This is a genomic window from Maribacter algae, from assembly GCF_047345745.1.
In the GTDB taxonomy this organism is placed as follows: Bacteria; Bacteroidota; Bacteroidia; order Flavobacteriales; family Flavobacteriaceae; genus Maribacter.
The window spans coordinates 57,672-115,342 of sequence record NZ_JBLFES010000003.1; the positions used below are offsets into that span (position 1 = coordinate 57,672).

General features: G+C 39.1%; 51 protein-coding genes and 1 tRNA gene (2 of these 52 cut by a window edge). 24 read left to right on the plus strand and 28 right to left on the minus strand.

From position 1 onward, the window contains the following. Nucleotides 1-952: the final stretch of a glycoside hydrolase family 2 protein gene (locus ACKWBX_RS11915; RefSeq protein ID WP_413968926.1), read on the plus strand. Its footprint begins 1,970 nt before the window's first position; 952 of the gene's 2,922 nt are visible here — the last part of the coding sequence; its start codon lies off the left edge, out of view; its stop codon occupies nucleotides 950-952. An 8-nt stretch (nucleotides 953-960) separates the two neighbouring features. Here ACKWBX_RS11915 and ACKWBX_RS11920 read toward each other — a convergent pair whose 3' ends face one another. The 5 genes from ACKWBX_RS11920 to ACKWBX_RS11940 all read right to left on the minus strand — a co-directional run bounded on the left by ACKWBX_RS11920 (nucleotide 961) and on the right by ACKWBX_RS11940 (nucleotide 6,780). Continuing rightward, nucleotides 961-1,854, minus strand: coding sequence for a flavin reductase family protein (locus ACKWBX_RS11920; RefSeq protein WP_413968927.1), 894 nt, complete (start codon nucleotides 1,852-1,854; stop codon nucleotides 961-963). A 38-nt stretch (nucleotides 1,855-1,892) separates the two neighbouring features. After that, nucleotides 1,893-3,113 (minus strand): fumarylacetoacetase, encoded by a 1,221-nt coding sequence (fahA, locus tag ACKWBX_RS11925; RefSeq protein WP_413968928.1) that lies wholly within the window; start codon nucleotides 3,111-3,113, stop codon nucleotides 1,893-1,895. Nucleotides 3,114-3,221: 108 nt separating this feature from the next. Continuing rightward, the gene (locus tag ACKWBX_RS11930) at nucleotides 3,222-4,379 is read right to left on the minus strand and encodes a homogentisate 1,2-dioxygenase (RefSeq protein ID WP_413968929.1); all 1,158 of its coding nucleotides are present in this window, start codon (nucleotides 4,377-4,379) and stop codon (nucleotides 3,222-3,224) included. Between the two features lie 84 nt (nucleotides 4,380-4,463). Next, a complete protein-coding gene (gene hppD, locus ACKWBX_RS11935; RefSeq protein ID WP_413968930.1) occupies nucleotides 4,464-5,597 on the minus strand; it encodes a 4-hydroxyphenylpyruvate dioxygenase in 1,134 nt (377 codons plus the stop codon). A 58-nt stretch (nucleotides 5,598-5,655) separates the two neighbouring features. Then, complete coding sequence (locus ACKWBX_RS11940; protein ID WP_413968931.1) at nucleotides 5,656-6,780, minus strand: pyridoxal phosphate-dependent aminotransferase; 1,125 nt, start codon at nucleotides 6,778-6,780, stop codon at nucleotides 5,656-5,658. A 108-nt stretch (nucleotides 6,781-6,888) separates the two neighbouring features. Here ACKWBX_RS11940 and ACKWBX_RS11945 point away from each other — a divergent pair, with 108 nt between their 5' ends. The 5 genes from ACKWBX_RS11945 (at nucleotide 6,889) to ACKWBX_RS11965 (ending at nucleotide 10,014) form a co-directional block, all read left to right on the plus strand. Further along, the gene (locus ACKWBX_RS11945) at nucleotides 6,889-7,350 is read left to right on the plus strand and encodes a MarR family winged helix-turn-helix transcriptional regulator (protein ID WP_413968932.1); all 462 of its coding nucleotides are present in this window, start codon (nucleotides 6,889-6,891) and stop codon (nucleotides 7,348-7,350) included. Between the two features lie 227 nt (nucleotides 7,351-7,577). Further along, nucleotides 7,578-7,651 (plus strand) — tRNA-Arg (locus ACKWBX_RS11950). Nucleotides 7,652-7,976: 325 nt separating this feature from the next. Next, nucleotides 7,977-8,564 carry a Crp/Fnr family transcriptional regulator gene (locus ACKWBX_RS11955; RefSeq protein WP_413968933.1) on the plus strand — a complete coding sequence of 196 codons (588 nt, stop codon included), beginning with the start codon at nucleotides 7,977-7,979 and terminating at the stop codon, nucleotides 8,562-8,564. Nucleotides 8,565-8,728: 164 nt separating this feature from the next. Then, nucleotides 8,729-9,118, plus strand: coding sequence for a DUF6326 family protein (locus tag ACKWBX_RS11960; protein WP_413968934.1), 390 nt, complete (start codon nucleotides 8,729-8,731; stop codon nucleotides 9,116-9,118). A gap of 215 nt (nucleotides 9,119-9,333) precedes the next feature. Further along, nucleotides 9,334-10,014 (plus strand): head GIN domain-containing protein, encoded by a 681-nt coding sequence (locus ACKWBX_RS11965; RefSeq protein ID WP_413968935.1) that lies wholly within the window; start codon nucleotides 9,334-9,336, stop codon nucleotides 10,012-10,014. Here ACKWBX_RS11965 and ACKWBX_RS11970 read toward each other — a convergent pair whose 3' ends face one another. The 8 genes from ACKWBX_RS11970 to ACKWBX_RS12005 all read right to left on the minus strand — a co-directional run bounded on the left by ACKWBX_RS11970 (nucleotide 10,015) and on the right by ACKWBX_RS12005 (nucleotide 20,297). After that, nucleotides 10,015-10,197 carry a CPXCG motif-containing cysteine-rich protein gene (locus ACKWBX_RS11970; RefSeq protein ID WP_413968936.1) on the minus strand — a complete coding sequence of 61 codons (183 nt, stop codon included), beginning with the start codon at nucleotides 10,195-10,197 and terminating at the stop codon, nucleotides 10,015-10,017. 8 nt (nucleotides 10,198-10,205) lie between these two features. Continuing rightward, nucleotides 10,206-10,880, minus strand: a complete 675-nt coding sequence (locus ACKWBX_RS11975) for a hypothetical protein (RefSeq protein WP_413968937.1) — start codon at nucleotides 10,878-10,880, stop codon at nucleotides 10,206-10,208. A 23-nt stretch (nucleotides 10,881-10,903) separates the two neighbouring features. Next, nucleotides 10,904-12,271 (minus strand): TolC family protein, encoded by a 1,368-nt coding sequence (locus ACKWBX_RS11980; RefSeq protein ID WP_413968938.1) that lies wholly within the window; start codon nucleotides 12,269-12,271, stop codon nucleotides 10,904-10,906. After that, nucleotides 12,268-15,567, minus strand: a complete 3,300-nt coding sequence (locus ACKWBX_RS11985) for an efflux RND transporter permease subunit (protein WP_413968939.1) — start codon at nucleotides 15,565-15,567, stop codon at nucleotides 12,268-12,270. Before ACKWBX_RS11985 ends, ACKWBX_RS11980 begins: the two co-directional genes overlap by 4 nt. After that, nucleotides 15,567-16,700 carry an efflux RND transporter periplasmic adaptor subunit gene (locus ACKWBX_RS11990; protein ID WP_413968940.1) on the minus strand — a complete coding sequence of 378 codons (1,134 nt, stop codon included), beginning with the start codon at nucleotides 16,698-16,700 and terminating at the stop codon, nucleotides 15,567-15,569. The genes ACKWBX_RS11985 and ACKWBX_RS11990 overlap by 1 nt, the downstream gene beginning before the upstream one ends. Before the next feature lie 10 nt (nucleotides 16,701-16,710). Further along, nucleotides 16,711-17,175 (minus strand): MarR family winged helix-turn-helix transcriptional regulator, encoded by a 465-nt coding sequence (locus ACKWBX_RS11995; protein ID WP_413968941.1) that lies wholly within the window; start codon nucleotides 17,173-17,175, stop codon nucleotides 16,711-16,713. A 153-nt stretch (nucleotides 17,176-17,328) separates the two neighbouring features. Beyond that, complete coding sequence (locus tag ACKWBX_RS12000) at nucleotides 17,329-18,219, minus strand: leucine-rich repeat domain-containing protein (RefSeq protein ID WP_413968942.1); 891 nt, start codon at nucleotides 18,217-18,219, stop codon at nucleotides 17,329-17,331. Nucleotides 18,220-18,386: 167 nt separating this feature from the next. Then, complete coding sequence (locus tag ACKWBX_RS12005; protein ID WP_413968943.1) at nucleotides 18,387-20,297, minus strand: ABC-F family ATP-binding cassette domain-containing protein; 1,911 nt, start codon at nucleotides 20,295-20,297, stop codon at nucleotides 18,387-18,389. A 98-nt stretch (nucleotides 20,298-20,395) separates the two neighbouring features. On the opposite strand from ACKWBX_RS12005, the gene ACKWBX_RS12010 reads away from it, so the two are divergent. Beyond that, nucleotides 20,396-20,785 (plus strand): DUF983 domain-containing protein, encoded by a 390-nt coding sequence (locus tag ACKWBX_RS12010; RefSeq protein WP_413968944.1) that lies wholly within the window; start codon nucleotides 20,396-20,398, stop codon nucleotides 20,783-20,785. Here the strand turns inward: ACKWBX_RS12010 and ACKWBX_RS12015 are convergent. The 7 genes from ACKWBX_RS12015 to topA all read right to left on the minus strand — a co-directional run bounded on the left by ACKWBX_RS12015 (nucleotide 20,782) and on the right by topA (nucleotide 30,554). Next, nucleotides 20,782-21,894, minus strand: a complete 1,113-nt coding sequence (locus ACKWBX_RS12015) for an NAD(P)/FAD-dependent oxidoreductase (protein ID WP_413968945.1) — start codon at nucleotides 21,892-21,894, stop codon at nucleotides 20,782-20,784. The two genes, ACKWBX_RS12010 and ACKWBX_RS12015, sit on opposite strands and share 4 nt — an antisense overlap. Nucleotides 21,895-22,013: 119 nt before the next feature. Then, complete coding sequence (gene porN, locus ACKWBX_RS12020) at nucleotides 22,014-22,901, minus strand: type IX secretion system ring subunit PorN/GldN (RefSeq protein ID WP_413968946.1); 888 nt, start codon at nucleotides 22,899-22,901, stop codon at nucleotides 22,014-22,016. A 61-nt stretch (nucleotides 22,902-22,962) separates the two neighbouring features. Further along, on the minus strand, nucleotides 22,963-24,522 hold the full coding sequence (gene porM / locus ACKWBX_RS12025; protein WP_413968947.1) for a type IX secretion system motor protein PorM/GldM: 1,560 nt from the start codon (nucleotides 24,520-24,522) through the stop codon (nucleotides 22,963-22,965). Nucleotides 24,523-24,575: 53 nt separating this feature from the next. Beyond that, nucleotides 24,576-25,229 (minus strand): type IX secretion system motor protein PorL/GldL, encoded by a 654-nt coding sequence (gene porL, locus ACKWBX_RS12030; protein ID WP_413968948.1) that lies wholly within the window; start codon nucleotides 25,227-25,229, stop codon nucleotides 24,576-24,578. Nucleotides 25,230-25,309: 80 nt separating this feature from the next. Next, nucleotides 25,310-26,674 carry a T9SS ring complex lipoprotein PorK/GldK gene (porK, locus tag ACKWBX_RS12035; RefSeq protein ID WP_413968949.1) on the minus strand — a complete coding sequence of 455 codons (1,365 nt, stop codon included), beginning with the start codon at nucleotides 26,672-26,674 and terminating at the stop codon, nucleotides 25,310-25,312. A gap of 124 nt (nucleotides 26,675-26,798) precedes the next feature. Continuing rightward, the gene (locus tag ACKWBX_RS12040; RefSeq protein WP_413968950.1) at nucleotides 26,799-27,956 is read right to left on the minus strand and encodes a formimidoylglutamase; all 1,158 of its coding nucleotides are present in this window, start codon (nucleotides 27,954-27,956) and stop codon (nucleotides 26,799-26,801) included. Between the two features lie 102 nt (nucleotides 27,957-28,058). Further along, nucleotides 28,059-30,554, minus strand: a complete 2,496-nt coding sequence (gene topA / locus ACKWBX_RS12045; RefSeq protein WP_413968951.1) for a type I DNA topoisomerase — start codon at nucleotides 30,552-30,554, stop codon at nucleotides 28,059-28,061. A gap of 189 nt (nucleotides 30,555-30,743) precedes the next feature. Between topA and ACKWBX_RS12050 the strand changes: the two genes are divergently transcribed. Further along, on the plus strand, nucleotides 30,744-33,890 hold the full coding sequence (locus tag ACKWBX_RS12050; protein WP_413968952.1) for a WD40/YVTN/BNR-like repeat-containing protein: 3,147 nt from the start codon (nucleotides 30,744-30,746) through the stop codon (nucleotides 33,888-33,890). 74 nt (nucleotides 33,891-33,964) lie between these two features. Here the strand turns inward: ACKWBX_RS12050 and ACKWBX_RS12055 are convergent, their stop codons facing one another. Beyond that, nucleotides 33,965-35,200, minus strand: coding sequence for an LVIVD repeat-containing protein (locus tag ACKWBX_RS12055; protein ID WP_413968953.1), 1,236 nt, complete (start codon nucleotides 35,198-35,200; stop codon nucleotides 33,965-33,967). Between the two features lie 75 nt (nucleotides 35,201-35,275). Further along, the gene (locus ACKWBX_RS12060) at nucleotides 35,276-36,016 is read right to left on the minus strand and encodes a hypothetical protein (RefSeq protein ID WP_413968954.1); all 741 of its coding nucleotides are present in this window, start codon (nucleotides 36,014-36,016) and stop codon (nucleotides 35,276-35,278) included. A gap of 133 nt (nucleotides 36,017-36,149) precedes the next feature. On the opposite strand from ACKWBX_RS12060, the gene miaB reads away from it, so the two are divergent. From miaB to groL, 7 genes are all read left to right on the plus strand, one after another. Continuing rightward, nucleotides 36,150-37,589: a tRNA (N6-isopentenyl adenosine(37)-C2)-methylthiotransferase MiaB gene (gene miaB, locus ACKWBX_RS12065; RefSeq protein WP_413968955.1), complete on the plus strand. Its 1,440-nt coding sequence runs from the start codon at nucleotides 36,150-36,152 to the stop codon at nucleotides 37,587-37,589. Nucleotides 37,590-37,710: 121 nt separating this feature from the next. Continuing rightward, nucleotides 37,711-38,982, plus strand: a complete 1,272-nt coding sequence (locus ACKWBX_RS12070; RefSeq protein ID WP_413968956.1) for a sigma-54 interaction domain-containing protein — start codon at nucleotides 37,711-37,713, stop codon at nucleotides 38,980-38,982. 75 nt (nucleotides 38,983-39,057) lie between these two features. Continuing rightward, nucleotides 39,058-39,534 carry an LptE family protein gene (locus ACKWBX_RS12075; RefSeq protein WP_413969439.1) on the plus strand — a complete coding sequence of 159 codons (477 nt, stop codon included), beginning with the start codon at nucleotides 39,058-39,060 and terminating at the stop codon, nucleotides 39,532-39,534. 114 nt (nucleotides 39,535-39,648) lie between these two features. After that, the gene (locus tag ACKWBX_RS12080) at nucleotides 39,649-40,515 is read left to right on the plus strand and encodes a hypothetical protein (protein WP_413968957.1); all 867 of its coding nucleotides are present in this window, start codon (nucleotides 39,649-39,651) and stop codon (nucleotides 40,513-40,515) included. A 5-nt stretch (nucleotides 40,516-40,520) separates the two neighbouring features. Next, on the plus strand, nucleotides 40,521-40,883 hold the full coding sequence (gene secG / locus ACKWBX_RS12085; protein ID WP_413968958.1) for a preprotein translocase subunit SecG: 363 nt from the start codon (nucleotides 40,521-40,523) through the stop codon (nucleotides 40,881-40,883). A gap of 142 nt (nucleotides 40,884-41,025) precedes the next feature. Next, entirely contained in the window at nucleotides 41,026-41,304 is a 279-nt protein-coding gene (locus ACKWBX_RS12090; protein WP_413968959.1) for a co-chaperone GroES, read from the plus strand. Nucleotides 41,305-41,386: 82 nt separating this feature from the next. After that, the gene (groL, locus tag ACKWBX_RS12095) at nucleotides 41,387-43,021 is read left to right on the plus strand and encodes a chaperonin GroEL (RefSeq protein ID WP_413968960.1); all 1,635 of its coding nucleotides are present in this window, start codon (nucleotides 41,387-41,389) and stop codon (nucleotides 43,019-43,021) included. 108 nt (nucleotides 43,022-43,129) lie between these two features. Here groL and ACKWBX_RS12100 read toward each other — a convergent pair whose 3' ends face one another. The 4 genes from ACKWBX_RS12100 to ACKWBX_RS12115 all read right to left on the minus strand — a co-directional run bounded on the left by ACKWBX_RS12100 (nucleotide 43,130) and on the right by ACKWBX_RS12115 (nucleotide 47,074). After that, the gene (locus ACKWBX_RS12100) at nucleotides 43,130-43,492 is read right to left on the minus strand and encodes a heavy-metal-associated domain-containing protein (RefSeq protein WP_413968961.1); all 363 of its coding nucleotides are present in this window, start codon (nucleotides 43,490-43,492) and stop codon (nucleotides 43,130-43,132) included. A gap of 96 nt (nucleotides 43,493-43,588) precedes the next feature. Then, nucleotides 43,589-45,856, minus strand: coding sequence for a TonB-dependent receptor plug domain-containing protein (locus tag ACKWBX_RS12105; protein WP_413968962.1), 2,268 nt, complete (start codon nucleotides 45,854-45,856; stop codon nucleotides 43,589-43,591). Between the two features lie 10 nt (nucleotides 45,857-45,866). Next, the gene (locus tag ACKWBX_RS12110) at nucleotides 45,867-46,589 is read right to left on the minus strand and encodes a heavy-metal-associated domain-containing protein (RefSeq protein ID WP_413968963.1); all 723 of its coding nucleotides are present in this window, start codon (nucleotides 46,587-46,589) and stop codon (nucleotides 45,867-45,869) included. Between the two features lie 80 nt (nucleotides 46,590-46,669). Next, nucleotides 46,670-47,074, minus strand: a complete 405-nt coding sequence (locus tag ACKWBX_RS12115) for an HYC_CC_PP family protein (protein WP_413968964.1) — start codon at nucleotides 47,072-47,074, stop codon at nucleotides 46,670-46,672. A gap of 118 nt (nucleotides 47,075-47,192) precedes the next feature. Here ACKWBX_RS12115 and ACKWBX_RS12120 point away from each other — a divergent pair, with 118 nt between their 5' ends. From ACKWBX_RS12120 to rodA, 7 genes are all read left to right on the plus strand, one after another. Further along, nucleotides 47,193-47,648, plus strand: a complete 456-nt coding sequence (locus tag ACKWBX_RS12120; protein WP_413968965.1) for a GAF domain-containing protein — start codon at nucleotides 47,193-47,195, stop codon at nucleotides 47,646-47,648. Between the two features lie 127 nt (nucleotides 47,649-47,775). Continuing rightward, a complete protein-coding gene (gene purH / locus ACKWBX_RS12125; protein ID WP_413968966.1) occupies nucleotides 47,776-49,308 on the plus strand; it encodes a bifunctional phosphoribosylaminoimidazolecarboxamide formyltransferase/IMP cyclohydrolase in 1,533 nt (510 codons plus the stop codon). Nucleotides 49,309-49,364: 56 nt separating this feature from the next. Next, entirely contained in the window at nucleotides 49,365-50,393 is a 1,029-nt protein-coding gene (locus ACKWBX_RS12130; protein ID WP_413968967.1) for a rod shape-determining protein, read from the plus strand. A gap of 87 nt (nucleotides 50,394-50,480) precedes the next feature. Further along, complete coding sequence (mreC, locus tag ACKWBX_RS12135; protein ID WP_413968968.1) at nucleotides 50,481-51,302, plus strand: rod shape-determining protein MreC; 822 nt, start codon at nucleotides 50,481-50,483, stop codon at nucleotides 51,300-51,302. Next, complete coding sequence (locus ACKWBX_RS12140; RefSeq protein WP_413968969.1) at nucleotides 51,292-51,801, plus strand: rod shape-determining protein MreD; 510 nt, start codon at nucleotides 51,292-51,294, stop codon at nucleotides 51,799-51,801. Before mreC ends, ACKWBX_RS12140 begins: the two co-directional genes overlap by 11 nt. Next, on the plus strand, nucleotides 51,798-53,672 hold the full coding sequence (mrdA, locus tag ACKWBX_RS12145; RefSeq protein ID WP_413968970.1) for a penicillin-binding protein 2: 1,875 nt from the start codon (nucleotides 51,798-51,800) through the stop codon (nucleotides 53,670-53,672). The genes ACKWBX_RS12140 and mrdA overlap by 4 nt, the downstream gene beginning before the upstream one ends. Further along, nucleotides 53,662-54,945 carry a rod shape-determining protein RodA gene (gene rodA / locus ACKWBX_RS12150; RefSeq protein ID WP_413968971.1) on the plus strand — a complete coding sequence of 428 codons (1,284 nt, stop codon included), beginning with the start codon at nucleotides 53,662-53,664 and terminating at the stop codon, nucleotides 54,943-54,945. The genes mrdA and rodA overlap by 11 nt, the downstream gene beginning before the upstream one ends. Here rodA and ACKWBX_RS12155 read toward each other — a convergent pair. Further along, nucleotides 54,942-55,754 carry a DNA/RNA non-specific endonuclease gene (locus ACKWBX_RS12155; protein WP_413968972.1) on the minus strand — a complete coding sequence of 271 codons (813 nt, stop codon included), beginning with the start codon at nucleotides 55,752-55,754 and terminating at the stop codon, nucleotides 54,942-54,944. The two genes, rodA and ACKWBX_RS12155, sit on opposite strands and share 4 nt — an antisense overlap. 91 nt (nucleotides 55,755-55,845) lie before the next feature. Between ACKWBX_RS12155 and msrB the strand changes: the two genes are divergently transcribed. Together msrB and msrA are read left to right on the plus strand one after the other, a co-directional pair. Further along, the gene (msrB, locus tag ACKWBX_RS12160; RefSeq protein WP_413968973.1) at nucleotides 55,846-56,304 is read left to right on the plus strand and encodes a peptide-methionine (R)-S-oxide reductase MsrB; all 459 of its coding nucleotides are present in this window, start codon (nucleotides 55,846-55,848) and stop codon (nucleotides 56,302-56,304) included. Beyond that, complete coding sequence (gene msrA, locus ACKWBX_RS12165) at nucleotides 56,297-56,836, plus strand: peptide-methionine (S)-S-oxide reductase MsrA (RefSeq protein WP_413968974.1); 540 nt, start codon at nucleotides 56,297-56,299, stop codon at nucleotides 56,834-56,836. Before msrB ends, msrA begins: the two co-directional genes overlap by 8 nt. Before the next feature lie 49 nt (nucleotides 56,837-56,885). Here the strand turns inward: msrA and ACKWBX_RS12170 are convergent, their stop codons facing one another. Next, nucleotides 56,886-57,671, minus strand: partial view of a carboxy terminal-processing peptidase gene (locus ACKWBX_RS12170; protein WP_413968975.1) — the final stretch only. The gene runs 1,356 nt beyond the window's last position; the window shows 786 of its 2,142 coding nt (coding positions 1,357-2,142); its start codon lies off the right edge, out of view; it ends in the stop codon at nucleotides 56,886-56,888.

The following is a 57,671-nucleotide window of genomic DNA, read 5'->3' on the forward strand; positions in this document are numbered from 1 at the left end:
TGCGATACAGCTTAGTTTAGATACAGAGGGAAGAACATTTGTCGCAGATGGTTCCGATATCTTGGTTGCGTATGCAAAAGTAATCGATAAAAATGGTGAAACCGTAAGCGATACCGATAAACTGATTTCATTTTCCGTAAAAGGCGATGCAAGTATTATTGGGGATGATGCAGCTATTAATGCCAATCCTATGTTTACCGAGTATGGTGTTGCCCCGGCCTTGGTAAAGGCAGGAAGTACACCGGGAACCATTACGGTTTATGCAAAAGCAAAAGGACTGAAAACCGGAAGTGCCACGGTACAACTTATACCTAACGATACAAACATCATTCGGAGCAAAGCTCAACCGGTCTATGATTTTAACAGGGAGCGTGTTGACATTGGTGCGGCAGACCAACTACTGCAATTTGGTTGGAACGCCTGGAACGGCGAAGATGAAAAAGCGAATACCTACACGCTAAAAGAATTCCCGAACTCAAAAGTACACATCCGACCAAAATCGGAGGATGGTATCATCCGCTGGCTAGGCGAAATGAACGTAATCGGAAAATATGGGTTTGCCTATGGAGATGGCATATTGGGTATTGATGATGAAGGAATTGACCTTATCTTTGAAAATCTTCCCAAAGGCACTTATAAATTAAATACATGGCACCATGCGCCTAGCAGTAATTCAGATTCCATGGACCCCAATCGCGAGAAATTAAAATCGGTTACTGTACATCAGTTGCCCTATGAAACCGCTTTGACAGTCAGTTCAGAAGCTTTGAAAAATAATGAAGATGTCAAAGTAATCGTTACCGATGGAAAAGAAATGCAGTGGGAAGAACCTGGTACAGCTGAACTATTATTTGTTTCCGATGGAAAAAATCCCGTTCACATCAATTTCAAAGGAGATGAAAAGAAGGGAATTTGGTTAAATGCTTTTGAACTGAGCGAAGCCAAGGATTAAGGAAATATTTAATTCACGGTCATCAACAACGCGAGGGAATCTGAAACGTTTCCGTTTTCCAACCAGTGTTTGGCAAGTTCGTGTACTTTTAAACGTAAATCGGTTTTGTTCCCGCTAAAGTTTTTGAACAGCGTTTTTACCTCCGTTACTTCCTTTATTCTCAATATTTCCTTAGTATCGGGCAATTCTTCTACATTACCCAATCGTCCTAGATTATTTCCGGATAATACTTCACTATTTCTAACAGCCTCGGGCAGAGCATCTACCCCAACACCCTTATTTCGGATAGGTTTCGGTATCTCAAATAGCGAATCTCCACTGGAACGTGTGTACCAACTACCTCCCATTCGTCCAACTAAATCCAACTTTTTAGTATCCAATTTCCCTTCGGTCAAATAGCTCTCGTTGATATGGATCAATTCTACTTTGGCAAACACCAAATTTCCGGCACCAGGGGTTTCTGCCAATTCGATGACTTCTGTAACGGAACATTCAAAAGCTACCGGTGCTTCCCCAACTCTCGGGGGTTTTACCTTTTCACTCTCAACTTGCTTAAAACCCGCCTTTACAAATTCATTTACGCCTTTATCGTAAGCAGTACTGGCCAAGGACATTTGTTCCACCATCGGGTAGTTTACAATATTGATGACCACTTCCGGCACTTCTTTTACATTTTGATGCGAATGCTTTAAAGAATTGTCCCTACCGCTACGGGCAGGCGAAAATATCATGATAGGCGGATTGGAACTGAATACATTGAAAAAACTGAACGGACTCAAATTTACATTCCCATCCTTATCAATAGTACTTGCAAAGCATATAGGTCTTGGTGCCACTGCTGTTAGTAAATAATTATGCAGCTCTGGTTGAGGAATTTGGGTTGGGTCAATCGTTGTAATCATTGAATCGGTATTTTCAATTTTTATTTTAAAGCGAAGTATTATCTTGCCGGCAAGATTTTGGCGGATACTTCCCCAAAACCGACACGCTTTCCATTTTTCTCGGCATAACCTTTCATGGTGACCGTATCACCATCATTGATAAATTTACGTTCTGTACCGTCCTTCATTTTTAAAGGTTTGGTACCCATCCAGGCCAATTCCAACATGGAGCCATAGGATTTTTCATCTTTTCCCGATATGGTTCCGGAGCCGTACATATCCCCAATATTAATATTACAACCATTTACGGTATGGTGTGCCAACTGCTGCGCCATATTCCAATACATATATTTAAAGTTGGAATTACAAATAATCACTTCTTCACTATTTTCTGGAGTAATTCCTACCTTTAAATTGATATCGTAATTTTTCTCTCCCTTATATTCCAAATAGGGAAGCACTTTTGGGTCTTGATCGGGACCGGAAACCTTAAAGGGTTCTAACGCTTCCAATGTTACGATCCATGGCGAAATATGGGACGCAAAATTCTTCGCCAAAAAAGGACCTAACGGCACATATTCCCATTTTTGAATATCCCTTGCGGACCAATCGTTCAATAAGACCATACCAAAAATATAGTCTTCAGCTTTTTCCGTGGAAACCGATTCTCCCAATTTTGTATTTTTCCCAGTGATAAAACCCATTTCCAACTCAAAGTCCAAACGTGCGGTAGGCCGGAAAACCGGCGCCGGCGCATCCGGAGGCATCACTTGCCCTTTGGGCCTATGGATAGCTTCCCCGCTTACGATGATTGAACTTGCTCGCCCATGATACCCTACCGGGATATGTTTCCAGTTGGGCAAGAGAGCGTTTTCAGGGTCACGGAACATTTTACCAACATTGGTAGCATGTTCTATGCTCGAATAAAAATCCGTATAATCCCCAATGAATACTGGCATATGCATCTGGGCAGCTGCCTGCGCCACAAAAAGTTCCGGCTTATCGGCCAATATAGAACTGTCATCCTGCAACCAATGTTGTATATCCGATCTTACTTTGGAAGTTATTTCTTTTCCAAGCGAAATAAAATCGTTCAAAGTATCCTTTTCCAAAACGGCGGTATTGAAATTAAAAACATCCAACTCCGCAACCGCGGCCAAATCTAAAATATGTTCTCCAACTGCTACACCAGCTCTAGGGCTTCTGTCTTTTGTTGAAAAAATTCCAAAAGGAATATTATAAATGGAAAAATCCGAGTTTTTAGGTATATCAATAATCATTAACTTATTTCTTTTTGTCCGCTCGAACACAATCGAGCACTATTTAAAGTAGTCTTCCTTTTCTCGACTGCGTTCGAAACGACTGAAGACCTCAACTATTTTTATAATCTACTCCAACCATGATTTATAGTATTTACCATCGTCGATTTTCATAGCGTTTTCAGTGAGTTGCAACGGTTTAAAAGTATCTATCATCACTGCCAATTCTTCGGTCTTGGTTTTACCAATACTTGCCTCGTAGGTGCCTGGGTGCGGTCCGTGGGGAATCCCCGCGGGATGCAAGGAAATATAACCCGGACCAATTCCCGTTCTGCTCATAAAATCCCCGTCTACATAATACAGCATCTCGTCCGAATCTATATTGGAATGATTGTAAGGAGCCGGAATGGATTTTGGGTGATAATCATACAATCTGGGACAGAACGAACAAATGACAAACGCACTGGTCTCAAAAGTTTGGTGAACCGGTGGCGGTTGGTGTACCCTTCCCGTAATGGGTTCAAAGTTGTGAATGGAAAATCCGTACGGAAAATTGTAGCCGTCCCAACCCACTACATCAAAAGGATGTGTAGCATAGACCAAGCTATGCAGCATACCCTGTTTTTTGATTTTCATAACGAACTCGCCCTTTTCATCATGTGTTTGTAGATTTTCGGGCAGTTTGTAATCACGTTCGCAATAGGGGGAATGCTCGAGCATTTGCCCGAACCAATTACGATATCTTTTGGGTGTATAAATAGGATGAAAAGACTCCGCATACAGAATGCGATTGTCATCCGAATCAAATTCTATTTGATAAATCATCCCTCTGGGGATAATTAAATAATCGCCATATTCAAAGGGGATATCCCCAAGAAAAGTCTTTAAGGTTCCGGTACCTTTATGGATAAATAACATTTCATCGGCATCCGAATTTTTATAGAAATATTCCGTTAAGGATTTTTTGGGTGCCGCCAAACCAATATGCACGTCATTATTGACCAACATGGGTTCCCGTGCTTCTAAAAAATCATCTTTGGGAGCCACATCAAAGCCAATGAGCTTTCTTGATTTAATGTGTTTGGCCTCCGCAATCTTGGGACTAACATCAATAGATTTCGCTATTTCTTTGACCTGTGTAGGTCTATGTACATGGTACAAAAGCGATGACATCCCATCGAAACCAATAGTCCCAAACAATTGCTCGTAATACAGACTACCATCCGGTTTATGAAACTGTGTATGTCTTTTTTGCGGAAACTTTCCTAGTTTATGATATATGGGCATATTTTTCTTTTAAGTTCAAACTCAACTATCCAATACAAGTTCAAAAAATATGACCTTTAATACTTTGAACTTATAAATTTCTCTTTAGTGTAAAGTACCTCTTAATTCTTGTTCTCTTTCAATAGCTTCAAAAAGTGCCTTAAAGTTACCTTTTCCAAAAGACTGCGCGCCTTTTCTCTGAATAATTTCAAAGAACATGGTAGGTCTAGGTTCTACCGGGCGTGTAAATATCTGTAATAAATAGCCTTCGTCGTCCCTATCCACTAAAATACCCAACTCTTTTAAAGGTGTTATATCTTCATCGATCTTTCCTACCCTATCCAGTACTACATCATAATATGTATCCGGAACTTTGAGAAATTCTACCCCGCGACTTTTAAGGTCACGTACGGTCTGGATGATATCATCCGTAGCTACAGCAATATGTTGAATGCCTTCGCCTTCATAAAAATCAAGATATTCTTCCACTTGGGACTTTTTCTTTCCCTCTGCCGGTTCGTTGATAGGAAATTTTATACGACCGTTTCCGTTGCTCATCACCTTACTCATCAGAGCGGTAAAATCCGTTGAAATGTCCTTGTCGTCAAATGATAATATCTGGGTGAAGCCCATAACGTTTTCATAGAAATCTACCCATTTGTTCATTTGGTCCCAACCCACGTTGCCCACCATATGGTCCACATATTTTAATCCCGTTGGACTGGGATTGTAATCTGGCGTCTCCCATTTTCTAAAACCGGGCATAAACGTTCCGTTATAATCTTTTCGTTCTACAAAAATATGTACTGTTTCACCGTAGGTATAAATACCCGAACGAACTATTTTTCCTGTTTCATCCTCTTCCGTTCGGGGCTTCATATACTGTTTTGCCCCCCGTTCAATCGCAGCATTATAAGCATAGGTGGCATCATCTACCCAAAGAGCCACTACCTTTATGCCGTCCCCATGTTGGTCTATATGACGGCCAATATCCGTACCGCTTTTTAAGGGCGAAGTGAGTACCAATCTAATTTTATCCTGTACAACGACATAGCTTTCCCTGTCTTTCAGTCCGGTTTCCAATCCTGCATACGCCAAAGATTGAAAACCAAAGGCTGTTTTATAAAAGTGGGCCGCTTGTTTGGAATTACTTACATAAAGTTCCAAGTAATCCGTTCCGTTTATCGGCATGAAATCTTGAGCTTTGTCATGCAATTTTGGTAAAATGGTTGTGCTCATAATATCTTGATTTTATTTTTGTTGCATTTACAATTAAATTATTGAAAAAATATTCATTCTAAACGTATAACTCACTATTTAACAAGTCTTTAATAGCTTTCAGCATGGCTTCATTAGCTTTTCTAATCCCAAAGGATATCCTCACTTTTCCGGGTGCTCCGAAATTACTTACGGGACGGACCATGATTCCTTTTTCCAATAAAAATTGAGTGAAATCAACATCATTAATAGGCGGGTCTATTAAAACGAAGTTTCCTTCGGTAGGCCAAAATTTGATTCCCATTTTTTTTAATTCTTCCAAAACAAACCTTCGTTCCGTCTTAATCAAACTTACCGTATCGTTCACAAAATCCATATCGTCCAAAGCGGCGATTGCTCCCTCCAATGCCAAAGAGGATAATAGAAATGGCTTACATACCTTCCTTATGTAATTACTTATTTCCAACGGCGCGTAACAATACCCAATTCTCAGACCAGCAAGCCCATACGTTTTGGAAAAACTATTGATAGCAATGAGGTTGTAGCCTTTCAAAACAAAAGGCACCCCAGAAGTATAATCCGAAGCTTCTGCAAAATGACGGTATACTTCATCGTACACCACGATTATATTTTTCGGAACTTTATCTAAAAAAGAAGTTAGTTTATCAAAAGGAATATAATTACCGGATGGATTGTTGGGAGATGCTAAAAAAATAATTTTGGTATTCCCTGTAATCGCTTTTAAAATACCCTCCAAGTCATAATCATACTCTTCGGTCATCGGAACGTTGATAGCGGTAGCGCCCATCCATCTGGTGAATGCCATATATGGCAAAAAGCAAGGTTGGGAAACAATGACCTCATCCCCTTCGGAAAGAAAGACCTTGGCAATAATATCGATAATTTCAGAACCGCTATTGGCCGTCACAAAATGGTCCGCTGTAAGTACATTGTCAAAATCCTTAACCAATGCTTCTCGGAGTCTTATATCCGTATTATCCGGGTACACATTCAATTCGTTCAAAGAATTGGTTATGGCATCCTTTACTTTCTTGGAATATCCCAAAGGATTTTCATTTGAGGACAATTTATGTGCGTCCACCCCATTGGGCAAAACAACTTTTTTGCCGCCACCCTTATAAGTGCTATCTTCCAAGATGTAACTTTTAAAACTGCTCAACAAATCATTGAAAATATCCTCCATCTCAATCTCTAATTTTAATCAAATTTAGTACAAATTTTTAATTTTGTTGCATTAACAACATTAATTTATGTTTTCCTCCTTATTTTTGACTTTAGAACGATAGTTTTCATGGATAGGACCGATGGTTTTGGAGTATATCTAGACCGGACTTTAAAAAAAGTTCAGGGCACATTTCTAAGGGCCTTTGCAGAAAACGATATTGACCTGACCATTGAGCAATGGGTAATTCTACAACGTGTTCACTTGCAAGGGAAAAACGCATCGCAAGCGGAAATCAGTAAATCCAATTTTAGAAACCGTGCAACTACCTCACGTGTTATTCGTGGTCTTTGTAAAAAAGGACTGCTCAAAAAATCCAGGTTTAGGGATGACCAAAAAAGGTATAGACTGGCCATGACAAGTGAGGGGGAGTCCTTAATGTCTCGTGCTTTGCCCATCATTGAGGAGATTAGAAGCATGAGTACGTTGAATATTCCAGAGAATGAGTTTGAAATTTTTCTAAAAGTACTGGATCAGATATGGGAAAATTTTGACCTTTATGATTCCAACGAACACTCTAAAAAGGGGTGAGTCTGTTCAATTTCTAGGCTAGGTAACTTTTAGCTACATAAAAACAATATCTTTTACTTCTTTTTGGTTTTACCAATCTGTATTTTTTAGTAGATTTGCACCCACATTTGAAAAAGCTGTTTTTCGGATGTATGTTCGCGTAGCTCTCCCGATGGCAATCAGGAGGACAAAGCATCCCGACTTATCGTCGGGACGGTCAAAGATTAGACACACAGATAAAAAATTAAGGTCGCGTAGCTCAGCTGGATAGAGCATCTGCCTTCTAAGCAGACGGTCATAGGTTCGAATCCTATCGCGATCACCTTCTAGAAGCCCCTTCAAGGGGCTTTTTGATTTCATAACACCCAATAAAATCGAAAAGTTTACGATTGTCGTTTATGCGTTTATGCATTACGGAAAAGCATCTATACCCGGCCGAATAGTGCATCCCGCTTGTGGGCGGGACGGTCATAGGTTCGAATCCTATTGCGATAACGGATGAATCGACAAAAAGTTGAAAACAAAGCAAGCTAAAAAACATAGCTTACTTTTGTATTTATGAAGTCATCTTGACTTCTTTATAAAATTTATTTTCAAATAAAGGATTAAAGATTTAGTTTCAACTTAGATTTAACTTTTAAGTTAACATGGAGCACATCTTAGTAGAAATAATGTCTCGGTTGACACCGCTTACTTCACAAGAAAAATTAGCTATTGAGGATAGTTTCCCCATAAAAAACTTTGATAAGGGCACTTATTTGCTAAAAAAAGGGGAAATAGCAACAGAAGCATATTTCGTCATAAAAGGATGTATCAGAGCCTATGAAATCATGGATGGTGAAGAAAAGACAATAGCATTTTTTACGGAAAACCAATCCGCGGCCAATTTTAATAGTTTGGCGAACGAAGAACCCTCAATACTAAATTTCGTGTGTTCGGAGGACACAACCGTCGCCATTTGCAATGTGGAAAAAGAAGCCGCACTTTACCAAAAATATCCTAGATTCGAAACATTCTGTAGAACTGGCATGGAAAAAATGATGGGAAATCAGCAGGCACAGCTCACCTCCTACATGACCATGAAACCTGAACAGCGTTATTTGGATTTGTTAGCGAAAAGACCAAATCTTATTCAACGGGTACCACAACATCAACTAGCCAGTTTTCTTGGCATAAAACCACAATCCCTAAGCCGGATAAGAGGGCGAATTATAAGGAAAGAAAGAGACAGGTAGCCATTTCTTAACTTAAGTGAACATTTTTTCAATATCCAGATTCTAGTTTTACACTTTAATCTATTAGACACGGTTTGTTCCTATTTTGAGCTTTTGCACTTTGCTCATTATACCTTATCATTCTATTTAGATTCTTTTTAATACTATAAATACAAAACTCAAAAATGACAATTAGCAACGTTAAAAATACGCTCTCTATTTTATGGATTTTTCTTTCGGTAAACTATCTATTCTGCGACGTGTTTTCGCTATACCTCTCAGAATCCTTAAAGCAGCTTTTAACAGGAGAAATGGACGGAATAGCCTTCACACAAGAATTTCTGCTCACTTTTGCCATCATTATGGAAATTCCGCTACTGATGATAGTACTATCAAGTTTACTTCATTATAAATGGAACAGAATACTTAATATCGCCGTTGGAATTTTGATGATCATAGTTCAAATTGGTAGCTTGGTCACTGGAAAAAATACATTGCACTACCTATTTTTTAGTAGTATTGAAATCATTGCTTTAACATCAATCGTTTTTATTTCCTGGAAATGGAAGAATTAAATACTATTTTTAAAAATAAACTATTGAACCGTTTTACCCTAACCACGATAGAAAATCTTCCTTAAATCTAGTCTCTAAAAACTTTTTTTAAAGCGTTTCCTATTTCTCGGATAATCAGAGAGGAGGATATCCCAGTCAAAACATTCCCAACTTTGAAGGATTTGTATTAATTTTCCATTTTAGAACAGTATTATTTATTCAAACACACCTTAAAAATGAAAAAATACGTCTTATTCTTTATAACAGCTTTCGTTACCATTTCTGCTGTAGCGCAACGATCTACTACTAAAAATTTGGAGAAATTTACTGAGCTTAAAGTGTATGACCGCATTATCGTAAAATTGGTCAAAAGCAACGAAAATAAATTAGTGATAACTGGTGACGATAAGGACGAAGTGAATATCTCCCAAAAGGGCGATTTGCTCAAAATTAAAATGGAATTCGATAATTTTTTGGATGGAAACGAAGCAAAAGCGACATTGTACTATACCGAAGATTTGGCGTTGATCGATGCCAATGAAAATGGAAAGATTATGTCGGACGAGGTTTTTAAGACCGATAAAACTGATATCAGAGGTCAAGAAGGTGGCGTAATCGATTTAAAGGTAGATTTGGATTATGCTTACGTGCGTTCCATTTCCGGTAGCGAGATTACCTTGACCGGAAAATGCAAGAATCAAGAAGTTCATGTAAACACAGGCGGAAAAGCATACAATGAAGATTTGAATACCGTAGAAACCCAAGTAACCGTAATGGCGGGAGGAAGAGCAGATGTAAAAGCATCCGACTTTGTAAAAGCCAAAGTCAAGGCAGGTGGCTCCATCTATATTTACGGCAACCCTAAATCTATTGAAAGGGATAAGGTCTTTGGTGGCAAAATAAAGGAAATGGACTGACTATTGTTCAATATCCGTCGCTTGAAAAGCAATCAATTCTTCAGCTTGAAACTGTGGAGTTACTTCGATGGGATTACAACATACTTCACAATCTTCTATATAGGTTTGAGAAGAAACCGAAGCATCCAACAACATGGATATTTCTTCCCAACAATATGGGCATTGAAAAAAATGTTCGAACATAAAATGTCTTAAGCCTTTTTCTGAAGTGTTTTTATCAATTCTTCAAGCGTCATCCTTTGTGTTAAATTCTCCGCATTGGTGCTAAAAACGGTATTCTTGCCCAGCTTTAAGACCATCTCATTCTCATTTTCCTCTAAAAACAGTTTTGAGGCATTTTCCATAACCTTTTCCAGTTTTATATCAAATCGTTTCTTAAGCGTTATTACGCCCTCAAGATTGGATAAACTGAATCCTGCATAATCCCATAATCTCTTGAATCCATTAAAAAATTTGATTCCGGTAAACAATAAGCTGGACAGTGCCAAATTGATAGCCAGCGAAATAACATTAATTTCATTGCCATTAATAAACATAGCGGCCAAGGAACCTATACCGTAAACACCGATCCCAAAAAGAAGTAATCCCATTAATACGGCAACTATATCCGTAACCATGGCATTCAACGTTCTTGTGACCACTACCCCATTTTCATTGAAATCCGCTGTAAAGCCAAAGTCCTTCAAATAGGCTAACTTTTCGATATCCGTACGCTTATTTAATATGGTGGTTTCCAAAGCCTCTTTATCACATTCTATTCCCCTTCTTACCAACTCTTTTTTTAATTGTAGTTGAGATTCAAAAGTCAACATTTTATGTTGCTCCAGTAAATCTAAAAGTTCATTGTCGGTTTTTTCGGTGTACATTTCTTTTCTCTTAAGTAAAAATGCTAAAATTCAATGTTCAAAAGTTGCCCCGTTAATTGTAAAAGCTGCAATTCTGCCAACTTAGCGTCATACTTTGCCAGATTTTTGTTGGTCTGCGCGTTCAGCAAATTGATCTGTGCCTGTCTAAATTCAATAGAAGTTATTCTTCCCAACTGAAACTGTTCCCTTGATCGTTCAAAATTGTTTTGATTTGTCACTACATTCTGTTCCTGAATCTGAAAGATATTCAGCCTATTCTCATAAATAGCCAACGCATTTTCAATATCTCGCTTAACTTCTAACTGAATTTGCTTTCGTTGCAATTCTTGATTTTCAAAAGCAATTTTGGCATTTTTTACGCGTACATTGGTACCACCACCATCAAAGAGGTTCCATGTAAGCGTGGCACCTAGGCGGAAATTTCTTGTATTGTTGACATTCACCCCGGGAAAGAATGCCCCGGGTGCATTTTGGTTCAGGTTCCACCCATAAGCTCCGGTCAAACCAACGGTTGGCAAGTAACCGGATTTGCTCACTTTAATATCATAATCGTTTATGGCAATGTTCCGTTCCGTTTGCAATAACGCTACATTATTCAAATCAGCCTGATTAATGAACTCCTCCAATTTTAGACTTGGGGTGAAGTTCACCAAAGTATCCACGGCAAATATTGTATTCAAATCTTCGGCCAAGATTACGTTCAAATCCCTGATCGTATTTGATAATTGCTGACGTGTATTCAATAAATTGATGCTGTCATTGGTGACATCAACCTTCGCATTAAGAATATCCAACTTTGTGTTCTGGCCATATTCAAAGGCATATTCGGAACGTTTTATACGCCTATTGGAAATTTCAAGTGCCTGTTTTAATACACGTTCATTTTCCGTAAGCCTGGCCACTTCATAATATATGGTAAACAACTGCAACATGGTATTCTCAATAGTTTCCCTAGCTTGTAGTTCACTCAATTGATATTGTTCCTTGAGCCGTTTGTAGTTGTAAAATCTACCCAAGCCGTCAAAAAGCGTATAATTGGCATTTAAGGAGGCATTATAACGTTGTGCTTCTGCTTTGTACAGCTCCACATCTGGTCTCGGAACGGATTCTCCGGTATCAGGGTCATTTGTAAACTGTCCGGGAAATTCAAATGTATTATCGTCCCGTTGATAGTTTGCCCCGGCCGTTCCGGTCAGACTGGGCAAAAATCCCGAATTCAATATACCTTTATTATTCTCTGCGATTTTAACCTGATTTCTGGCAACCTTGATCCCAAAATTATTTTCCAAGACCTTTGCAATAGCTTCTTCTTTGGTTAAGATATTTTCCTGAGCAACTAAACTTAAAAATGGGAATAGTAAGAGCGTAGTGATTATTCGTAATCGTATCATTCTATGGTTCCTTCTAATTTTCTTTCAACCAATTGACCATTGCTTGATGTTTGGGAAGTATGATGTTCCAATTCTATTTTACCATGGGCTTTCTGCCCCTCCAAATGGGCTTCTTCTTTCTTTTCCTTAATAGCACGTTCTACCTCTTCTTTGGTAATTTTGTAACCAGAGGCCAACAATTTATTTTTCGATTTCAGATTATTGCTAAAGGATAAAAACAAGGGCAACATGACCAAAGTCAGGACCGTGGCAATTCCTATTCCATAAGCAATGGAAATTGCCATAGGTTTCAAAAATTGGGCCTGTCTGCTGGTTTCCAACATTAACGGAGCTAGACCCGCAATAGTGGTAATCGATGTTAAAAATATAGCCCTAAACCTTGATTTTCCAGCATCATAAATGGCATTTTCAAAGGTCATTCCCTCCCTTAGGTTTGTATTGAATTTCCCTATCAATACCAATCCATCATTGACCATAATACCAATGAGCGCTATAATGCCCAATAGGGAGAGAATATTAATAGGAAAGTTATGAATCCAATGTCCCCACGCCACTGCAGTAAGACTAAAAGGAACCAAAAGCAATAACATTAAAGGTTGACTGAAACTTCTAAAGGTGAAGGCGATTACGATGTAAATAAGTAACAGTACCGCTAATGCAACTACTCTCAAAGACCTCGTTAACTTGCCTACTTCCCTATTTTGACCTTCGTAAGATGCCGTAACCGTCGGATATTTGGACTGTATCTCTGGCATGATCACGTCCTTGATCTCGGTCATAATGTCCGTGGGGCTATCCTCCGGATTTTTCAAGTCGGCCGAAACCTGTATTTCTCGCTGGCCTTCCAACCTATTTATTGCAACATCTCCTCTCTCTATAGTATATGAAGCAATTTCCTTTAGCGGAACCCGGTCTCCACCCGGCGTAAGAATACGCATATCATCCAAGTCCGATATAGAAGAACGGTTCCCCCGGTCATAACGCACCCAAACCCTTATTTCATCTTGCGAACGCTGAAAGCGTTGGGCTTGCGTACCAAAGAAACCTGCACGTACCTGGCTCATGACACTTCTAAAATCCAAGCCCAGTAAGTATGCATTTTCCTTTAGCCGTAGTCTAATTTCTTTTATTCCAGCAGGATCATTGTCCGCTATATCCTTAAGCAGCGTATTTTTTAACAAAGCCGATTTCAATTCGGTTTTGGCAGCTTTTAGCTCCTGAATATTATTTCCTAAAAGCGATACGGAAACAGGCGAGCCTCCAAAATTACCTCCAGAGCCATAAATAAGGCTTTCTGTACCTATGACCGGTCCTACCAATTCTTCAAGCCTATTGGTAATCAAGCTCGAAACCACCTCATCGGGTCGCTCCTCTCCGGGTAATAAATTTAGGGTCAGTGTAGCCGTGGCAGATCCGGGGCCCAACCTTTTTATGATGTTTTCAAAAAGCTCTTTCTCGGTTCCTTTAAGATATTTTTCCGTAAGCTCTTCATTCACGATGAGCGCTTTTTCCTCTATCATACTAATGATAGAATCGGTAATTTTTTCATTGGTCCCGTTTGGCATTTGAAGCTCTATCCGTACCCGGTCACTGGCAATTCTTGGAAAAAAGGCTGTCCTAATAATACCTCCGCCTACTGAACCAAGCGTTAATATCAAAGCCATTGCAAAAAAACCAAAGGCAAGTATTTTATTCCTTAATGCAAACCGTAGTGTAGGACTATACAGCCTATCACGCATCCAAGCCATAAGGCGGTCTCCGAATTCATTGATTATACGAAGCTTTGCAAAAGCCCCGGCCAGTCCTTCTTTCGGTTTTTTACTTAAAGGTTGTAACGCTTTTGAGTGTGCTAAGTGGGCCGGCAAAATTATTAAGGCCTCTACCAAGGAAACTACCAAAGTAAGTATTACAATTACGGAAACCTCACTGAAAAAATCCCCTATACGCCCATCCAAGAACAAAAAGATAGAAAAAGCTAAAATAGTAGTTATAATTGCGGAAAGAATTGGAGGAAGTACCTCCATGGTGCCATCCACGGCTGCTTGTACAGGAGACTTTCCTTTTTCATAATGCTGATAAATATTTTCGGCGATCACAATACCGTCATCTACCAAAATTCCAATCACGATGATCATTCCAAAAAGGGACAGTACATTGATGGTAACATCAAAAAAACCGGCAAAAACGAACATCCCCAAAAAAGCAACTGGAAGACCAAAGGCCACCCAAAAGGCCAATCTTGTATTTAGAAAAAGTGAAAGGAATATTAAAACGAGAATCATTCCCATGAGCGCATTTTCCGTCAATAACTGGGTACGTTGTACTAAAGTGGTAGAAAAATCCGCAACAATATCCAACTTGATGTTATTGTATTTCTGATTGAATTCCTCAATATAGGCTTTTACACTCTCGGCGGCACCTATCAGATCTTCTGTATTCGTACTCGTAATGGTAGTATTTACCGAGAGGTTACCATCAAAATAACTGGCATTTGCCGTCTCGGAAAATCGGTCCCTAATGGTGGCAACATCCTTTAAGCGGACCGTTGTACCGGAAGCATCTGCCTTTACGATCAAATTTGATAGTTCGTCACCATAGTAAGAGCGATTATTGGCACGAATAAGATATTCCTCGGCATCCGTTTTAATATTGCCTCCCGTTAATAAAATATTGGTATTCCCAACAGCTTGGGCTACTTCGGAAAAAGATATCCCATAAGCCAAAAGATTGTTTTCATTGACCGCTATCTCTATTTCTTCCTGAGGATATCCTGAAATTTCAATCTGTGAAATACCATCAATGGCCCGTAAATCATTTTCTATCTGGCGGCCTATTTTCTTTAATGTTGCCAATGGAATATCTTTCCCATTGATGGCAAAACTGATGGTGGGCCTGACCGCTTGTTGCTTGGAGACTATCAAAGGTTCCATACCTGTAGGAAACGTAGGGACCCTGTCCACGGCGTTCTTTACCTCCAACAGCATAAAATCGATATCCCTGCCTTTCTCAATCTCTACGTTGATACTACCGCTATTCTCTCTTGATGTGGAGGTTACCCTATCCACGCCTTCAAGCCCTTTAAGATTATCCTCGATTTTCAAAACAATACCCTCTTCTACCTCTTGCGGAGAAGCACCGGGGTACGTAATATTGATCAGTACATTTTTTGAGTCCGCTAGCGGAAAGAAAGATGAATTAAGCGATTTTGCACCTGCAATCCCGAAAATTGCAAAAGCGATAATTACTACGTTTACCGCAACATGGTACCTGATAAAATATTCAATGAGTTTTCTCATTATCCTTTGATATTGTCGCCTTCTTGGTTGTCATATATTTTTACTGCCATTCCGCTATAAGCTCCTATCAAAGGCTTGGACATGATAGTGGTGCCATTGGGAACATTTTTAAGTACAACACGCTTATTGGAAAAATAAACAGGGGAAACATCTATCATATCCAAAACGGAATCTTTGACAATAAATATTTTATGCCCTTCCATTAAGAGATTCCTATCAATTTCTATAGCATTTTGCTCTTCCCTAGCATCTAAATAAGCCTCCAAATACATACCTTCTTTTAAACTTTTATCCTTTACTTCTATATATGCTTTTACGGATTGTGTTGCTTGGTCTACCCTACCGTTAATACGGGATACTTTACCGGTGTATTTCTGGGTGCCATCTATCGTAGTCAGTGTAACTGATTCTCCCACTTTTAAAAAATCACTATAGGTTTTACCTACGGAAACCTCCAATTCATAAATGTCCGGATTAATGAATTCTCCCAATTTTTGTCCCGCCCTGACCAATGTTCCTTCGGTTACCAAAGCCTCTGTGAGTACTCCTGAAAATGGAGCCGTAATTCTATATTTGGAAAGGCGTTGTTCCAGATTTTTTACATTGTAATAACTTGTAAGGATACCTCTACCAGAGATAAAAAAGCTCTCATTTTCATCTGTCATCTCAGGTAAGGCAGGGGTTGATTTGGACATATTGAAATTATCCAAATACTTCTGCCATTTTGGAAAGATTTCAGGATAGTCCAACCTAAGATCAGGCATAATGGATGTTAACTGATTGTACAAATTGCTTTTTGCAGATTGCACACTTGCCGCATATTCGGAAGCATTGATATTGATAATGGTTTCACCTTTTCGGTAGGCTTGCCCCTCCTTGAATAATTTACTGCCTCTTCTAAAAACACCCTGAACCTCGGCGAAAAGTTCCACCTTTTGTTTTGCGGTCAAATTACCGTTGGCACTAACAACGATTGGAACCGTTGCATTTTCCACTACTTCCGTAAAGACGGTTTTTACTATTTTTTTCGCTTTTGGCCTAAAACTTTTTTTATTTTCCACTATTTTTTTGGCCATAATGAAAGCGCCGGCAATGAGTAGAATTCCCAATATAGATGTTATTATTTTTCTCATAGTTGGTTAGCTATTTGTTCGTTGTTTCTAACTTAAAGTTTTGTTGGATTTTTTTTAGGAGTTGAATCATTAACAATTTATCGTTCTGATCAATATCGCTTTCCATCACATCTATAATATTTTGAATGATCGGTCTTGTTTTTTGGAATATTTCCTTTCCGTTGGGCGTTATAAAAACCTCATTGTTCCTTTTATCATCCTCGCTTTGAAGTCTTTTGACATAGCCCTTTGTTTCCATTTTGGAAAGAAGTCTTGCTAGGGAAGATTTATCCCTGTACGTAAGCGTGGCAAGTTCATTTTGGTTGATGCCATCTTGCTCATACAGATTTTTAAGAATAAGCATTTGTTCTTTGGTCAAATCAATTCCTGCGGCATCAAAAGCCTCCTGAAAGCAGTTATCCACTATTTTTACGGTCCTGCCGAGCCAAGGCCCTATAGAGCTTTCAAAATCGATATCAAGTATCGTTGTTTTCACAGAGCGAAGCTACTAAAAATGCCATTAGTTGCATGTGCAACTAATGTTAAATAAATCATAAAATGTTTAATAATTTATAGATTATATTAAACAAAAAGAGATGCATTTCTGCATCTCTTTTTTCACCAAACTAACTAAAAGTGTAAACTACTCTTATTTGTCAATATCTTCTATGCTGTCCTCAAATTTGGTATCGGCCATTCTAACTTTTCTATCAATATCAAAATCCTTGAATTCTATGTCCCTATCATTCTTATCGTAATCAAATACTAAGAATGCTCTAGTTTCCAATAACTCTAAATTTTTAAAAGAGTTAAAATCGTTGTTCTGTATTTGAAAAATTTCCAAGCTGGCCAATTGTTCAAATTCTCTAGGAATCTCACCATTTAAACTATTGTTGGCCAAAACCAATTCTTTTAAATTTTTAAGGTTTCCCATTTCTACAGGTATGGCCCCTTCTAACGTATTCTCAAAAAGACCGAGTGTTTCCAGGGCTGTAAGCTCCCCTAGGGAATCGGGAATATTGCCTTTTAATGCATTACTGGAAAGATTCAATATCCTTAATGTTTTGATATTTCCAATGCTGTTCGGGATAGAACCGCTCAGAAAATTATTAAAGGCAGAAAGTTCTTCCAATTGCTTTAAATTTCCGATTTCTTGTGGAATTTCCCCTTTTAATCTATTCATTTCCAATTTCAGTACTCTTAGCCTAGCAAGGTTTGAAATTTCTTTAGGAAGTTCTCCCGTAATCGAATTAAAAGCTAAATTCAACACGGTAAGATATTTTAGGTTGGCAATATCAACAGGCAATTGCCCCATTAAATTATTCCTGAAAAGATTTACCTCAACAACTTTATCATCTATAACTTTGACACCATGCCATTGAGAAACCGGAGCATTTAAATCCCACTTCTTCACCCAATGGTTCCCGTTAGTGCTGTTATACAGCCCCATTAATGCTTTCTTTTCTTCTAAAGAAACCTCTGCCAAACAAGCGCTGGAGAAAAATGCCGAAAGGATTAAAAAAAGATAAAGATTCTTCATTGGTTATGGTTTTTATGAAACTTGTTTCTAAAATTATATTGTTAGGAATTATCCTACAAATTTCAATCAATAACGCTTAAAAATCAAAATTTATCGTTCAATGACCTTCATTTGTTGTGAAAGTCTACATAAGTGTTGTGAAAATGCAAAAACTGTAGGTGAAAGAACTATCCCATCATTTCTATTTCTAGCGTAAGGACTTCCCACTTCTCCATATATTCTTCCAATTTCTTCTTTTTGGATTGATATGTATCAAAGAAATTAGGCCGTGCAATGGTTTTATCATAATCCATCAAAAGCTCATGGTCTATGCTCTTAATCTCTTTTTCAAGGTCGGAAATCTTACTTTCAAGAGAACTTAATTGATTTTTTAAACTTTTAACTTTTTTCTGTTCTTCAAAAGAAGTGTTCTTTTTAGAAGTTTCTTCTTGTTTAATAGTTGTTTGTTTTTTTTCTATCGCTCTAAAATTTTCAGCCTTTCGCTGTTCCAAGTAAAAATCTACATCTCCCAAATACTCTTTTATCTTTTGATTTTTGAATTCGTATACCTTATTGGTGAGGCCTTGCAGAAAATCCCTATCGTGCGAAACCAATATCAAGGTCCCTTCAAAATTATCCAATGCCTGTTTTAAAACATTTTTTGATTTGATGTCCAAGTGGTTTGTAGGCTCATCCATCACCAAAACATTAAAAGGTTGTAATAACATTTTTGCCAACGCCAAACGGTTGCGTTCCCCACCGGACAAAACTTTTACATATTTTTCCACTTCATCTCCACGGAACAAGAACGAACCTAAAATATCCCTAACCTTACTTCTGTTAGATTCATTGGCCGCATCTATCATGGTATCTAAAACGGTCTTGCTGCCATCCAAATACTCCGCTTGGTTTTGGGCAAAATAGCCTATCTGCACATTATGGCCCAATTTTAAGTGTCCGTCAAATTCCAATTCCCCTATAATAATTTTGGCCAAGGTGGACTTTCCCTGACCATTTTGCCCCACAAAAGCAGTTTTGCTATCCCGTTCTATTAAAAGATCAATATCCTTTAGCACTTGATTGTCACCATACCGTTTTCCCAGTTTTTCAATTTCCACGACCACTTTTCCCGGCGTTACGGAAACCGGAAATCTAAGGTTCATAACACTGTTGTCATCCTCGTCTACCTCAATCCGCTCCATCTTGTCCAATTTCTTGATTAGCGACTGCGCCATAGAAGCTTTGGTAGATTTTGCCCGAAACTTTTCAATAAGCCGTTCCGCCTGTTGAATTTCTTTCTCCTGGTTTTTCTGCGCGTTCAGTTGTTGCTGTTTTATTTCATGACGCAGCACCAAATATTTGGAATACGGCTTATTGTAATCATAAATTCGGCCTAAAGAAATTTCAATAGTCCTATTGGTTACGTTGTCCAAAAACATCTTATCGTGCGAAACGATAACAACCGCTCCCGTGTAACTGTTCAAAAATTGCTCGAACCAAATGATGGATTCAATATCCAAATGGTTGGTAGGTTCATCCAAAAGCAATACATCGTTATTCTGCAATAACAACTTGGCCAATTCTATACGCATACGCCAACCTCCAGAAAAAGTTTCGGTTTTTTTGTCAAAATCCTCGCGTTTAAAACCCAGTCCTTGAAGGATTTTTTCCGTTTCCCCTTGATAATTATACCCTCCCAATATTTCATAATGGTGGGTTGCGTCGTTTAAATCGATGATAAGTTGGTTGTAAGAGTCGCTTTCATAATCGGTTCGTTCGGCCAACTGATGATTGATGTCATCCAATTTGGCTTCCAACTCTTTAATTTCCGTAAACGCCTGATAACTTTCTTCCAAAACGGACCGTCCCTGTTCAAAATCTATGTCCTGCCTCAAGAAACCTATTTTAATATCCTTCTCAATAGCAATAGTGCCGGAATCCAAAGGCATATCCTTGGCCAACAATTTTAAGAGCGTAGACTTGCCTGCACCATTCTTTCCCACTAGCCCAATACGGTTTCCGGCATTTAACCGAAACGATATTTCCTCAAATAAAAACTCTCCCCCAAAAGCGACAGAAAGGTTATGGATGTTCAGCATACTTATAATTCGATTACGTTATCTTAAAATCAGCTTTTAATATTGTTTTGATGACCCGAAAAAAGGTGTAATCCTTACTTTTGTTAAAAGCTTTGCAAATGTTAAAAAAAGGCACCAAACTCTACAGTATTTTAACAGGAAGTTGCCCCAAATGTCATCAAGAGAGTATGTACGTGAATAAAAACCCGTACAAACCTGGGCATCTTTTTAAAATGAACGAAAGGTGTGGCCATTGTGACACCAAATATAAAATTGAACCTTCTTTCTTTTATGGAGCCATGTACGTAAGTTATGCTGTAGGTATCGCCTTTGCCGTAGCGGCGTTTGTCATTGCAAGATTATTGTTCGGGGCCTCGTTAATAATTACTTTTATTGCCATAGTGGCAACTATGGTCCTTTTTATGCCGGTTATTATAAGGTTGTCCAGAAACATTTGGATCAATTTATTTTTCAAATACGAACCTGAAAGTAAAGCACTGGGCAATTAACCCTTGTACAGCTTTTTAAACCTGTCGATATTGATTTCTTCGTTCAAAGATATCTGGTTCTCAATTTGATCATAAAGCAATCCTGAAGCCCATGGCGCTATCATAATCCCATGCGAACCGAAACCATTCAAAACCCAAAGATTAGCATATTTAGGGTGTTGCCCTAGCAAAGGTCTTCTATCCCGTACCGTAGGTCGTACCCCAGCAACTTGACTTATAATTTCATAGTCGCAAGTTATTAGGTCTTCTAATTGATTCACCAACTGTTGCCGTGCCGCTACAGTTGGCGTATTGGTTTTATCATCTCTATTGTAATTGGCCCCTGCTTTGTACAGGTCATCTCCCAAAGGGATTAAGAAGATAGCTGATTTTACGGCCTTACTTTCCTGCAACTCTTTAGATTTTACAATCACATATTCCCCTTTTGAACCCTGCATGGGCAAATAGTTGAAATATGGATTTTGTTTGAGTCCGAAACCTTCTGCAAATACAATATGCTTGGCTTTTAGCCCATCATATATGACATAGTCTTTGAAGATTTCCAATGTATCATATTGAAAAGAGCTATTTCTAAAAACCTGCTGCTCCATGAGCCAATCTTGATATGCGTCCATTAAGAGCTGTGTATCCAATCTACCGGTTAGTAACACTTCTCCATAACCCAAGGATGCATTTATAGCCTTATTTTTATTTGGCACCAGTTCCGTTGATAAATAGGAGGAGAGATTGGGTTTGTCCGAAGCTTCAAACCATAAGTTTTGTTCTTCTATGGATGTAAATCTTCGTAAAACGGGTAGCTCAAAATTAAAATTCACCCCTAGCCGATTCTCCAATTTGGGATAAAATTTATTCGCGATCTCCAACTGTTCGGTCGCTTTCCATGATAGCGTAAACCGTTTTAAGATTACCGGATTATATAGTCCCCCAGCTACACGAGACGAAGTCTGGGAGCCATCATTAAAAACCACAAAAGTCTTATTGTTCTTCCGTAACGTTTCACAAAAGGAAACCCCGGCCAATCCTAGACCAACAACAATATAATCCAACATACCACAAAGGTACATAGCCGTATGGATTCTGAAGAAACTATAGCATACAAAAAACCACATCTAAAAAGATGTGGTTTTATTATTTTGAATTGGAATGCAAAAAATATTCTTGATTGTTTATACAGATTCCGATGCATATCGGAGTAATTCGAATTACCAAATTAAAATTTGGGTTCTCATTAGTAAGCCCACATGTCTTGTTCCCTATCTCTGATAGTTTCTTTGATACGCTTGGCTTCCAATAACTGAAATAAGGCATTATCGGATATATAATCATCGATCTTACGATCTCCGTGTACATTATCTTCCTTGAAAATAACGGCATTGAACCTACGCGAATTTAGCAACATATCAAATGATATGGGCTGCGCCGAGTTACGCTGGTTAAATACTTTGGCTTCGTGCAATATTTCACGGGCATCTGGGTACCATACCCAGAAAAGGTCGACCATATCAGGATTTTCATCATCAATAAAGTTAACATCCGGTACTCTAGGAGCAATCCCTAGCAATCTGTATTTTAATTCACCTAAACGCTTGTCAAAATACCAGATTCCTTTGATAAGATATTGTTCAATATCCGCGGCCGTAATGCTTCTACGAGTAATATACTCTTCCGAAACCTGCTCCCCGGCGTTCAACTGCTCATATCCAAAATCCAATGTATCCGTCTTTTGTAACGAAGCGGTCAAATCATCAAATTTTCTTTTTTCAGTAAAATAAGAATCTGCATAGACTTCCAATTTACCGTTCTTAATATTTTTGAGAAGCACATGATACAAAGACCTTCTATCAGAACCAATATCCAACGTATCCGTTGGGTAGTACAGAGGAAAGTTTACACGCTCGTCCAAATCTATAGTTTCCCATAGTGTTTTGGACCAAAGGATATCCCTATCATCCGTGTAACCATATTCCAAATACGTGTCGTTGTCCACAGCTTTTTGAGCTTCGGTCCTGACCCCTATTTCTTCAGGTTTTTTTGCGTTCAGGATATTTGCCTGAGCCATCATTGAGGCTGGCAGCAAGGCTACCGCTCCCATTATAAAAACATTTTTCCAATTCATGTTTGTTTCACTTTAAAATTAACCGGGCAGCTTACACTACCCGGTATCATTTAGAACTTTATTAATTCGTAATCTCTATAACTACTGGAGATACTTTTTTCAACTTGTAACTCTTGTTGTTTGTAATGTATGCGTTGATATCGAATATCTGAACCACATCACCTCTTTTGGCACGCTTTAGAGCACCTTTTGCTCTTCCGTCCAATTTGCTTCCTCTAACGCTAACCGTAGGCTGACCAGGAACCTTGAATTTAAATCCACTAACTTTAAGATTCAAATCAAAATCAAAGTCTTCCAACATAGCTCCAACCGTAGCAATCTCAACATTTCTACGTGGTAATTTAATACTACCGGTTTGCTTGCTCAAAGAACCTGAAGGTCTAGGAATATCCTTAATTCTAAATTCAGATCTTGAAGAGATAGGCTGACCGTCTGGCAACGTACCAGAAGCAGTAATCGTAACCGTTCTACCTTTTCCTGGGTTCATTACATACTTGCTACCACTGACCGCTCTAAGTCCAGGAGCAGATGCTCTTACTTTATTGTTAGGAATACCCGGTATAGAAATGGACATTGGGTTAGCAACACCACGGTATACCACATTCATTTTATCTGCAGCAATCAATGCAGCATTAGGTTTTGAAATGGTGGCAAAAGTATTTTTCACCGGTACTTCAATTTCCTCACCGTCTTGCATAAAGAACAAGTTACCTGCAACCTCATGGTCACCAGCTCCACCTGAACTTATTAACATTTTTACACCACCAGCTTCTAACTTGTAGTCTTTACCTTCGGTCAATTTTCTACCGTCCAAAGTCAATTCTGCCCTTACCGGTGTAGACGTAGCATCAGTTTTACTGATGATAATCTTACCATCGTACTTTTCACCTGCATAGTAAGCGGACTTACTGGCAAAAAGTGATGTGGCAAAATTCTTTAGAGATACTTGGCTGGTCAACTCACCTTCTAACATTGATTTCAAAGCGGCCTCTTCGGTAGCTTTTACATCTGCCTGTAAGGCTGTTAATTTTGCCAAAGAAGCTACCAAAGGATACCCTTCATAATGATAGTTGATCCAATCTTGCTTGGTACCATCTCTCTTTTCTACCTTACCGTTCTCATCTCCTGTTTGGAAACGATCGATAACTGATTGTTTAAGGTCCTTAGGAACTATCGCAGCTACTTGATCGCGGTAACTTGTCAGATTGCTCATAAACCTTTTACCTTCTTCGGATAAATTATCTCCTTGGAAAAGTGTTTGGTCCAAATAGTCAGAGTTATCCATACGAGCATAATCCTTAGGGTCTTCAATACCTTCCATCATACCCTTTTTAAGGCCTTCAAGGTAATCAAAATACTCTTGTGACTTTGCTTTTATGCTCTGTGCATCCTTATACAGCTTGTCATACTTTGCAGCATCTTCGGAAGCCTTGGTTCCAAGACTTTCCAAAAAGGCATTGTTACTAGCCGTTGTTTTATCGTTAGAAGTCTCTAGCTTTTCATTCATTATGCCGAATGCCGCTAGCACCTCTTTACTCATGTTTAACGCCAACATTGCGATGAAAATCAAATACATTAGATTTACCATCTTTTGACGTGGTGATTGTTTTCCTCCTGCCATGGTTTTTTAAATTAGATTTTAATTAATAATTTGGGTTTGGTTAAAAATCCAATTTAGTTTTTACTCATTGCAGATAACATACCACCGTAAACACCGTTCAATGAAGAAAGGTTGGTAGATAATGATGCCATTTGTTCTTTAAGAGCACTTGCATTTTGAACAACTTCTTCATTAACCGAAGCTTGCTTGCTAGCACTTTCCAATTGTACTTTGTAAAGACTGTTCAAAGATTCCATCTGAGCGGCAGCTTGTACCATTTCATCAGAATACTTTCTAGTAGATTCCATAGCGTCTACCGTAGGAGCAATTCCTTTAGCAGCACCTTCAAAGTTCTTAATGCTAGTACCTAAGCTCTCCATAAGGTTGGCATCTACACCAGCCTCTTTTAATAAATCGTCTAATTTCTTGGATAATGATGTCTCCGCTTCCTTAATATCGGCAGCTTGGTTCTTCTTACCAGGGGCAGTAGCTCCACCAGCTAATTCTGGATATACCAAAGACCAATCATACTCGTCCTCTACCGGCTCAAATGCACTAATGGCAAAAATAAGCGCTTCTGTGATAAGACCCACTGCTAACAATAGACCCCCTGTAAGCGGACCAAATTCCCAGTGTAAGATTTTGAACAATGCACCAATAATTACTACAGATGCTCCTAGGCCGTAGGCCATGTTAAATAATTTTTTTGTTGATTTTGACTGTGCCATGATTTAATTTAATTTAAGGTTTAATAAATAAAAGATTTGGTTTAAAATTGATTAAAAATATATTTAAATGTGTATTTATGCTATTGTGTTGAGTCTTCCTCGCCCATATAATCCTGAACCGTTCTAAAACCGATGTAACTACGAGCGGAATCCGCATATTCATAATCTCGTGTACTTACTTGTAAAAAGTATGCTACATCTTTCCAAGACCCTCCTCTTATTACTTTTCTAGTATTGGATTGGCCTCCACCGTTCGGATTCATAGTAGACACATAATCGTAAGCACTAGGATCATAACTAGAGTTGGTCCATTCCGCAACATTACCTGCCATATTGTATAGATTGAAATCGTTTGGTTCATAAGACTTAGCTTCCACTGTATATAATGCTGCATCCGCTGCATAATCTCCACGTTGTGGTTTGAAGTTTGCCATGAAACAACCCGTATCACTGATTACGTAAGGACCACCCCAAGGATAGGTTCCTCCTTCAATGCCTCCTCTGGCAGCATATTCCCATTCAGCTTCCGTAGGAAGTCTAAACCTATTCACAAATTGTTTTCCTTTACTCTTTTGATCGTCATTTTTAAATTTAGTTCTCCAATTACAAAATGCCCTAGCCTGCTCCCATGATATACCTACTACTGGATAATCACTGTAGGCATCATGCCAGAAATAGTCATTGTGCATTGGTTCATTATAGGAATATGCAAAATCCTTGATCCATACCGTAGTATCCGGATAAATTTCCAATTCTTCCGTACGGATAAAATCCTTACGACTTCCCCTACCGTTCTTACCTGCTTTGGCAGCAGCTTCAATATCCATCCACCTATAGGTATATTTAAGTTTAGTAACGTCTATTGTTCGCTGACCGTTATAAGATTCCTCTTCCGGAATATAAATAGAATCCATGATTTCAGTATAGTACTCATCCGGGTACTCGGAAGTATCCCAAATTAAATTTTCATCTCTATTTAATCCCCTGCCTTCATATCCTGTCTCGCCCATTCCGGCGTAATTGTCCAGCATATATTTGTCGTACTCGGACAATTTGGTTGTATCGGCATCTTTAAAAGCAAAATCTCCAATACCACCTTCTTCGGGACCTATTCCTAATTCATCGGCCAAAATGGCCAATTTTGTTCTTACGATAGAATCCTTTACCCATTCTACAAATTGACGATATTCACTATTAGTGATTTCCGTGTCATCCATATAAAATGAACGTACTGTAACGGTTTTCGTAGGAGCGTTTAAAACCTTGGCTTGATCTTCTTCACTTTTACCCATGATAAAGGCACCTCTCGGGATAAGTTCCATTCCGTAAGGTTTCTCCGGATACCATTTCTTTCCTTGGGCTCCGACTAGCTCTCCTTTTGTTTTTGAACCACAACTTGATAGTAAAAAAACAAACGCTATAGATGATAACAATAGCTTCTTCATACTTTAGGTTAAATTTTCGATTTTGGTTATAAACTGCAAATACGATTGTTTATTCTAACTTCTAAAACTACGATTTGATTAAATTATTGTATCGTAGTTCGTTATTACGTTAAAAAAATTATGACTAATTAAAACTCTTTTTATAAGCTTTAAACCACCGCTCAGGAATATTTTGGTTACACGCGTCCAAATAGTCCTGCTCTGTGCAAGGTAATAACGCAGGTGTATCCAGTTTAGTATGTGAAGAAAAAATAGATGGGACTTCTGTCCACCATCTTTGGGTCAATAAACTTTTATAAAAAACCAACTCTTCCGTATCCGTAGGCACGGTATACTTAGTAAAATCATCAGTCTTGGAATAAGGCGTTTCTGCTACCCTATAATTAACTCCTTCTATGAAGTACCAAATAATTTGCGCCAATAATTGTTGGGATTGCACATTATTTTCCATTTCGAACAAGCCAAAAACGGAAACCTTATCACTTATACCCGCGTATCTGGCGATAGCACAAATTTCCCTACCTGTAAATCCGTTAGGAGAAAAGTTTGCGGAGGTTGCTATCTCACTAGCTTTTATGGCCCTAACATCTAGGCTCACTATATTGGCATTTCGCAACACCGGTTCGGCCAAAGATAAATCGTTGGCAATTTCACCTAGGCGATATGCATCAAAAAACAAGCGTTCCATAAGGTCCACTTCTTCTTGAGCATTGAAATAGCCTTGATATCCTATATTGGAAAAGTTGAAAAGATTGTTGGGTTTATCGGTAATAATTTTGCTCATATAGGAATGGGAAGAGATCAGCTCGTCATCCATTCCAAAATCAAAACGACTGTCTATGGCTACCAAGTTGATCATATCCTTGATACCATCAAATGCCCTATACACCGGATAGGTAATATCTTGAGTAGCACCAATTATTATGGGAATAATATTCTCTTCCAACAATGCCGCCGTAATCTCTTTGACTACAAAATAGGTGTCATCTACACTATCCCCCTCTTCCAAATCGCCTAAGTCTACCACTGTACTGTTCCAGTTACCGAACATTAGTTTGTAGAGTTGTATCCGTATACCGGAAACATCCAGCTTTTCAAGTTTCTTCTCAAAGGCATTTCGGGATTCCCGCACCCCAAATAGTGCAACAGTGGCATTCGCAATAACGGGAAGACCATCTTTAGCTGTATGTATATAAGTGTTTTTTCCAATAGCCTGTGCAGGTAAAAATTCACAGTGGGCCAGCACTTTATCTTCCACCGGGACTAAAAAATCAAAAGCCATTGAATCAATTGTTAGTTATACAATTATTCGAAGATAAAATCAAAAAGTGAAACTGTGACCAATTGAAAAATTTATTTTTCAAAAGAAAAATCGAAATATAAGTTACTTTTTGGTTTTTGCTTTCGGTTTGGCCTTTGCCTTTTTCTTTGGTGTTTTTTTGTCTATTAATTTTTGGGCTTCTTCCAAAGACATTTTAGCAGCATCTACCGTCTTGGCCAACTCAACCTTCACTTTGCCTTTAATAATATTGTGGCGGCCCCAACGGGCTTTTTCAATACGGATACCTTCCTCTTCCCAATTTTGGACGACCTTATCTATTTCTTTTTGCTTCTTGACTTCAATGAGCTCTTCAATATCCGCTTGGGAAAGGTTATCAAAGTCATACTTTTTATTGACATTGATGAACATCCCGTTCCACTTTATAAAAGGACCAAAACGCCCTACCCCTTTTTGTACGTCCTTCCCTTCGTACTGCGCTATAGGTGCTTCTGCTTTTTCTTTTGCAACAATCAATTCCTGCGCTCGTTCCATCGTAATTTCCATAGGGTCATCATGTTGCTCCATAGAAATGAACTTCTTTCCAAATTTCACATAAGGACCATATCTGCCCACATTTGCTTCAACCTCCTCACCTTTATAAACGCCCAACTTTCTAGGTAGTTTAAAAAGATCCATTGCCTCCTCATAGGTAATGGTATTCAAAGATTGGTCTGGCATTAAACTGGCAAAAGAAGGTTTTTCCTCATCATCAACGGTCCCGATCTGGACCATAGGGCCAAATCTGCCCAAACGTACGGATACCTGTTTTCCCGTTTTTGGGTCTTTCCCCAAAATCCGTTCCCCACTGGCGCGGTCCGCATTTTCTTCAACATCTTTTACATTGGGCTCAAAATCCTTGTAAAAGTTTTTCATCATTTTTTTCCAATCCTCTTCACCGCTTGCAATTTCATCAAAATCTTCTTCTACCTGGGCCGTAAAGTTATAATCCAAGATATTGGAGAAATTGCTTACCAGAAAATCGGTAACAATCATTCCGATATCCGTTGGTACCATTTTCCCTTTTTCTGACCCAACCATTTCGGACAGGCTTTTTTCTTTTATCTGACCTGCTTCCAATACCAACTGCGTGTACTTTCTTTCCGTACCCTCAACCGTTCCTTTCTCAACATATCCCCTATTTAAAATGGTGGATATGGTAGGTGCGTAGGTAGAGGGCCTTCCAATACCCAACTCCTCCAATTTTTTAACCAGTGAAGCTTCCGTGAAACGATATGGCGGACGCGAAAAGCGCTCCGTAGCCGAAATGAAATTATTGATGAGCTTCTCCCCTTCTTTCATAGCAGGCAACATTCCCTCTTGCTCTTCGACAATGTCCTCATCGTCCTGACCCTCCATATATACCTTAAGGAAACCATCAAATTTGATAACCTCACCGTTTGCCGTAAACTCTTCGGCGTGTTTATTCGCTTTTATTTTAACATTGGTCCGTTCCAACTGCGCGTCGCTCATTTGGGAAGCTACCGTTCGTTTCCAGATGAGGTCATACAATTTGGACTGATCCCTTTCCAATGAAGGGGATTGGTTGCCCATATCCGTAGGCCTAACCGCTTCGTGGGCCTCTTGCGCTCCTTTGGATTTCCCTGTAAAGCTCCTGACCTTACTGTATTTTTCGCCATAATTTTTTATAATGGCATCTTTGGCAGAATTGATGGCCTCATCGGAAAGGTTTACACTGTCCGTTCTCATATAGGTAATCAAACCTGCTTCGTATAAACGTTGTGCCACCTGCATGGTACGCCCAACGGAAAAGTAGAGTTTTCTTGATGCTTCCTGTTGTAAGGTCGATGTCGTGAAAGGTGCCGAAGGAGATTTTTTTGCAGGCTTCTTATCCAGTTTGCTTACTGAAAAATCAGCAGCTATATTACTTTCCAAAAATGCTTCCGCTTCGGCTTGCGTATTAAAAGTTTTTCCCAATTTGGCCGAAAACACACTTCCACTGGCCGTTTTGAATTCTGCAACTATTTTGAACGAGGCTACAGGAGTGAACGCTTCAATATCCCTTTCCCGCTCAACGATCAATCGAACGGCAACGGATTGAACACGGCCCGCCGAAAGGCCCGGTTTGATTTTTTTCCAAAGTACGGGCGATAATTGATACCCCACCAACCTATCCAAAACACGGCGCGCTTGCTGTGCATTGACCAAGTTGTAATTGATTTCCCTTGGATTTTCTATCGCTTTTTGAATGGCCGACTTTGTAACCGAATTAAAAACAATACGTTTGGTCTTTTTTTGCTCTAGACCCAACTCTTCTGCCAAGTGCCAGGAAATAGCCTCTCCCTCACGGTCCTCATCACTCGCCAACCAAATGGTTTCCGCTTTATCTGCTAAATCCTTCAGTTTCTTGACCAGTGCTTTTTTATCCTTGTCAACTATATATTTGGGTTCAAAATCATTCTCCACATCAACCCCTAACTCTTTGGAAGGTAGATCAGCAATGTGTCCAAAACTGGACTCCACTTTAAAATCCTTCCCTAAAAACTTTTCTATAGTTTTTGCTTTCGCAGGAGACTCAACAATTACCAAATTCTTAGCCATGCAATGTATTTTATGAGCCACAAAAGTAGTCGAATTTTTTAATTTGATGGTATACCTTAAGTATTGGACACCCAACATTGCTTTTGTTACTAACTCGTTTTCTAAACAAATAGCCTATAAAAATATAGCTCTTGATACGGGAAAAGTTTAGAATATTGTTACTTTTAGAATTCACTTCACTAGAGTCCAATGAAAAAAATTTCCAACTACCTCATTTTGCTTATGCTTATACTTTCCAATCAGGATCTAAGCGCACAACGCAAGAAAAAAACCGATCAAAATACCGTGACCTATCAGGAATCACTCTACAACGGTATGGAATGGCGCTTAGTAGGTCCTTTTAGAGGCGGTAGGGCAGGTACTGTAACAGGTGTTGCCAACAATCCCAATCTCTATTACATGGGCACTGCCGGTGGGGGTGTATGGAAAACTACAGACGCAGGTAGTACATGGACCTGCATTTCAGATGGCTATTTTGGCGGATCTATAGGCGCAGTTGCGGTATCGGAATCTGACCCTAATGTAATCTACGTTGGTGAAGGCGAACAGACGCTCAGAGGCAACGTATCTTCTGGGAATGGTATATGGAAAAGCTTAGATGCAGGTAAAACATGGAAGTTCATTGGGCTTGAGGGGTCAGAGCACATTTCCCGTATCAGAATACACCCAACGAATCCAGATGTAGTTTATGTAGCCGCAATAGGAAATCTATGGAAACCAAATGAGAATAGAGGAGTGTTCCGTTCAAAAGATGCAGGAGAGCATTGGGAAAAAATCTTGTATGAAAGTGATAAGGCAGGAGCAGGAGATTTAATTATGGATCCTAACAACCCAAGAATCCTCTATGCAACAACTTGGGAGATGAAACGAAACGGATATCGCATGGACAGTGGAGGACCTGGCAGCAAATTATACAAGAGTACGGATAGTGGGGATAATTGGTCGGATATTTCCAATTATCAAGGATTACCTGAAGGGCCTTGGGGAATAGTTGGCATTACAGTCTCCCCATTAGATTCAAATAGGGTCTGGGCATTGATAGAGGCTGAAGATGGCGGTCTTTTTAGGTCGGATGATGCCGGAAAGACCTGGAAAAAAATCAATGAAAACAGAGCGCTTCGCCAAAGAGCATGGTACTACAGCAGAATTTATGCAGATACTCAAAATATTGACAAAATTTATGTCATGAACGTAAGCTATGGCGTATCTACAGATGGTGGAAAAACGTTCACTTTAAAAAATGCCCCGCATGGAGACCATCACGACTTATGGATCGACCCCAACAATAATAACCGTATGGTTATTGCAGATGATGGCGGTGCGCAAGTATCCAACGATGGCGGAAATAATTGGACAACCTATTATAACCAACCCACAGCACAATTTTATAGGGTAGTAACCGACGATGCATTTCCTTATCGTATCTATGGTGCCCAACAGGACAATAGTGCTATTCGTATTTTTAATAGAACCGCAGGGTCGTTTATTGGAGAGCGCGACTGGGAACCTACATCTGGCGGAGAAAGTGCCCATTTGGCACCTGATCCCGAAAATAATGACATTGTTTATGGAGGAACCTATAAAGGATATATGATGCGTAAAGACCACGCGGTAGAGCAAACTCGTTCAATTAATATATGGCCCGATAATCCTGCCGGTTCCGGAGCGGAAGTCATGAAATATCGTTTTAATTGGAATTTCCCGGTTAAATTCAGTATCCATGACAAGAACAGACTTTATGCTGGATCTAACTTTTTACATGTGACCGAAAATGAAGGGCAAACCTGGAAAACCATTTCCCCGGATTTGACCAGGGGGCTACCAGAAACAATTAAGTCTTCGGGTGGACCTATAACCCAAGATAACACAGGAGCGGAATTCTATTCAAATATTTTCGCAATCAACGAATCTCCCCAAGAAGAGGGGGTCATTTGGGTGGGTAGCGATGATGGGTTACTACATCTTGCGCGTGACAACGGTACTACCTGGGAAAATATTACCCCACCTTTGAGTATGAGCCCAAAACTGAACATGATCAACTGTATAGACCCTAGTCCGTTTAAAAAAGGAACGGCATATGTTGCCGCTACTGCATATAAATTTGGCGACTATACCCCTTATTTGTATAAAACTACGGATTATGGAAAAACATGGAAAGTCATTACCAAGGGAATAAAAAGTAATCATTACACCAGGGCCATACGTTCGGACAAAGTCCGGGAAGGCCTTTTGTATGCCGGTACGGAATGGGGCATGTATGTCTCATTTGACGATGGGGACAGTTGGTCTCCATTTCAATTAAACTTGCCCATAACTTCTATACGAGATCTTCATGTTCGGGATAATGATTTGATTGCCGCTACGCATGGCAGAAGTTTTTGGATGATAGATGACCTAACACCATTGCACCAGCTTTCATCGACCATGTACAAAAATGAATTTCACCTGTACAAACCTGATACCGCATACAGAATACAACAATCTCAAGGAAGGGGAGAACCAAATACCAAGTTAGTAGGTCAAAATCATCCTAATGGTGCTATCATAAATTATTATATAAAAAACAGTAAAGAGACAGACACCTTAAGTATAGCGATTTTAGACTCAAACAACGTATTGATACAACGTTTTTCCAATGTTGCCGAAGAAAACAAGTTGAACCCTGAAGCAACAAAACCTTTGAAATTTAAAGCTGGAGGAAATCGGCTCATTTGGGATATGAGGTATCCCGGTTACAAAACATTTGAGGGAATGGTTTTTTATTCCTCGCCCAATGTGGGTCCAAAAGCTGTGCCTGGTGATTATAAGGTAAAATTGATTTATAATGGAAAAGAAACCGAAGAAACATTCACAATCATAAAAGATCCTCGGCTGCCCAATACTAAAGAGGATTACCAAAAACAGTTTGATTTTCTGATAAAAGTTAGAGACCAAGTAAGTAGGGCCAATAATGCCATTATATCTATCAGAACCGTAAAAAAAGATTTGGACTATTTAAAGAAAAAAATAAAAAATAAAGAAGAATTACAACAGAACATAATGGATTTTGAATCAAAATTGGATGTGATAGAGAACAACATCCATATGACAAAAAACCAAAGCCGCCAAGATCCATTAAATTATGGCATTCGCATCAACAATCGTTTGGCTTTCCTAATGGCAGATTCGCAAAGAGGGGATTACCCTCCCACAGACCAATCGTTGGAATTCTTTTCTGAGATAACCGAGGAACTCGATACTGAAATCAATGCGCTGAACAAACTGATGGAGGAATACGTTGATAAAATCAACAATCAAGTTTCTGAAAATGAAGTCAAAATGATTTCCTTGAAATAATTCTAAGAAAAAAATATGATTATAATGAAAACGCCCCTTAAAAAGGGGCGTTTTCATTATAATTTTGTTCACATCTAATTCAATTCCAGCCTGCTGATAAGATTTATATTATTGTTCCGATACCTATATTGATAGAGTATACCATCTCCCACCATTAACAAATTATCCTCTGTAGGGATAACATCAAAAGTCACGATATTCTTAAAATGGTTCAATCTCCTTAATTTCTTGATGTTGGATTTGTCATAGACCTTGAGCCCTGAAGTCCCATCACAAACAAAAAGTTTTTCATCCTTTATTCCCAATCCATAAGGTTCATCCATACTGTAGGTCTTTTCTAACCTGGGTGTAGTAATATCGGAGATGTCAATAATGAACAACCCACTTTCCGTTGCTCCACAACCATTGCCTCCTCGCAAGGTTACATAGGCATAATTATCATCTACCACAACAGGGTCGCAAGCTGTACCATGTTGAAATTCAGACACGAAAGTTGGTGTCGCCGGGGAAGAAATATCGTAGATATACATCCCTCGCATACTTCCCAAAAATAAATGTTGCCCCCTGTTAAAGATTGTTTCTATATCAAACCCGGCATAAACATCGTCCAAATCTACCGGGTCTCCTAAATTGGAAATATCAAAAACATTGATATTATGACTGTCCACAGCATATAGATAGTCATCCACTATTTTGAAACGAGCCAAAGAGCCACCTTGACCCACGGAAGCATCGGCGGTATTGGCAAATTCAGCAAAGCCCCAGCCTCTGCCCCGTTCCTCGAACTCGGATTTCAACCTACGTTCAGTAACCGTTTCCCAACCTACCAAAATTTCTGTGGAATAATCAATATCCTCATATTCCACAAAATCCGCTTCCAAAGGCCATATTACATTATCCCTAAGTACGTTTTCTAATCGGTTTATAGTTTTAATATTTTGAATATCGGATATATCCAATACAATTAGGTCCATTAAACTATCTGCATACAGGTAATCATTTTTAACGGATATGTCAACATTCCCAACAATTTTTATAAACCCAATTTTCTTGGGAATTTTTGGATTTGCGTTATCAATGATATGAATACCCCTGTACTTATCGTTTACAAAGATATAATCCTCGTAAGCATATATTTTACCGGATTCATTAATAGGCATTGGCGCAATAATATCAACTTCACTTTTAAATTCTGCCAAACTGACTTTTAGAGGTCGGGCAATTTGATAATTCCCGTAGAGATCATCATCTTTTTTATCACAGGAAAGAACAATCCCTGAGAGTATGATCAGAAGAAATAATTTTTTCATAGCAAATACATTTATTGGTTTGTTTACCCTTTAGATGCATTTTTACGAAAAAGTTGCGCCAAACATTAAACAAAATCACAAATTATTTATATCTGTATCTGAAAAACCCACACCATCTTTATAAATGAAATAGGTTGGGATTTTAGCGAGCATCGCTGTAAAGAGAACACCAACAAAGCATAGGATAACACCTAGTTCCGCTATGAAGCCCATTACGATAAGAAGCCCAAAAATGACCAGCCAATTTTTGTTTCCCAATGCAAAACTGGATTTAACCATTTCCATAGCTGAAAGTTCTTCGTTAAATGCCAAGAAAACTGGAAAGAGTGACATGGGCACTACCAAATAAATGATTCCGATTCCACACGCCAATGCTCCCAAGATGCTCAGTCCGATCATGATCAGGGAAAGGGTTAAAATCTTACCCAAACGCCCATCTTTGAAATAATAGAAATAATCATCATTAGCGATCAAGCCCATATCCTTTTGTTTGCAAATTCTAAAAAATGCTGCTTGGAGCGCTAAATTAAAAGTCATAATGCCAATCATTACGATAGGAAACAATACAACCATACTGATAATAACGATGGCAGGAGGGTCCTCACTCCGCAACATTTCCGGATCCGTAATACCTGCTGCTATCAGCGGTATGTAAATCATTACATAAAATGGTATTATCGTTACCAAGGTCAATAGCAAAGTGATAAAGCCTTGCACCCATACCTTTTGGAACAAATCTATGGACCTGCTAAAAATAGAACCAAACTCCAAAGATGGCTTCTGTTTAATAACGTGATTGAGTTCGTCTAAATTCATGATAACTGTTTAAAAGGTTACTTGCATAGTTTAAAGCTTAAAATTACTATAAAATAAACTGCCAACTTGTCACGATTTTGAATATAATACTATCTTTGTAGCCCATTATTTTATTGGGTGATGGAGGATGCTCATGGAAAAAACAATTGACAAAAAAATTCAAGGGACCGCTTTACAGCTAGAAAACACTACAAAAAATAAACGCAATCTTTATATAGAGAGTTACGGTTGCGCCATGAATTTTTCAGATAGTGAGATCGTAGCGTCCATTTTAGCCAATGAAGGTTTTAATACCACTCAAAATTTGGCAGAGGCTGATCTGGTTTTGGTGAACACCTGTTCTATCCGTGAAAAAGCGGAATTGACCGTGCGCAAGCGTTTGGAAAAGTTCAATGCCGTGAAAAAAGACAGGCCCCATATGAAAGTGGGTGTGCTCGGCTGCATGGCAGAACGGCTTAAAAGCAAATTGTTGGAAGAGGAAAAAATTGTGGACATGGTCGTAGGGCCGGACGCCTACAAAGATTTGCCCAACCTAATTCAGGAGGTAGACCAGGGAAGGGACGCGGTAAATGTAATCCTCTCCAAGGAAGAGACCTATGGTGATATTTCCCCTGTTCGCTTAAATACAAACGGGATAACCGCTTTTGTTTCAATCACGCGAGGCTGTGACAACATGTGCACTTTCTGCGTAGTGCCTTTTACAAGAGGCAGGGAGCGCAGTAGGGACCCACAATCCATTTTAGCCGAAGTTAATGAACTTTGGAGCAAAGGGTTTAAGGAGATTACACTCCTTGGACAAAATGTGGATAGCTATTTATGGTATGGCGGTGGATTAAAGAAGGATTTTGTCAAGGCTACCGAAATGCAAAAAGCGACTGCCGTTGGTTTTTCACAATTATTGGAAATGGTTGCCGTGGCACAACCTAAAATGCGAATTCGGTTTTCAACTTCCAACCCGCAAGATATGACCTTGGATGTCATTAGAACGATGGCGAAACACGACAATATCTGCAATCATATTCACCTGCCCGTACAAAGTGGAAGCAATCGTATTCTTAAAGAAATGAACCGTCTGCACACAATCGAAGAATATTTTGAATTGATAGATAATATTCGGGAAATCCTTCCTGATTGTTCCATCTCCCAAGACATGATTGCCGGTTTTCCCACAGAAACGGAAGAAGACCATAAAGCCACTTTAGCGGCCTTGGAACGCGTCGTATATGATTTTGGCTATATGTACTTATACTCCGAACGGCCCGGAACCATGGCGGAGCGAAAGTTGAAAGACGATGTGCCTGAAGAAACCAAACAAAGAAGGCTGTCCGAAATCGTTGCACTGCAGCGGGAACACTGTAAAATCCGTACGGAAAGGCATCTAGGAAAAATACAGGAAGTACTCATTGAGAAAACATCGAAAAAATCCGAAGCGCAATGGATGGGAAGAAACGCTCAAAATACGGTAGTCGTTTTTCCAAAAGAGAATTATAAAGTGGGCGATTTTGTCAACGTAAGAATAAAAGATTGTACTTCTGCAACACTCATCGGAGAAGCAGTGGGTATAGCCCCATAGTCAAAAAGTAGAAACTTAGGTTTCAATCGAGGAAAAATAATAGAAAAAATGAAAAATAATTTGTTCAACTATTCTGGAGCATACAGAAGATTAAACTCCCCCTTGGGGGGCTAGGGGGCCTATGGAAAGCGTACAAAGTATAAAACAACGTTTTGAGATTATTGGCCAAGACCCCAAACTCAATAGGGCGCTGGAAAAGGCCATACAGGTAGCACCAACCGATATTTCGGTCTTGGTTACCGGGGAGAGCGGCGTAGGGAAAGAATCCATTCCTAAAATCATACATTCCCTGTCGCACAGAAAACATGCAAAATACATTGCAGTAAATTGTGGCGCCATTCCGGAAGGCACGATAGACAGTGAACTTTTTGGGCATGAAAAGGGAGCTTTTACCGGAGCCACCCAGACCCGGAGCGGTTATTTTGAGGTAGCCGATGGGGGTACCATCTTTTTGGACGAAGTAGGTGAATTGCCGCTGACCACCCAAGTACGGCTTTTACGTGTTTTGGAGAATGGAGAGTTTTTGAAAGTAGGTTCCTCACAAGTTCAAAAAACGGACGTTAGAATCGTTGCGGCCACCAATGTAAATATGTTCGAGGCGATTAAAAAAGAAAAGTTCAGGGAAGATCTATACTATCGTTTGAGTACGGTAGAAATCAACATTCCACCATTGCGGGAACGACAGAACGATATTCATCTGCTGTTCCGAAAATTTGCATCGGATTTTGGTCAGAAATACAAAATGCCCACCATTCGTTTGGATGATAACGCGGTACAGGTGTTATTGAAATATAGATGGCCCGGAAATATCCGCCAACTTCGGAACATCGCCGAACAAATTTCTGTCTTGGAAGAAACACGCATTATTTCCGCCATGACCTTAAATGGCTATTTGCCCAGTAATTCCAGCAGTAACCTTCCCGCTGTGGTAAATCAGACCAAAGCGGAGAGCGACTTTAGCAATGAACGGGAAATTCTCTATAAGGTACTTTTTGACATGAAGGGCGATTTAAACGACCTTAAAAAGTTGACCATGGAGCTTTTAAAGAACAATGATTCCCAAAAAGTCCAGGAGGAAAACGAAAATCTTATCCGCAAAATTTATGGGGATGAGGACGAGGAGATAGAAACGCAGGAAGCTTCGTCCTTGGAAGTACTGCAACTTCCGGAACCTGCTTTGGAAAAATCTTATGCCGGTGCTGCGGTGCAAGAGGACAAATATCATTTTGCGGAAGAAATACAGGAAGAGGAAACCCTATCTTTACAGGAAAAGGAAATAGAACTGATAAAAAAATCCTTGGAACGTAACAGAGGAAAAAGAAAAGCCGCTGCAGCGGAATTAGGGATTTCAGAACGCACCTTATACCGTAAAATAAAACAATACGACTTATAATTTACCCAATTGAAATAAAGAAGAACGGCTTTGAATACCTTAAAAAAAATATTGATTTTTTTGTTGCCCATCCTAATGTTCAATGGCTGCGGCGTATATAATTTTACAGGTGGAAACGTAGGTACGGCAACCACCTTTCAAGTCAATTATTTTCAGAACTATGCTACACAAAGCCCAGGGTCTACTTTTGAACCGGGTATGGATAGGGATTTTACATTGGCGTTACAGGATCGAATTTTAAATCAAACCAGTTTGGATTTGGTCAATAACGGCAATGCAGACCTATTATATGAAGGAGAGATTACGGAATATCGTATCTCGCCCATGTCGGCCACCGCACAACAAACTGCGGCCCAGAATAGATTATCCATTAGAGTGAAATGTAGATTCTATAATAGAACCAAGGAAGATGCAGATTTTGACCAAAGTTTCTCATTTTTCTTTGATTATGACGACAATGTGCAGTTATCCGCCATAAAAAGCGAAGCACATGAAGTCATTTTTGAACGGATAACACAAGATATTTTCAATGCTTCTTTAGCCGATTGGTAAAAGAAGTACAAATTAAAAGATTAGAAATACGAAATATATCTTAGAAGAAATATTTAAACCTGACGAAATAAGCGACTAATATTTTCACTCTTTTTTTGCTTGCTTGATATTAAAATGAAAGTGACCGACTTTACATATCTCCTACAACATCCGGACAAGGTCGTAGACCCTTTGCAAACAAAACAGTTGGAAGATATATTGGAAGAATACCCCTATTTTCAGGCAGCTCGTGCATTGCATTTAAAAGGATTAAAAAACCTCAACAGCTATAAGTATAACAAAGCATTAAAGACCACAGCGGCTTTCACTACCGATAGGGAGGTGCTTTTTGGTTTTATCACCTCAAAGGATTTTTTGAACTACAACGTTCCATCAACCCTGAAACCTCCCCAAGATTTAAAAGAAATTAAAGTTCCCGAACCGGAAAAACCCTTGATTGAAGAATCCGAGGACAAACCACTTCCGCAGGATACCAAGGATGCGGAACAAATTCTTGATCCGGAACTCTTCAAACAAAAAGAGGAAGAAAAGTTAGAACTGGGAAAACCGCTATCCTTTGACAAAAAAGAAAAATACTCCTTTACGGAATGGCTTCAACTAACTTCCCAAAAACCTATTGAACGTAGTTCTGAAAAATCAAAAGAAAGAACTGTAGCTGAAAGTACAAATGAGGAGTTATCGGTTGTTGAAAATAAATCGGCACAAAAGAAAAAGTTTGAACGTATCGATAAGTTTATTTCAGAAAATCCAAAGATTGTTCCTCAAAAAAATAATGCAACTACTATCGATGTTTCCACCTCTTCAAAATTGGACAAAAACGAGCTCATGACCGCGACTTTGGCAAGAGTATATTTAGAACAGAAAAAGTATAAAAAAGCCATACAGGCGTACAAAATATTAAGTTTGAAATATCCGGAAAAAAGTAGTTTCTTTGCAGACCGAATAAAATCGGTAGAAAAAATTCAACAAGAAAATAAGTAAATAAAATGAGTACGTTTTCAATATTCCTTGTACTGATTATCATCGTTTGTTTTTTACTCGTATTGGTAATCATGGTGCAAAACCCTAAAGGCGGTGGATTATCTTCTTCTTTTGGTGGCGGTGGAAATCAAGTTGTTGGTGGTGTTAAGAAAACAGGGGATTTTTTGGATAAGAGTACTTGGACTCTGGCAGGTCTTTTGGTACTGCTCATCTTGGCGTCCAACATAGCCTTAAAAGGTAATTTTGGTGAGGTGGATTCAAAATTATTACAGGGCGATGATATTGAAGATACGGTTCCGGAAGCACTCCCCGAGGAAGTTACCCCTCCAGCAAACACGGAAAGTACTCCCTTAGATAGTTTAAACTAGATTGAAACCAATTATACATAAAAATGCCAGCTTGTCATAAGCTGGCATTTTTAGTTTACAATATGTCAGTTTTTGTGCAATGGCATAATTTCTGCCAAATATAAGCTTGAAACTAAAAAATCAATATTAAAATTTAAATACTATGGCTAAAGTTAACATTAAACCATTGGCAGATAGAGTTCTTATAGAGCCTATGGCAGCAGAAACTAAAACCGCTTCTGGAATTTACATTCCGGACACTGCAAAAGAAAAACCACAAAAAGGAAAAGTAGTCGCTGTTGGACCTGGCACAAAGGACGAGGCTGTAACAGTAAAAGTCAATGATACGGTGCTATATGGTAAATATGCCGGAACGGAGCTTAAGCTAGAAGGCACGGATTATTTGATGATGCGCGAAAGTGACATCTTGGCAATCATCTAAATTATTTAAGCCACACTTGTGGCCCATCACACTAATTAATGAATAAGCAGCCAAAAATTATTGGCTAAAAATTAAAATTAAAATGGCAAAAGACATAAAATTTGATATCGATGCAAGAGATGGCCTCAAAAGAGGTGTTGATGCATTGGCTAATGCAGTAAAAGTAACGTTAGGACCTAAAGGAAGAAACGTAATCATCAGCAAATCTTTTGGTGCTCCCCAAGTAACCAAAGATGGTGTTACCGTTGCAAAGGAGATTGAACTAGAGAACGCTCTTGAAAATATGGGCGCACAGATGGTTAAGGAAGTTGCTTCCAAAACAAATGATTTAGCAGGTGATGGTACCACTACGGCCACCGTATTGGCACAATCTATCGTTAAAGAGGGATTAAAAAACGTTGCCGCTGGCGCAAATCCGATGGATTTAAAAAGAGGTATAGACAAGGCCGTTGAGGCAATTGTTGAAAATCTGGCAAAACAATCCAAAAAAGTAGGTGACTCTTCTGAGAAAATCAAGCAGGTCGCTTCAATATCGGCGAATAATGATGATACTATCGGTGACTTGATTGCACAAGCTTTTGGAAAAGTGGGCAAGGAGGGTGTTATTACCGTTGAGGAAGCAAAAGGTACAGATACGTATGTAGATGTTGTAGAAGGAATGCAGTTTGACAGAGGATACCTTTCTCCTTACTTCGTGACCGATTCCGAAAAGATGGTTACAGAACTGGAAAACCCATATATTCTTTTGTTCGATAAGAAAATATCTGCAATGAAAGATTTGCTTCCCGTACTGGAGCCTGTAGCACAATCAGGAAAGCCACTTTTGATTATTGCCGAGGATGTTGATGGGGAAGCATTGGCTACTTTGGTAGTAAACAAATTAAGAGGATCACTTAAAATTGCTGCTGTAAAAGCTCCTGGGTTTGGTGACCGTAGAAAAGCAATGCTAGAGGATATCGCCATTCTTACAAAAGGAACCGTTATTTCCGAAGAAAGAGGATTCTCCTTGGACAACACTACTATTGACATGTTGGGTACTTGCGAAAAAGTACAAATTGATAAAGACAACACAACTATCGTAAATGGTGGCGGTGTTGCGAAAGATATTAAGACCAGGGTAAACCAGATTAAATCTCAAATAGAGACTACTACCTCTGACTACGATAAAGAAAAACTTCAAGAGCGTTTGGCCAAATTGGCCGGCGGTGTTGCCGTTCTTTATGTAGGTGCTGCTTCCGAAGTAGAAATGAAAGAGAAAAAAGATCGTGTTGATGATGCCCTTCATGCCACCAGAGCTGCCGTTGAAGAAGGTATCGTAGCCGGTGGAGGTGTTGCCCTAGTTAGAGCCAAAACTGTTCTTTCAAAGGTTAGCACGGAAAACGAAGACGAAGCTACAGGTTTACAAATAGTTGCTAGGGCTATTGAGGCACCTATCAGAACTATTGTTGAGAATGCTGGTGGAGAAGGTTCCGTAGTAGTTGCAAAAATCCTAGAAGGAAAAGGGGATTACGGTTATGACGCTAAATCAGAAAAATATGTTGAAATGATGAAGGCCGGAATCATTGATCCTAAAAAAGTAACGAGAGTAGCCCTTGAAAATGCTGCTTCTGTTTCGGGGATGATTCTTACTACAGAATGTGCTTTGACCGACATTAAGGAAGATGCTCCTGCTATGCCTCCAATGGGCGGCGGTGGCGGAATGCCTGGCATGATGTAGTCCATAGCACGGACGGGCAAGTTTTTAAGCTTGTTCCAATCATTAAATATTAAAAAAACCGCACTTGAAATTCAAGTGCGGTTTTTTTGTTTTTGGCTTTCAAACATATCAATCTTGATGTTTTTCACTATCATCCGTATTATCCTCACGGTATTTACAACAAGGATGCACACTATCATAGGCTTCTTTTGTAGCTTTCAGTTCTTTAGTGTCATGACCTGCCGCCACTAAAGCCGTTTTCACTTTCATCGGGTCCGTTTTACGTTCATCAATGATAAGCAATAACTCGTGTGATGGAATATCCCATAAAGCATACTTCACTCCTTTTACGCTTAAAGCTGCCTTTTCTATACGGTTTTTACACATCTCGCACTTCCCATCGACCTCCATGGTTAATTTTTTATTTTTCTCCTGTGCAAATGTCACGGTGGTGAATACTGCCATTGCAATTATTGTCACTATTTTTCTCATAACTTTTTTCGTTTCAATAGTTTTTACTTTAGTTTTTTAAGTGCCAATATAAAATTTGATTGGAACCTTTTCATTTACTTTAAAATAGGCGTTTTGTTATAGCTTATACCGAAACCCAACATAAAACATACGCCCCATAATTGGGGCATACACAATACTGGTATCAAAATTTGGACCAAAGGGGTTTTCAGAACCCAGCACTGGATTAGGTTGTCTAAAATTAGATAAATTTTCCCCTCCCACATACAATTCAAAAGCATTGGAGAAGATTTTGGTTACTTGCGCATTCATTAAACTATACCCTTTAGCAAAATCTCCTAACCTAAATTCAGGTGGATTTTCGTTAGTATTCGGCAAACGCTGTTTCCCAAGCGTATGCAGCGTATAATCAAATCGCCATTGCGAACCTTTTTCGGTCACTTCGGTTTCATATCCCAAGTTTACAAAAAACCGATGCTGTGCTTGTAATGGTTTCTGTAACCTTCCCGAACGATAATCCGTACTCACATCATAATATTTGTATGCCGTACGCAGTTCCAAATTTTTAAGGACTTCATGATTTACTTCGAGCTGAAAACTATTGGCATAACTTTCTCCATCCAAATTATAAAAAGATATGGCCCTTGGATTTTCCCAATCTACCACAATCTGATTCCTGAAATCCGTTCTATAAAAATCCAGAGTAACATTCCCCGGCCTGTTCAAAAAAGTGAACCCTTGTAAAAAACTTATACCGTAGTTCCAAGCATCCTCGGCATTAAGCCCATAAATACTCCCTCCACTGTCCAATAGCTGTACCTGACGGGCAGAGGCGAAAAACTGTTGATTTTCGGCAAAAATATTGGCCGCTCTTCTTCCCCTACCCAAAGAACCCCGTAAACTTCCTCTTTCCCAAGGCGTATAACGCACATGTAGTCTTGGTGTAATAAAAGTACCGAGGCGATTATGGGTATCAACTCGAAGCCCTGCCGTTAAGCTCAATTTCTCCAAGTTCTCATAGCTATACTCAAAAAAGGCCCCAGCTGAAACGTCGTCTCTTTGAAAGTTTTGTGTATCTACCAATTCATCATACCCATCATAAGCGAAAGTGATACCAGTTTTAAATTTATTTCGCGTATCTCCAATAATGGAATTGAACAATAGATTGGAATATAAACTTTCATGATTTATTTCATAATTGCGTAAGCCGAAATAAGAATCTTGGTCATGCAAACTATAAGATGCCTGAAATCCAAAGCTTTGAAAAGGCAGTTCCGGAAAAACATATCCCAATTTAATAGATGTATCAAACCGTTTGGTATCTATCTCACTTCCCCATGGTTCAACCCCGCTCAAAACAGGATTTTCGGCTTCGTTCAGGGCTCTACCTTCATCTGCATTAAAGACAGTTTCCCCTACTTGTTTTTCATCGACCAAAAATCGAATATTAAAAAAGCTTACCCAACCCGTCTCCGGATTCTGAAATTGCCATCTGTTAAGTACATTGATCTGGTCTGCCAAAGGAGCGTCCAGAAATCTATCGTCATTTCTATCTTCTTTTTGGGTACGCTTGTTTCCGTGAATATAAAGACCTGTACTCCATTTGTCGTTTAATTTATGATTGATATGTGTATTCAGCTCCAATCTGCCATTTCTGTTGGCATAACCATTTATGAATAAGCGATTGTCCGTTAGCGGTTTTACCAACTCCGTATTTATCTGGCCCGAAATACTCTCATAACCATTGACCACACTACCGGCACCTTTTGTGATTTGAATGCTCTCTACCCATGTGCCCGGGGTAAAGGTCAACCCATAGGCCTGGGAAGCTCCTCTCACCATGGGTATATTCTCTTGGGTGATCAATAAATAGGGACTGGTAAGTCCCAACATTTGAATCTGTTTGGTCCCAGTAAGCGCATCGGAAAAATTTACATCAATGGCCGGGTTGGTCTCAAAACTTTCGGACAGGTTACAACAGGCCGCTTTTAAAAGTTCCGCACTATTTACGGTAATCACATTTTGCGCACTGAAATACGTTTTTTGTACCGCATCTCTTTTTTCTTGAACGACAACTTCATCCAGTTCATTTGATGGTTTCAGCCAATGGTGAATCATTTTGGGTTTTTCAATAAGTAGTGTATCCGACCGGAAACCAATATAACTAATAATCAGCCGATTATATTCTTCGGAAAAAGGAAGACTGAACAGCCCTTCCTCATTGGTGATAGTTCCTATTTGGGAGTTCATCCAATACACATTTGCACCCGGAAGGCCTATGTGCTTTCCTTCAGCATTGGACTCCATTACCATACCCTCTACTTTATCTTGTGCTTTTACGATAATCGAAAAGGCACTTAATACGAACAAAATATACTTTTTCATCATCGTTTGTTTAAACAGCTTGAAAAAGCATGGTTATGGCCATGACCAACATGACGGCATTTTCTATAAAAGTAGCTTCCGTCATAGGAAGTTTCAAGGCTGTTCCCAAACAGGCACAACGTATCGCCCTTTTGTCTAAGAGGGTTTTTACAACCCCAATGGTAGTAATGCCTAAAATGATAATCGTGGTAATAAGTGCGATTTTTACTTCAAATCGCATTAAAAACATCAATCCTAAAACTAATTCCAGAAATGGATAAATCCACCCATAGGCCGGAATAGCTTTTGCCAATGGGTCGTACATCCTGAAACTTTCTGGAAATCCTTTTAAATCCAATAGCTTAAAAAAGCTGAAAACAATGTAGAAAAGCCCCATAAAATCTAGCATGGCACTGGTTGTATCCCAATCTTTAAAGTTGAGCAAAAAAGCTGCTGAAAACAGATATAGGAATATGAGCAACAAAGGCTTTAGTTGTTGTAGTTTTGATTTCTCTGCCGGAGCATCAATTACTGTATCGGAAACGGAACGAAGTGTATTGGAAATGGTATATTTTTCGGGCAAAACCGATTTCAACCTATCCAAAGGAATATGTTTTTGCATCACCACTTCGGCTTCGGATTTTTCCAAATTCACCGCAACGGCATCCACGCCATCTATCTTGGAAAGTTTTTCCTTTACCGATGCAGCACATCCGCTACAGGTCATTCCTGTAACCGTATATAAATTTTTCATGATAAATTCTTTTTTAATTTCAAAAATCGCCCTAAAAAAGAGCATGACTAATCTTACCCAAGAGGGTTAAAAAGAATAAATCAAATTAAGAAGACTTGGTCCAACAATTGAATGTCCTTGACCAATATTGGTGGTGGGTAGGTATCCTCAGGAACGGATTGTTCGGTTTCCAACTGGAACAGTCCCGAATAAGAAAAGGTAAAAGCAACCAAAAACTGTTGCTGCTCCAAAGAAATATCGTTCAATGAAAATTGCAAATCTTCCTGACCTTCAATAATGATAATCTCATCTGTACAGCAAGATTTTTTGGATTCGCCCATATCCATCATAGCAACATCCATTCCGCAGCTACTCGCCTCTGTAAACAAAGCAGTGTCCATTAAATGTCCCATGCAATAATGCTTCTCTACCTTCCACGAAACAGTGGACGCCAATAGCAAAAAGGCCATCGCTGAGCAGAAAATTTTATGGAGTATTGCTTTCATTATCACAAAATTAGGGTTTAATCCAATATCCTATCATGGTATTAACGAATTTTTATGCCGTTTGTTATTGCAAGTTCTCGCGTAAAAATCGACTTTTACCTTAAAATTACATCAAAATATGTTCGATTCCCTAATTCCTAGAATAACCGCTATTACGGCATCAGCAAAAGATGTGGATTCCAAGTTGCTATCTATCTGCGAGCTGCTAAAAAAGGAAGTGCCACATTACGACTGGGTAGGCTTTTATTTTAAGAACGAGGACAAACGAGAGTTAAAATTAGGACCTTATGCAGGTGCGCCCACGGACCATACCCTAATTCCTTTTGGAAAAGGGATATGTGGCCAAGTGGCGGAGAGTAATCAAAACTTTGTAGTACCGGACGTGCAGGCTCAGGACAATTACATTGCCTGTAGCATTAACGTAAAATCAGAAATTGTGGTACCCCTTTTTATTGATGGCGAAAATGTTGGGCAAATTGATATTGATTCCAATACTCCTGACCCTTTCACGGCAGAAGATGAACGCTTCTTGGAATTTGTAAATGCAGAAGTAGCAAAAATCTATGTACCATAGAATTCATATAGCACTACGCGTTGGCTATGGTTCAAAACTTTGTCTTTATTGTTGATAACCTACCAATAGAACTACCCTTAAAAAATTTATTTTTGTGTGCTTCATTACTAACCACAAGCACTTAAAAATGAGCAGCGTAAAAAAAGCTTCGTCCGCATTAATTTCCGTATTCCATAAAGATGGCCTAGAACCTTTGGTCAGAAAGTTTCAAGAGTTGGGCATCACCATATACTCTACCGGAGGAACTGAAAAATTCATCAAGAATTTAGGGGTCAATGTTGTTCCCGTTGAGGATGTAACCAGTTACCCGTCAATCTTGGGAGGCCGTGTAAAAACTTTGCACCCAAAGGTATTTGGAGGGATTCTGAACCGTCAGGACAATGAAAGCGATATGGCACAATTGGAAGAATTTGAAATCCCACAGTTGGATATTGTCATCGTTGACCTGTATCCGTTCGAGAAAACAGTGGCCAGTGGAGCTTCCGAACAAGGCATCATTGAAAAAATTGATATAGGCGGTATTTCATTGATTCGTGCAGCTGCCAAGAACTTTAAGGATGTGCTCTGTGTTTCTTCCATGGAAGATTATTCAGAGGTTCTGAAAATAATTACCGAAGGAAACGGCACCACTACCCTTGAGCAACGCAAACGCTTTGCGGCAAAATCGTTCAATGTTTCTTCACACTACGATACCGCTATTTTTAATTATTTCAATAAGAACCATGATTTGGCGGCATTGAAGGTAAGCGAAACCGATGGGAAGGTATTGCGCTATGGCGAAAACCCGCACCAAAAAGGATTTTTCTTTGGGAATTTTGATGCCATGTTCTCAAAATTACACGGCAAAGAGCTTTCCTATAACAATCTTTTGGATGTTGACGCTGCCGTTAATTTAATGGACGAATTCAAGGATGATGCGCCCACCTTTGCCATTCTCAAACACAATAACGCATGTGGTCTTGCCCAACGGGACACCTTGCACCAAGCCTATATAGATGCTTTGGCAGGAGATCCTGTTTCCGCATTCGGGGGTGTTTTGATCAGCAATAAGGCCATAGATAAAGCTACAGCGGAAGAAATTCATAAATTATTCTGTGAAGTTGTCATTGCGCCGGGTTATGCCGATGATGCATTGGAAATTTTGAAGGGAAAAAAGAACAGAATCATCCTTGTTCAGAATGAAGTGGCCATGCCGGAAATGACCGTTAGAACTTGTTTGAACGGAATATTATTACAAGAGAAAGATCATAAGACGGATACGGTTGCTGATTTATCCAATGCGACCAACAAAAAACCTTCGGACAGGGAAATAGAGGATTTGATTTTTGCTTCCAAATTATGTAAGCATACCAAATCCAACACCATCGTTTTGGCAAAAAACAAGCAACTTTGCGCCAGTGGCACCGGACAGACCTCTCGTGTAGATGCTTTGAACCAAGCCATACACAAGGCAGGTTCCTTTAATTTTGATTTGAACGGTGCGGTCATGGCAAGCGATGCGTTCTTTCCTTTCCCGGATTGTGTGGAGATTGCGGACAAAGCAGGAATCACCAGTGTAATTCAACCGGGAGGTTCCATCAAAGATCAATTGAGTATTGATTATTGCAACGAAAATGGAATTTCTATGGTGATGACGGGAACGCGTCATTTTAAGCATTAATTTTACTACTTTTGTCGATGAAATACAACCGTTAATCCTTAACCAAACTTTTATACATGGGGTTTTTTGATTTCTTGACCGAGGAAATAGCTATCGATTTAGGTACAGCCAACACGCTTATCATTCATATGGACAAAGTCGTTGTGGACAGTCCATCTATTGTTGCCAGGGATCGCGTTACCGGTAAAATCATTGCTGTTGGTAAAGAAGCGAACATGATGCAAGGGAAGACCCATGAAAACATAAAGACCATCAGGCCTTTAAAAGATGGGGTAATAGCAGATTTTGACGCGTCCGAAAAGATGATCAATATGTTCATCAAAAATATCCCTGCCTTAAAGAAAAAATGGTTTCCACCTGCGTTGAGAATGGTCATTTGTATTCCTTCTGGAATCACGGAAGTAGAGATGAGAGCGGTAAAAGAATCTGCGGAAAGAGTAAATGGCAAGGAGGTCTACCTCATCCACGAACCTATGGCAGCGGCTATCGGTATTGGTTTGGATATTATGCAACCCAAAGGGAACATGATCGTTGATATAGGAGGTGGAACAACGGAAATAGCCGTGATTGCATTAGGAGGAATTGTCTGTGATAAATCCGTTAAAATTGCAGGTGATGTTTTCACGAACGATATTATCTATTACATGCGTACACAGCATAATTTATATGTTGGGGAAAGTACCGCCGAAGCAATAAAGATTGAGATTGGTTCCGCAACGGAAGATTTACAGTCCCCACCGGACGAGAAATCCGTACAGGGACGTGATTTATTGACTGGAAAACCGAAACAGGTTCAGATTTCATACCGCGAAATCGCGAAAGCTTTGGACAAATCTATCTTACGTGTGGAAGATGCCGTAATGGAAACGCTTTCGCAAACACCACCGGAACTAGCGGCCGATATCTACAATACCGGAATCTATCTTGCAGGTGGCGGCTCCATGTTACGTGGATTGGATAGAAGACTATCCCAAAAAACAGATCTTCCTGTTTATATAGCCGAAGACCCGTTAAGAGCTGTTGTTAGAGGTACTGGAATAGCATTAAAAAACCTAGAGCGGTATAAGAGTATTTTAATCAAATAATTTCATTTTAAGTTAAAACAAGGTCACTATTTATGACCAAAACGAAACTATCAAGATTACGAGCGGTAGTTGAAAATTTAGAGATGAATGCAACAGATTATAAATTTTCTGATTCGGTATAAGCTGTTTCTACTCTACACCTTTTTTATATTCATATCGCTGATTTTTACCATCCAATCGCATTCCTATCATCAATCAAAGTTTTTAAACTCTGCCAACTTTATCTCGGGCAGTATTTATGAGACCACGGATAATGTGACTTCCTATTTCAGTCTAAAAGAGGAAAACAGAAACCTTTTAAAGGAAAATGAACAATTAAGACATCAGCTTTACAATCAAAAAGATGTAGCGCAATCCGTTTTAGATTCTACACAACGAACCTATACAATCGTAAAGGGAAGAGCTATAAATAACAGCTACGCGGACCAGCGCAATTACATTACCATCAATAAAGGCAAAAACGATAGCATTGCCCAAGATATGGGTGTTATTACCGACAAAGGCATCCTCGGAATCGTAGAGAATACCTCCAATAATTTTGCAACGGTGCAAAGTATTCTGAACGAAAAATCCAACATCAATGCCAAACTAAAAAATTCGAACCATTTTGGTTCTTTGATTTGGGATACGAAAGATTATAGCAGGGTACAATTAGTAGACATTCCAAGATTGGTTCCTCTAAATATTGGGGATACTATAGTTACCGGTGCCATGAGTAGTATTTTTCCAGAAAATATTCCCATAGGTACTATTGCTAAATTCAATTTGGACAAATCCAGAAGCTTTTATTCCATAGATATTGCCTTGTTCAACGATATGACCAATATTAGAAATGTGTATATCATTAAAAACTTGAACCGTAAAGAAATTTTAGCCCTAGAAGCAGAAACAACGTCCAATGATCAGTAGTTCTTTCTTCATAAATATCCTGAGATTTTCACTTTTAATTCTGGTGCAGGTACTTGTTTTTAATAGGCTTAATTTTTTCGGTTTCATAAATCCAATGGTCTATGTTTTGTTTTTGTATTGGTACCCCATCAAAGAAAATAGAACCAGCTTCATTGCCATTAGTTTTTTATTAGGTCTTTTAATCGATATTTTTTCGGATACCTTAGCCATCAATGCAGCGGCAACCGTTACCATTGCTTATGTAAGACCTACCATTATGCGTTTCGTATTCGGGGTCAACTATGAATTTCAAAGTTTTAAGCTAAACAATTCTACCAAGGCACAACAATTTACGTTTTTGGCGTTATTAATTATAATACATCACGCTGTTTTCTATACTTTAGAGATATTTAGTTTTTCCAATATCTTAATAATCGTTAAGAAAACCTTGATTATTGGGCTGGCATCCTTAATTTTATGTTTATTGTTCAGTACCTTGTTTAGTACCCGAAAAGAATGAGAAAAATTCTTTTATCGTCTATCATCATTATCATCGGAATAACATTTCTGAGCAGGCTCTCCTATCTTCAGATTTTTAGTTTTTCCGCAGATCAGGTATTGGAAGACCCTGCCATTAAAGCCATTTACGATTATCCGGAACGGGGCTACATTTATGACAGAAACGGAAAACTTCTTGTCGGGAACGACCCCGCTTATGATGTTATGGTAATCCCACGGGAAGTAAAGCCTTTGGACACTCTGGAATTCTGTAATCTTCTAGGTGTTGATAAAGAAAAGTTCGTAGAGAAATTACGAAAAGCACGTGTCTATTCTCCAAGACTTCCATCTGTTTTGGTACCGCAACTCTCTAAAGAAGATTATGCCCGGTTACAGGAAAAAATGCGCAAGTACCAAGGATTTTATATCCAAAAACGTTCGTTACGTTACTATGACACCCCAAGTGCCGCAAATGTATTGGGGTACATCAGTGAAGTAAACGAGGGCGATCTTGCCCAAAATAAGTATTATGTACAAGGCGAATTAAAAGGACGTACTGGAGTAGAACGCTACTATGAAGACTTATTAAGGGGCAGAAAAGGTGTTCAATATATACAGAAAGACCGTTTCAACAGGGATATTGGTCCTTATAAGAATGGTGCGTTGGATACACTCCCCGAGCAAGGAAAGCAAATTAGTATTACCATTGATAAAGCATTACAAGAGTACGGTGAGCTTTTGATGAACGGAAAAAGAGGTGGCATCGTGGCTATTGAACCGTCTTCAGGGGAAATACTTTCCATGATTTCAGGCCCAACATATGACCCGGCACTTTTAGTGGGGAGAAAGCGTTCCAGAAATTACACCAAATTATATAACGATACCATTGCGAACCCTACTTGGGACCGTTCCATCCATGCACAACAACCCCCAGGTTCTCCCTTTAAAACCTTGAACGCTTTGATAGCACTACAAGAAGGAGTTATGGATGAATCTTCAAAAGTAAAGTGTTATAATGGTTTTTATGTGGGAAATAAAAAAAGAGGGTGCCATTGCGGGGGTGGATCACGTAGTATGGTAGATGGCATTTACAAATCATGCAATGCCTATTTTGCTGCAACCTTTCGTAAAATATTTGAAAAATATGATACCACGGATGAAGGCATGGATGTTTGGGAAAAGCATATGAAGAGTTTTGGTCTCGGAAATTATCTAGGCTATGATCTACCCTATGGGCAAAAAGGAAGAATCCCTAGCAAAGAATATTATGACAAATGGTACGGCGATAATCGATGGAGTTCTTCTTTTATTATCTCAAATGCTATCGGTCAGGGAGAAGTGCTGGCCACTCCTGTACAATTAGCGAATATGGCTGCTGCCATTGCCAACAGAGGACATTACTTTACACCACATATTCTAAAAAAAGTAGAGGGAAAAGAAATAACCAACCCAAAATTTACCCAAGCTAAAAAGACAACTATAGACCCCAAACATTTTGAGCCCATAATAGAAGGGATGAGCAAGGTCTATACAAGCCCTGGAGGTACTGCTAGATGGCTACGGATACCAGGTATTGAAATTGCAGGAAAAACAGGTACGGCCGAGAATTTTACCAAAATCAATGGTGTTCGCACGCAACTGACCGATCATTCCGTTTTTGTAGCTTTCGCACCAGTAGACAATCCAAAAATAGCCATTGCCGTGTATATTGAAAACGGATATTATGGTTCCAGATTCGCCGGTCATATTGCTTCCCTGATGATAGAAAAATATATAAAGGGAGAGATTACCCGAACAGATCTGGAGAAAAAAATGTTGGAGAAGACTTTGGAGCATGAATACGCCAAACCCTATAGTGGCGAGGAGTTTGAGATAAACGAATATGTCTGGTAGAAGTATTCTCAAACGTATAGACTGGCTATCCGTTCTGCTCTATTTATCCTTGGTTCTTATTGGTTGGTCCAATATTTACTCCAGCACGTTTACAGGGACAGATGAATCTATCTTCGATTTTGGAACCTTGCACGGAAAACAACTTTTTTTTATCGGGGTAAGTTTTACTGCCATTTTGGTCATTATGGCTTTGGAGGTAAATTTCTATGAGCGTTTTTCCAGCATTTTCTATTTGGTATCCATGCTTTTGCTCCTAGGGCTGTTTGTTTTCGGGAAAACCATTGCCGGGGCTACTTCCTGGTATAATTTAGGGTTTATGAATTTTCAGCCGTCCGAACTGGCAAAAATAACAACGGCATTAGCATTGGCAAAATACTTAAGCGATATACAAACCGATATAAAACGTAGAAAAGATCAACTCTATGCACTTCTCATCATTCTAATCCCAGCCCTACTGATCATTCCGCAGCCAGACCCTGGAAGTGCCTTGGTATTTTTTGCACTTGTTTTTGTAATCTTCAGGGAAGGTCTCCCTTTGTTTTATCTTGGAATAGGGTTTGCTACGATTATCATTTTTGTTACCACTTTGATGTTTGGAACCATATGGGTGGCTATAGGATTGGCAACCTTGATCGTTCTCTTTTTTGCACTAAAAAGAAAATCGTTCAAAGTTCCCATTTTCCCACTGATTCTTACCACCGTAGTCACCATTCTTTTTTCATTATCCGTTAATTTTGTTTTCAATCAAGTTTTTGAGCAACGCCACCGTGATCGTTTTAGCCTATGGTTGCGATTGGAAAAGGACCCTTCCAAATTGGAACAAATCAGAAAAACCATTGGCTACAACACCTATCAATCCGAAAAGGCTATTGAATCGGGAGGTTTTTTTGGTAAGGGATATTTAGAAGGTACTCGTACAAAGGGCGATTTTGTACCAGAACAGGAAACGGATTATATCTTCAGCACACTAGGAGAGGAATGGGGATTTATTGGCACAGGAACCGTAATTATCCTTTTTTCAATTTTATTTCTAAGATTGATTTCTTTGGCGGAACGCCAAAAAAATGATTTCGCACGAATGTACGGCTATGGGGTTATCTCCATCCTATTTATCCACTATTTCATAAATATCGGAATGGTTATCGGTATACTACCTACTATCGGTATTCCGCTACCTTTCTTTAGTTATGGGGGTTCAGGACTTTTGTTTTTTACAATTTTATTGTTCGTATTCCTAAAATTGGATACCAATAGATTAAAGGAAAGTTTTTAAAATTTCCAATCCCTCAAATTGATACTGCTTTCAAATTCCTCTTGTTTCTTTACATCCAATCGATAAAAAAAGTCTATTCCTGTCAGTGCTTCAATTTCATCTATTGAAACCGTAAAACTTTTTAAGGGTGCTGATTTTTCCTTGTTTTCCATTAAAAATCCGATGACTTCCATATCACTTGTTGTTTCCCTAGCCACAATCTTATAGAAATAATCGGGCACGTCCACATCTTCTTCACCTATTTCCTCCAAACCACTTTCCAAGACTCCCCCCGTAATTACATAGAGCTTTTTATATTTTTTTGCCCAAGAACGAATTTTCATTTCCAATCTGTTCCAAGCACCGGCATTAAAAGCATTGTTTTGGGGACTGATATTGCTGGTGTAAAATGTCTCGTTATAGGCTTGTTCGGAAAATCTACGGTCACCCGCCGGGCACAGATGGCCTCTGTCATAACCGGAACCTTTATAATTTCTCCAATCGGCCGATTTGGTACGCACCCAAGGGTCCTCTATAAAATATGGTCGTTTACGGTCGTCATCCGTTAAGTGTTCTTTTTTCAACACATAGGCAACCCACTCCGCTTGCTCAAAAGGTTCATTGTATGATAAGGAGAAATGGGAATGATGTACTATTTCATTCGTAGTAGAAGTGGGTAGAAGTGTAGCAGGGAAAGTACTTTCTTTTGCCAACCCATTAGCTTCCGAGTAGGTATTCGGGGTATAAAAGTTCTCGAACCACCAAAAACCAACCACGCAAACGAGCAATAAAACGGTATAAATAATTCTATTTTTTTTGTAGCTCCGCATCGTCCAAATTTAGCTTAATTTTGTAAGAACGGTAGGTCAAAATCGACTAATACCAACATTAAAGAATTAAATCTAAGAAAGGAAAATTACTATGTTAACTTGGAAAGATGTCATTCATTTTTCGGTCAATGGAAATCCGATACCCGACAGGCGTGTTGAAAAATCCGAAAGCGAATGGAAAGAAATTTTAACTCCAGGACAGTTCCGAATCACAAGAAAAAAAGGTACGGAAGCTCCATATACCGGTGCACTCTGTAGCGTACACGATGCAGGTAAATATGAATGTGTTTGTTGCGGCACGGAACTGTTCGATTCTACTATCAAATTTGAATCGGGTACCGGATGGCCCAGTTTCACACAACCCATTACAGAAAATGCCATTAAATATATAAAGGATACTTCTTTTGGGATGGTACGGGTAGAAGTCCTTTGCAATACCTGTGATGGACATTTAGGACACGTTTTTCCCGATGGCCCCGAACCTAGCGGATTGCGTTATTGCATCAACTCGGAGTCCATGCAGATCGTAAAGGAGAAAGCTAATGGATAAATCAAATATTAAAGTAGCTACTGTCGGTGGAGGTTGTTTTTGGTGTACGGAAGCTGTTTTCCAAGAAGTAAAAGGTATTATGAAGGTTGTTAGCGGATACACTGGCGGCAAAGCTCCAGGAAGACCTACTTATAGGGAAGTCTGTTCCGGTCTCACGGGACATGCAGAAGTCGTTCAAATAACCTATGATGCTTCGGTGGTAACCTATGCCGATATTTTAGCAGTTTTCATGACTACGCATGATCCTACGACCTTAAACCGACAGGGTGCGGATACCGGAACACAATATCGTTCTGTTATATACTTTCATGATGAGGAGCAGAAAAAAGTTGCAGAAATCGTTTTAAGTGAAATGGCATCTTTTTACGATAAACCCATTGTGACAGAACTAAGTCCTTTAGAGGTATTTTATGAAGCTGAAGCGTATCACCAAGATTATTACAAAAACAATACTTCACAAGGATACTGTCAAGTAGTGATCAATCCAAAACTTTCCAAACTGAGAAAGTTACATGCAGAAAAATTGAAATAATAAAAAAGCCCGCTCTAAGAGCGGGCTTTTTTATATAATTCTTTCAAAATTAACCTTTTACGCTAGCTAATTTCCCGCCATTTTTAATATTGTTCAATTTAAGGTCACGAAGCACATTTACCGCCTCTTCTACATAAACATCTTTGGCCAAGTTTTTGTGCCATCTATTTCTTTTCTCCCGTAGTACAGAATCCTTGGTAAACAATTCTTCCTCATACTTTAAAGATTTGAAAGTAAGTTTGGAATCATAGGTCGTGATATTCTTAAAATAATCCGACTTTTCCTTTACTCTCTTTTTCTCTTCTTTATAAGCGTCATAATTTAAAGAAATTTCTGTTTCCTCTTGTTGTGCTTTCAGCCATTTGGCATTTTCTTCAATTAATTTGATATGAGGGTTTGCAGCCATTCTGGCCTTGCTATTTGCAATGGTTTGCTCATAGTCAATATAACCGTCCCAAACTTTATAATTGGCCGGAGTAATTTTATCCCATTTTAAAGGATTGGATTGATCACGTTCTCCCAAATCTATATAACTATACTTGTCCGGAACAATAACATCACTCTTTACCCCTTCCAATTGGGTTGACCCTCCATTGATTCTATAGAATTTCTGTGTGGTCAATTTAATGGCTCCTAAATCTCCGTGCTCGTTGCTTCGTACGATATTATCCAACGGAATCACATTCTGTACCGTTCCTTTTCCAAAAGTTTGTTTACTGCCTATTACAATGGCCCTTTTGTAATCTTGCATAGCGGCCGCTAAAATTTCAGAAGCAGAGGCGGACAATTCGTTGACCAAAATGACCAAAGGACCATCCCATTGTATTCTTTCGTC

What these genes read in the sequence shown, in the direction of transcription:
- ACKWBX_RS11920 (WP_413968927.1), bottom strand. Translation starts at nt 1,854, where the DNA reads ATGATTACAACGATTGACCCAACCCAAATTCCTCAACCAGAGCTGCAT.
- fahA (WP_413968928.1), bottom strand. Translation starts at nt 3,113, where the DNA reads ATGATTATTGATATACCTAAAAACTCGGATTTTTCCATTTATAATATT.
- ACKWBX_RS11930 (WP_413968929.1), bottom strand. Translation starts at nt 4,379, where the DNA reads ATGCCCATATATCATAAACTAGGAAAGTTTCCGCAAAAAAGACATACA.
- hppD (WP_413968930.1), bottom strand. Translation starts at nt 5,597, where the DNA reads ATGAGCACAACCATTTTACCAAAATTGCATGACAAAGCTCAAGATTTC.
- ACKWBX_RS11940 (WP_413968931.1), bottom strand. Translation starts at nt 6,780, where the DNA reads ATGGAGGATATTTTCAATGATTTGTTGAGCAGTTTTAAAAGTTACATC.
- ACKWBX_RS11945 (WP_413968932.1), top strand. Translation starts at nt 6,889, where the DNA reads ATGGATAGGACCGATGGTTTTGGAGTATATCTAGACCGGACTTTAAAA.
- ACKWBX_RS11955 (WP_413968933.1), top strand. Translation starts at nt 7,977, where the DNA reads ATGGAGCACATCTTAGTAGAAATAATGTCTCGGTTGACACCGCTTACT.
- ACKWBX_RS11960 (WP_413968934.1), top strand. Translation starts at nt 8,729, where the DNA reads ATGACAATTAGCAACGTTAAAAATACGCTCTCTATTTTATGGATTTTT.
- ACKWBX_RS11965 (WP_413968935.1), top strand. Translation starts at nt 9,334, where the DNA reads ATGAAAAAATACGTCTTATTCTTTATAACAGCTTTCGTTACCATTTCT.
- ACKWBX_RS11970 (WP_413968936.1), bottom strand. Translation starts at nt 10,197, where the DNA reads ATGTTCGAACATTTTTTTCAATGCCCATATTGTTGGGAAGAAATATCC.
- ACKWBX_RS11975 (WP_413968937.1), bottom strand. Translation starts at nt 10,880, where the DNA reads ATGTACACCGAAAAAACCGACAATGAACTTTTAGATTTACTGGAGCAA.
- ACKWBX_RS11980 (WP_413968938.1), bottom strand. Translation starts at nt 12,271, where the DNA reads ATGATACGATTACGAATAATCACTACGCTCTTACTATTCCCATTTTTA.
- ACKWBX_RS11985 (WP_413968939.1), bottom strand. Translation starts at nt 15,567, where the DNA reads ATGAGAAAACTCATTGAATATTTTATCAGGTACCATGTTGCGGTAAAC.
- ACKWBX_RS11990 (WP_413968940.1), bottom strand. Translation starts at nt 16,700, where the DNA reads ATGAGAAAAATAATAACATCTATATTGGGAATTCTACTCATTGCCGGC.
- ACKWBX_RS12000 (WP_413968942.1), bottom strand. Translation starts at nt 18,219, where the DNA reads ATGAAGAATCTTTATCTTTTTTTAATCCTTTCGGCATTTTTCTCCAGC.
- ACKWBX_RS12005 (WP_413968943.1), bottom strand. Translation starts at nt 20,297, where the DNA reads ATGCTGAACATCCATAACCTTTCTGTCGCTTTTGGGGGAGAGTTTTTA.
- ACKWBX_RS12010 (WP_413968944.1), top strand. Translation starts at nt 20,396, where the DNA reads ATGTTAAAAAAAGGCACCAAACTCTACAGTATTTTAACAGGAAGTTGC.
- ACKWBX_RS12015 (WP_413968945.1), bottom strand. Translation starts at nt 21,894, where the DNA reads ATGTGGTTTTTTGTATGCTATAGTTTCTTCAGAATCCATACGGCTATG.
- porN (WP_413968946.1), bottom strand. Translation starts at nt 22,901, where the DNA reads ATGAATTGGAAAAATGTTTTTATAATGGGAGCGGTAGCCTTGCTGCCA.
- porM (WP_413968947.1), bottom strand. Translation starts at nt 24,522, where the DNA reads ATGGCAGGAGGAAAACAATCACCACGTCAAAAGATGGTAAATCTAATG.
- porL (WP_413968948.1), bottom strand. Translation starts at nt 25,229, where the DNA reads ATGGCACAGTCAAAATCAACAAAAAAATTATTTAACATGGCCTACGGC.
- porK (WP_413968949.1), bottom strand. Translation starts at nt 26,674, where the DNA reads ATGAAGAAGCTATTGTTATCATCTATAGCGTTTGTTTTTTTACTATCA.
- ACKWBX_RS12040 (WP_413968950.1), bottom strand. Translation starts at nt 27,956, where the DNA reads ATGGCTTTTGATTTTTTAGTCCCGGTGGAAGATAAAGTGCTGGCCCAC.
- topA (WP_413968951.1), bottom strand. Translation starts at nt 30,554, where the DNA reads ATGGCTAAGAATTTGGTAATTGTTGAGTCTCCTGCGAAAGCAAAAACT.
- ACKWBX_RS12050 (WP_413968952.1), top strand. Translation starts at nt 30,744, where the DNA reads ATGAAAAAAATTTCCAACTACCTCATTTTGCTTATGCTTATACTTTCC.
- ACKWBX_RS12055 (WP_413968953.1), bottom strand. Translation starts at nt 35,200, where the DNA reads ATGAAAAAATTATTTCTTCTGATCATACTCTCAGGGATTGTTCTTTCC.
- ACKWBX_RS12060 (WP_413968954.1), bottom strand. Translation starts at nt 36,016, where the DNA reads ATGAATTTAGACGAACTCAATCACGTTATTAAACAGAAGCCATCTTTG.
- miaB (WP_413968955.1), top strand. Translation starts at nt 36,150, where the DNA reads ATGGAAAAAACAATTGACAAAAAAATTCAAGGGACCGCTTTACAGCTA.
- ACKWBX_RS12070 (WP_413968956.1), top strand. Translation starts at nt 37,711, where the DNA reads ATGGAAAGCGTACAAAGTATAAAACAACGTTTTGAGATTATTGGCCAA.
- ACKWBX_RS12075 (WP_413969439.1), top strand. Translation starts at nt 39,058, where the DNA reads ATGTTCAATGGCTGCGGCGTATATAATTTTACAGGTGGAAACGTAGGT.
- ACKWBX_RS12080 (WP_413968957.1), top strand. Translation starts at nt 39,649, where the DNA reads ATGAAAGTGACCGACTTTACATATCTCCTACAACATCCGGACAAGGTC.
- secG (WP_413968958.1), top strand. Translation starts at nt 40,521, where the DNA reads ATGAGTACGTTTTCAATATTCCTTGTACTGATTATCATCGTTTGTTTT.
- ACKWBX_RS12090 (WP_413968959.1), top strand. Translation starts at nt 41,026, where the DNA reads ATGGCTAAAGTTAACATTAAACCATTGGCAGATAGAGTTCTTATAGAG.
- groL (WP_413968960.1), top strand. Translation starts at nt 41,387, where the DNA reads ATGGCAAAAGACATAAAATTTGATATCGATGCAAGAGATGGCCTCAAA.
- ACKWBX_RS12100 (WP_413968961.1), bottom strand. Translation starts at nt 43,492, where the DNA reads ATGAGAAAAATAGTGACAATAATTGCAATGGCAGTATTCACCACCGTG.
- ACKWBX_RS12105 (WP_413968962.1), bottom strand. Translation starts at nt 45,856, where the DNA reads ATGAAAAAGTATATTTTGTTCGTATTAAGTGCCTTTTCGATTATCGTA.
- ACKWBX_RS12110 (WP_413968963.1), bottom strand. Translation starts at nt 46,589, where the DNA reads ATGAAAAATTTATATACGGTTACAGGAATGACCTGTAGCGGATGTGCT.
- ACKWBX_RS12115 (WP_413968964.1), bottom strand. Translation starts at nt 47,074, where the DNA reads ATGAAAGCAATACTCCATAAAATTTTCTGCTCAGCGATGGCCTTTTTG.
- ACKWBX_RS12120 (WP_413968965.1), top strand. Translation starts at nt 47,193, where the DNA reads ATGTTCGATTCCCTAATTCCTAGAATAACCGCTATTACGGCATCAGCA.
- purH (WP_413968966.1), top strand. Translation starts at nt 47,776, where the DNA reads ATGAGCAGCGTAAAAAAAGCTTCGTCCGCATTAATTTCCGTATTCCAT.
- ACKWBX_RS12130 (WP_413968967.1), top strand. Translation starts at nt 49,365, where the DNA reads ATGGGGTTTTTTGATTTCTTGACCGAGGAAATAGCTATCGATTTAGGT.
- mreC (WP_413968968.1), top strand. Translation starts at nt 50,481, where the DNA reads ATGCAACAGATTATAAATTTTCTGATTCGGTATAAGCTGTTTCTACTC.
- ACKWBX_RS12140 (WP_413968969.1), top strand. Translation starts at nt 51,292, where the DNA reads ATGATCAGTAGTTCTTTCTTCATAAATATCCTGAGATTTTCACTTTTA.
- mrdA (WP_413968970.1), top strand. Translation starts at nt 51,798, where the DNA reads ATGAGAAAAATTCTTTTATCGTCTATCATCATTATCATCGGAATAACA.
- rodA (WP_413968971.1), top strand. Translation starts at nt 53,662, where the DNA reads ATGTCTGGTAGAAGTATTCTCAAACGTATAGACTGGCTATCCGTTCTG.
- ACKWBX_RS12155 (WP_413968972.1), bottom strand. Translation starts at nt 55,754, where the DNA reads ATGCGGAGCTACAAAAAAAATAGAATTATTTATACCGTTTTATTGCTC.
- msrB (WP_413968973.1), top strand. Translation starts at nt 55,846, where the DNA reads ATGTTAACTTGGAAAGATGTCATTCATTTTTCGGTCAATGGAAATCCG.
- msrA (WP_413968974.1), top strand. Translation starts at nt 56,297, where the DNA reads ATGGATAAATCAAATATTAAAGTAGCTACTGTCGGTGGAGGTTGTTTT.